Source organism: Streptomyces sp. NPDC088910 (assembly GCF_044749865.1).
GTDB lineage: Bacteria > Actinomycetota > Actinomycetes > Streptomycetales > Streptomycetaceae > Actinacidiphila.
The window spans coordinates 172,057-228,954 of the sequence record NZ_JBIVIV010000001.1; the positions used below are offsets into that span (position 1 = coordinate 172,057).

Here is a 56,898-nt window from a genome sequence, read left to right on the forward strand (position 1 = left end):
AGGTCGACATCCTGGCGGCGCTGCTGCTCAGGCATCAGCGCGCGGGCACCCAACTGACCTCCGAACAGCGCGACTTGGCCACCGACATGATCGAGCAGAGCGACAACGACGCGGCGCTCGCGCTGTGGGAGGCCATCGGCGGCGGCCCGGGGCTGGCGTCCGCCAACGCCTCGCTCGGCCTGAGCCACACCACCCCCGGCAGCGGCGAATTGTGGGGCCTGACCCAGACCACCGCCGCCGACCAGATCACCCTGCTGCGCGCGGTCTACGGCGACGGCGACGACTCCCCGCTCAGCGCCGCCTCGCGTGACTACATCTCGGACCTGATGCACGCGGTCACCGCCGACCAGCGGTGGGGCGTGTCGGCCGCCGACTCCGACGGCGGCGACTACGCGCTGAAGAACGGCTGGCTGCCGCGGAGCGCCACCGGCCTGTGGGACGTCAACAGCATCGGGAAGGTCGAGCACGACGGCCATACGCTGCTGGTCGCGGTGCTCTCCGGCGGCCATGTGTCGGAGCAGGACGGGATCGCGCTGGTGGAACGGGTCGCGGAGGCGGCGGCGAAGGCCGTGACGTAAGGAGAAGGCCCGTCCCGTAGGAAGCCAGGAAGCCGCCCAGGGGTGCCCGGGACTCCGGCGCTCAGCCCGCCGACCAGGCGATGACCGGCGGTACGACGCGGGCGCACAGCGGGTGCCCCTCGGGGCCGGTGAGGCCGAGGCGCCCGGTGAGCCGCCCGGACCGTACGGCGGCGGCGAGCACGTCCGGCTCGACGGCTTCGAGCAGCAGCTTGGCGCGGCGGAACACCGCGAAGGACCCGTCCGCGCCGACCCCGCCCCAGGACAGATAGACGAAGCGCCCGCCCGGCCCGCCCTGCACGTACGGGCCGGTCAGCTCGGCGCCGTCCGCGACCGTCCGCGCGACGCACTCCAGCGTCCATACGGCGCGGTCCGCGTCGCCGGGGGTCGGGTCGAGCAACTCCCCCGGTTTCGCGCGCCGTTGAACGGCGACGTGGATGTCCGTGTATCCGGGGAAGCCGGGGGCGGCGGCGCAGGCGCGACCGGGAAGGCCGGTGCCTTCGATGCGGAGCGTGACGGGCGTGGAGGTGCCGGGCGTCGCTGGGGCCATGCGGCCATTCTGGCATTCCGCACATCCGGCCGGACGGGTTTGTCAGTTTGGATTGACGCGACATCGCGCGTCAGCCTAGCCTGACACCCATGGATACCAACAGTGTCTCCGCGGCCGTGAACTCGGACGACCCCGCGGTCGGCCTGCGGGCCGTCGGCGCGCTGCACCGGCTCGCCGAACAGGTCGAGGCCGCGCATGTGGCGCTGGCCCGCCGGAAGGGCTGGTCGTGGGAGCAGATCGGCGACGCCCTCGGGGTGTCGCGTCAGTCGGTGCACGCGAAGTACGGAAAGTGAGGCCCCCGATGCCGGAGAACACCGCTCACGCCCGGTTCAAGCTCGTCATGGAACAGGCGGGCGAGGAGGCCGCCCGGCGCGGCGACCGCCGGATCGGCACCGATCACCTGCTGCTCGCGCTGCTCCGCGACGAGTCCGCCCAGCCCGCCCGCGCCCTCGGCGTCACCCTCGCCGAGGGGCACGCGGCCCTCGAAGCCCTCGACCGGGCCGCCCTCGGCTCGCTCGGCATCCACCTCGACATCCCCCTCGCCCCGCCGCCGGTCCGCGGCCGGCGGCGTATCACCCTCAATTCGGCCGCCCGCGCGACCGTCGTCGCCGCCAAGCGCGAGGCCGAGCGCGAGCGGCGCGGACGCCGTATCGAGCCCCGCCATCTGCTGCTCGCGCTCCTGCCCGCCCCGCACCCCGACCCCGCCGCGACGCTGCTCAGCGCGCTGGACCTCGACCCGGCCACCGTCCGCGAACGCCTGGCGGGCTGCTGAGCCCACCGCCCCCGGGCGGTCCTACGCCTCCGCCGGAGCCAGATCGTGCGGCTCGATGCCCAGGACCCGGTGGAGTTCGCGCTCGCCGAGCGCCGTGACCTTCACCGCGCGGCCGGTGCCGATACGGGTGGCCCAGGCGCGGGTGAGGACGAGGCGGCAGAGTTCCGCGCCCGCGGTGCCGCCCAGGTGGGGGCGCCGCTCGGTCCAGTCGAGGCAGGGACGGGCCAGCGGGCGGCGGGACGAGGGCGGCCCGGACAGATCCGCGCCGAGGCCGGTGAACCAGGCCACGCCGTCGTCGGTGAGGGCGAAGCCGGTGTCCTGCCGGAGCAGGCCGTTGCCGGTCAGCGCGTCGGTGAGGGCCACGCCCAGCCGGCCGGCGAGGTGGTCGTAGCACGTACGGCCGCGCGCCATCGCCCGGCCCGCGCTGTGCGCCCGCAGCCCGGCGCCCGTGGTCCGGGGTACGGCGACGGCCACCCGTTCCGCCATGTCCTCGACGAATCGAGCCGCTTCGGGGCCGGCCAGGCGTACGTAACGGTGCCGCCCCTGGTGTTCGCGGGCCAGCAGTCCGCCGTCGACCAGGCGGGTCAGGTGCTCGCTCATGGTGGACGGCGCGACCCCGCAGTGCCGGGCCAGCTCCCCGCCGGTCCAGGCCCGCTTGTCCAGCAGCGCCAGGCAGACCGCGGCCCTGGTCTCGTCGGCCAGGAGCGCGGCGAGGGCCGCGAGCCGGGGGACGGCGGGGTCGGCGAGCGCGGGCGTACGGGGGTCGCCGGTCCTCGGCGCCCCCGGGGTCCTGGTGCGGATGGCCATGTCCCCATCCTCACCCCGCGACGTTTCGGCGGCCACCGAAAGGCCGGGGGCGGGAGGGCGCGGGGTCCGAGGCGGTACGAGGACGGGCGTCGGTGCGGGGACGGGGGTGGATACGGGGTTGGGCGTCGGTGCGGGGTTGGGCGTCGCTACGGGAACGGGCGTCCGTGCGGGGACGGGCGTCGGTGCGGGTTCGACCGTCGGCGGGAACCGTCCTTCGGCCCCGAGCCCGGGCCCGCGCAACGGACGGCGGGCCCGGGCCGGTTGGACCGGCTGCTCGTGTGACGAGGCGTCAGCCGGTGGGCGCGGCCACGTCGATGAGCACCTTGCCGATGACGCTGTCCTCCACCGCCTGGTGGGCACGGGCGGTCTCGGCGAGCGGGAAGCGGTGGAAGGGCAGCCCGGCGTCGGGGCCCGCGTGGAGGGCGTCGTCGGCGACGGCGGCCGTGACCGCCGCGACGGCGTGGGCCTTGGCGGCGGGCGGGACCGTGTAGACCAGGACGCCCTGCCAGCGGAGGTTGAGCGCCATGGAGGGGCGGACCGGCACGGTGGCCGAGGCGTCGTCGTCGGCGTAGAAGGCGATGACGGCGTCGGGGGCGGCGACGGCCCGGTCGAGGGCGGCGTTGGCGGCCGGGGCGACCTCGACCACGATGTCGACGCCGTCCGGGGCGATCCGGCGGATCTCGGCGGCGGCGTCCTGGGCGCGGTAGTCCACGACGTGATGGGCTCCCGCGGCCCGCGCGAGGTCACCCTTGGCGGGTCCGCTGACCGTGCTGACGACGGTGGCCCCGGCCCAGCGGGCGAGCTGGATCGCGGCGTTGCCGACGGCGCCCGCGCCGCCCGCGACCAGGACCGTACATCCGTCGAGGGCGCCGGGGGCGAGCCGCTCGGGGCCGCCGTCCGCGACGGTGAGGGCGCGGTGCGCGGTGAGGGCGGGGATGCCGAGGCTCGCGCCGAGGTCGAAGGACGCGTGGTCGGGCAGGGCGACGGCCTGGCCCGCGGGCAGCGCCACGTACTCCTGCGCGGTGCCGTCCGCGCGGCCGTACGCGGCCTCCCAGATCCAGACGCGCTCGCCGATCCGCGTCTCGGGGACGCCGGAGCCGACCGCGTCGATGACGCCGGAGCCGTCCTGGTTCGGCACCTGCGCCGAGGCGGGGGCGGTGTTGCGCCGCGACTTCCAGTCCGTCGGGTTGACGCCGGAGACGTGGACGCGGACCCGTACCTCGCCGGGTCCCGGCTCCGGGACCGGGCGCTCGGTGAGCGTGAGGACGTCGGGGCCGCCGTTGCTGGTGTAAGTGATCGCCTTCATGCCGCGTACAAGTGACGTGCCCGCCCGTTTCTTCCCCGTGGCCGGAATCCACTGGTCCATTTGATCCGCCCGCCGCGTAAATCCCGGTGCCCGCCGGGCGGCCGGGTGATCCTTGGCCGCAAAGCACCGGCCAGGCCGACCCTGGCCGGGACCACCGGCCGGGCTGCCACCTGGCCGCGACTATGAGGCGGCCGGGACATCCCCGGCCGCGACCACCGGCACGACCTGGAGCGCCCATGACCACTCCGGATTCCCCCGTCGACCGCACCGGCACCTTCTACGAGGCGGTCGGCGGCAGTGACGCCCTGCGCCGCCTCATCGACAGCTTCTACGAGCAGGTCCTCGTCGATCCGCTCCTCGCCCCGGTCTTCGTGCACTTCACCCGGGCCCATGTCGACCATGTCGTCGTCTGGCTCACGGAGGTATTCGGCGGCCCCGCCGAGTACACCGCCCGCCTCGGCGGCCACCAGGCCCTGCTCTCCCAGCACCTGGACCTGCGGATCACCGAGGAACAGCGGGCGCGCTGGGTGGAGTTGATGCTCGCGACCGCCGTGAAGGAGCTGCCCGCCGACGCGTTGCTGCGGCAGCGCTTCGCCGAGTACATCGAGTGGGGCACGCGGATCGCCATGTCGGTCTCCCACCAGGAGAGTTCCGATCTCGGCGACCCCGGTCCCGTACCGCACTGGGGCTGGGACGGGCTGGCGCGGTAGTCCGGGTATTCCGTGAGTAAAAACTCGTCGCCGACGGCTCCGGCGGGCATATTCGGAATAGCACCGTCCGAAATTCTCCCCGGCGGGAATCGGCAGGTGGACGTTTGCGCATTCACCGCTCAACCCCTTTACGGGGCGGCCGAGTTCGGAGTCGTAGCCCTTTTGGGCAGCTGTTCGCCCGGCAAGTGCGCTTGTTATGGTGCCGGGCATGAAAACCTCCGAAACGCTGACACCGTTACTGCTCGATCATTTCGGCCAGAACCAGCACGAGGAGAACGTCAAGCTGCGCGCGCTCGGCCCGGTGGCGCTGGTGGAACTGCCCGGCGGGGTACCGGCCTGGGCCGTCACGCACCACGAGACGCTGCGGCAACTGCTGGTCGACCCGCGGGTGTCGAAGGACCCGCGGCAGTGGCCGCGCAACGCCGAGGGGCGGCTGCCCGAGGACTGGCCGCTGCTGAACTTCGTCAGCCTCCCCGGGATACTCACGCGGGACGGCGCCGAGCACCGGCGGCTGCGCGCGCTCGCGGGCCAGGCGATGACGCCCCGCCGAACCGCCGCGCTGCGCCCGCGGATCGAGGAGCTGGCGCACCGCCTGCTGGACGAAGCGGCCGCGCGCGGCGACGAGTTCGACCTGCGCGAGGATTACGCGCTCCCGCTGCCGGTCAAGGTGATCGCCGAACTGCTGGGCCTGCCGCCGATGGACGGCGAGCGGCTGCGTACGCTCTCCGACGCCGTGCTCAGCAGCCACCCCGCGGCCAAGGGCAACCAGACGCAGGAGGCCCAGGACCAGCTCCTGGTCCTGCTCGCCGAGGCGGCACAGGCCAAGCGCGAGAGCCCCGGCGACGACCTGACCAGCGCGCTGATCGCCGCCAGCGAGGAAGGCGACCGGCTGAGCGAGGACGAGGTCGTGGTCATCATGCTCACCGTGCTGGTCGGCGGCCACGAGACCACCGTCAACCTGATCACCAACGCGGTCAGGGCGCTGCTCGCCAACCCGGGACAACTGGCACGGGCCCGGTCCGGCGAGGTCTCCTGGGGCTCCGTCATCGAGGAAGTCGTGCGTTACGACTGCCCGGTCGGCCACTTCCCGCTGCGCTACGCCCTGGAGGACATCCCGGTCGGCGACGTGGTGATCCGGCGCGGCGAGGCCATGCTCGCCTCCTACGCCGCGGCGGGCCGTGACGACCAGCAGTTCCCCGACGCCGACAGCTTCGACGTCGCGCGCCCCAATTCCCGCCAGCTCTCCTTCGGCAACGGCCAGCACTTCTGCATTGGCGCCGGACTGGCGCGGCTGGAGGGCGAGATCGCGTTGAGCGTCCTGTTCGAGCACTTCCCGAAACTGCGGTTGTCACGGCCGTCGGGGTGCCCGGTGCGGTCGTTCATCATCAACAGCGCCAGCGAACTGTGGGTTTCCGGTTCGGGCTCGGGTTCTTGACTCCGGTTCCAGCTCGGGTTCTTAACTTGTCGTTTATCCGTTTGTAGCGGTTCATCGTGGCTTGGTGGCCTTCTTGTGATGGGCGGGCCGGGCGTACGCCTCGCCGGTGGCCAGGACTCTTCCCACCTCGTAGCGAGTGGCGGGCCGCTGATTCTTCGACCCGGGCGGCTGGCCCGGGCCGGGGCGGGTGGGTTTCGGTGCACGCGCTGGTGAGGGTGCCTTCGCGTGGAGGTTCCTGAACCCTCGGCGGACGCGGGCGGGGGTGAGTTTGTTCGGTTCCGCCGGCCGCTCCCAGGGCCGTCGAAGGTCGGCGACCAGCGGCCGGGCGAGGCGGAGCTGGGTGTGCACGGCGACGACGAGCCAGGTCCAACGATCAGCCGCCGTCGAGTCGCGGAGGCGGGGCCGGGTCCAGCCGAGAGTCTGCTTGAGCAGGCGGAACGTGTGCTCCAGGTCGAACCTGCGTAGGAACGACTGCCAGCAGCGGTCCACGTCGGCCGGGCTCGCACCGGTGCGCGACCACCACAGCCGGACTGGCCGGTTCACCCCACGGCTGGGCAGCTTCTCGACGGCCAGGCGGATCACCATGCCCTCGATGACTGGCAGCGGCCCGTCGTGCTCCAGCCAGGCCGCGCGGCGGGTCAGCCGGGGGTGGAGCCGGTCCCACGCCTGGGCGACGGCGGTGCCGTAGCGGCGGGTTTCGGTGGTGGTGACCGCCTGCTCGTCGCCCCAGGTGGCGGGGTCGCCGAATACGAACTCCCCGCCGTGCTTGGGCGGGCGGCCCCCGGCCAGATCGGCGCCGGGCTCCAGTCGCACCGCGTCCAGGACGGCCGTCCACGAGGTGCGGCCGGTCTCCAGCGCGACGACGAACGAGTAGGGCCAGCCGGGGATCATCTGGTGCTTGGCGTCGCCGCGGCCGTAGGTGTGGCAGAACGACCGGTCCGGGCAGGTGGCGGCGTCCGGCCGCAGCCACGGTGAGACGTCCACAGCGAGCACCAGGCGGCCGTCGGCGGCGGCGGCCGCGGCAGGCCGGCCAGCGCGGTCCGCAGCCGGCCGACGTCCAGGCAGCCCCGGTTCAGCGCGCCGTACAGGGCGCCGTGTCCGCGCCGGTGCTCGGGCGCGAGCGCCAGGTCCACCAGCGTCCTCACCGGCCCGCAGGTGCACAGCACCGCGTCGGCGAGCTCGAACAGCGCGTCGCGCCGCCCGGTCAGGCAGTCGTAGAAGCCCCCCCCGGAAGCGGGACAGCTCCGCGAACTGATCGCACCGCCCGCCCTCTTGCACCACACCCACCAGCACAGCCTTCGCGTCAAGTCCTGTTCCTCTTGGTCGAGTTCAGGATCACGTAGAGGCCGTATCGCCGTCCCCTGAGACACCCGGAGGAGTGATCATCTGGTCCGCCTGTCGAAGCCGAACGCAGGCGGGGGTCTGCTTCCGGCGTCAGGATTGCGGGGCCCATGGGTCGTCGTGCTCCAGCTGATCAGGGTGTTCGGGGTGAAGCATCTCTCGGACGCAGCGCCGCAGTCCCGTCTCGTTCGATCCGCTGGCGGCAGCCATCCAAGGCAGGTCGTCCATGGCGCGGGCGCGCTCATTGGTGGCGAGTTGGTCGACGGCTGAGCGCAGGTCGTCGGGGGCGGGTTCGTCGGTGAGGCAGAGCCAGCCGATCGCGGCGGCCAGCCGGGCCTCGGACGCTTGCGTTCGGTCCCCCCAGCGCTCGCGCATCCACACGGTGGTCGGCGGATGGGGTTGGGTGCGGGTGGCTTCGGCTGTGGCGAAGACCAGGGCGGCGTGGACGATCGGGTCCTGCTCGGCGTCGAGCCGGTCGCGGAAGGCTGCACGGACCGCGTGATCCAGGTCGGTGGCGGCGGCCAGTGCGTAGGCGGCGCGGATCCGGATCGCAGGGTCGGGGTCGTGCAGAAGAGGCTTCAGGAGGGTGGCGTCGGCGGTGATCGCGGCCCGAGCGGCGGCAACCGACCAGCCCGCCGGGTAGCCGGTCACCTCGACGCCGTAGTCGTCGTAGAGGCGGTCGTTCTGGGGATCGGCGCGGTGGAGCAGCAGTTCGCCGCGGGTGGCGACGCCGAAGTAGCGGGCGCGAGCTGGAGAGGAGACTTCGGCGAGCGTGTCGGCACGGCAAGGGTGGTGGGTATCGGCAGCGATCCGGATCAGGAACGGCACGGCAAGCACGGCGGCCGCCCGCATGTCGTTGGCGCACATCCCACTCACAACACCCGTTCCGGCGCGAACGGGCGAGCCGCCGGTGTGGAGCAGCTGAATGGCCTCCCTGACATGATCCCCCCGCGGAAAGTTCTCCCAGGGGACTTCGTCGAGCAAGAATCCGTCCTTGACCTCGGGCCGTACGGCGGCCACCACCGCGCGTACATCGAACGGCCCGCCCACGAACGAGGACAGGTCTGCCCCGCCCGTCAAAGCCCGGCACATCGCGAAGGTTGGATCGGTTCGCCACTCGCCCACGTCACATCACCCCACCGCTGAGTCCGATCGGAGTAGATCATGCCCGAGCGGACCGACATCGCTGTCGAGACACATCTCTCGCACGGCAGGGGTGAACGCGAGGCCGCGCGGACGCGTGATCGTCAGGCTCGTCTGTTCGAAGCTGGACGTTAAACGCCAAGCTTGACTCCGGTTCCAGCTCGGGTTCCAGCTCCGACTCCGACTCCGGCGAATGGGCCGTAATTTCCTGGGCTCCGCTGACGCCTTCGGTGGACACGAGGGTTCACCGCTGCTCGTAAACTGAAGGCGTGGCATTCATGAGCACCCCGCACCGCTGCTTCCCGTGACCGGGAGCCTTCGAGGGCGATGCCGGACGGCGTCGCCCTCCTCGGCGTGCCCATAACGCCGCCTTCTGGCTCGTTCCGCCCGCGGAGCGGGAATCCGGGCGCGCGCGGGCGCGGTCCCTTCCCTTCACCGTTGCCAGGAGTGCTCTCCATGCCCGTGCCGCTTCCGCCTGCCCTCGCACAGATCCTCGACGTCCTGCGCTGCCCGATCTGCCGCGGCCCCCTCCGGCCGGACCGGGGCGCGTTGCGCTGCCCCGCGGGCCACACCTTCGACCTCGCCCGCCACGGCTACGTCGGCCTGCTGACCGGCACCCGCGCCGTCAGCGCCGACGACGCCGCCATGGCACAGGCCCGCGCCCGCTTCCTGGCCACCGGCGCCTACCTCCCCATCCGGCACGCCGTGGCCCGGCTGGCCGCCGACGCCGGGCCGGGCACCGTCCTGGACGTCGGCTGCGGCACGGGCTACTACCTGGCCGGCGTGCTCGCCCGGCTCACCGACGCCCGCGGCCTGGGGCTCGACGCCTCGGTACGCGCCCTGCGCTCGGCCGCCCGCGCCCACGAACGAGCCGCCGCGGCGAGCTGGGACGTCTCCCGCCGCTTCCCGGTCGCCGACCGCGCGGCCGACCTCGTACTGAACGTCTTCGCGCCCCGCAACCCGGCCGAATTCCGCCGGGTCCTGCGCCCGACGGGCCGCCTGATCGTCGTCCGTCCGACCGACCGCCACCTGGCCGAACTGCGGCACCGCGTACGGGCCATGGTCACCGTCGACCCCGCCAAGGAACAACGCCTGCACCACGCCCTCGACCCCCACTTCATGGCCGCCAGGTCCGAGCGGGTCGACTACCTCGCCCCGCTCACCGGGTCCGACGCCCTGGACCTGGTGGGCATGTCACCGAGCGCCCGCCACGTGAGCCGCGCGGACGCCGGGAGCGGCCCGCTGCCGGGTCACGTGACCGTCTCCGTCCTGGCCACCGTCTACCGGCCGCGGTGACCGTCCGGCGGCGGAGTCGGCGCTGGCCTAGGACCTGTCCAGGGCCGACTCCGCCGCCGCCAGGATCTCGGTGACGCGCAGGCCGAAGCGGGCGTCGCAGGCGTGCGGAGTGCCGGAGGTGAGCGCGGTGATGGCGTGGGCCAGGGAAGCCGTCGCCTCACCCGCGACGCCGTCGGGGTAGGTCACGACGCCCTGGTCGCCGCGCAGTTCGATGACCACGCCCGCGGCGGCGGGCGGCGCGGTCAGCGTGAGGGTGGAGGTGCTGGAGGCACCGGATTCGTGACGGAGCGTCAAATGTACGGTGTCGCCGGGGCCGTTGGCCGCGGTGACGGCGGTGACGTCCCCGAGTACGGGCAGCAGGACGGACAGCGCGTGCGGGCCGACGTCCCACAGGCCGCCCTTCTCCCGCCGCCACGGCGAGTCCGCGAAGGGGTTCTCGTCTCCGGTGAAGACGGCGCTGTACCAGTCCGCGCGGCCGGTGTACCACTCGCCGCGCGCCGCCTGCTCCTCGATCCACCCGGCTGTCGCCGGGTCGAAGCGCAGGGTGAAGAAGACCACCGACCCGACTCCGGCCGCCGTGACGGCCTCGGCCACCGCCTTCGCGTCCTCCACGGTCGTCGCCACCGGCTTGTCCAGCAGCAGGTGACGGCCCGCGCGGGCCGCCGCCACCGCCAACGGCGCCTGCAAATGCGGCGGCAGCGCGACCGCCACCGCGTCCACATCCGCGATCAGCGCCTCCGCGTCCCCGTACGCCCGCGCACCGAACTGCGCCGCCACCTCAGCCGCCGCCTCCGGCCTCCGGCCCCAGACCCCGACGAATTCCACCTCCGGGTGGGCGGCGAGAGCGGGTCCATGGGCGAGCCGGGCCCAGGGGCCGGTGCCGAGAAGTCCGAAGCGCATGGTCATGACGCCGAGCCTACCGGCGTCCCGCCCGGTCACGGCTACCCGGCGGGGTCCGCCGCCGGGGTGCGCTCGCGCGAGGGGCCGGGCTCCTGGGGTGCGCTTGCGTGAGGTGGGTTCGCCCTTACGGCACCGCTGCGCGGTGGGGTTCGCCGCTGGGTGCGGCTGCGCAGTGGGGTTGGCCGCTGGGGTGTGTTTACGCAGGTGGGTTCGCCGGTAGCCAGCGAGCCGAAGGCGGCGCCGGTGTTGAAAGGGAGAACGCGCACAGTGACCGAGGAACGAGGGAGCGAGCACGATCGACTGTCGACACCGGATTTAAGCCGCCGGAGGCGAGAGGGCGGCAAAAAAAGGGGATCGCGGTGAGCTGACACAAGAGGGCTCCCACGCACGGTGAGCATGCGCGAGGCCGTTCCCCGCACGGTGGGCTCACGCAGGACGGCTCACACGCACGTGTTCGCCGTGGGTGGGTGCCGTCTCGCGTGAGGTCGCCGTGGGGTGCGTGCCCCCGGGGTCAGTTGACCGTGGTGGGTGCCGACTCGTACTAGTTCACCGTGCGTGGGTGCCCTCTCGGGCGCCTGAGCGTTGCGGGTGAACGTGGGTGGGTACCGTCCTGTGTGGGCTCACCGTGGTGCGAACCGCCTCGCGCATCCTCACCCTGCGCGGGTGCCGTCCTGCGCGAGGTCACCGTCGTGCGAACCGCCTCGCGCATCCTCACCCTGCGGGGGAGCCGTCCTTTCTATGCGCACCCCGATCCCCTTTTTTTGCCGCCCTTCCGCCTCCGGGCGCTTAGACCCGGTGTCGACGGTCGATCGTGCTCGTTCCCTCGTTCCTCGGTCACTGTGCGCGTTCTCCTTTTCAACACCGGCGCGCCCTTCGGCTCCATGGCTACCGGCGAACCCACCTGCGCAGCCGTACCGCAGGGGCGCAGCCTCCTGCGCAACCGGACCCCACCGGCGAACCCCTCTTGCGTAGCAGCGACCTTGGGGCGCAGCCCCACGCACAAACGCACCCCAGCGGCGAAGCCCACCGCGCAGCGGTGACAGGCGGGGCTCCTGGGGCGTTGCCGCTGGTCACGTAGGGGCGTTCACAGTGGGTTAACACGGGGGCAACAGTCGGGAAAAGGGATTTTGCGACGCTGCGGGTGGCTCGATCAGCGCAGCTCGGCCAGCACCCGCGAAGACTGTTCGTTAAGGATGGCGTCCCGTGACCTACAAGGCTGAGTACATCTGGATAGACGGCACCCTGCCGACCGCGAAGCTGCGTTCCAAGACGCGCATCCTGGCCGACGGCGCCGAGCTCCCGATCTGGGGCTTCGACGGTTCCAGCACCAACCAGGCGGAGGGCCACGCGTCCGACCGCGTACTCAAGCCGGTCTCCTCGTTCCCCGACCCGATCCGCGGCGGGGACGACGTCCTGGTGATGTGCGAGGTCTTCAACATCGACGGGACGCCGCACGAGTCCAACACGCGGGCCGCGCTGCGCGAGGTGGCGGAGAAGTTCGCGGCGCAGGAGTCGCTGTTCGGCATCGAGCAGGAGTACACGTTCTTCCAGGGCTCGCGTCCGCTCGGGTTCCCCGAGGGCGGGTACCCGGCGCCGCAGGGCGGTTACTACTGCGGGGTCGGCGCGGACGAGATCTTCGGCCGTCCGGTGGTCGAGAAGCACCTGGAGAACTGCCTGGCCGCGGGCCTGGGCATCTCGGGGATCAACGCCGAGGTCATGCCGGGGCAGTGGGAGTTCCAGGTCGGGCCGCTGAGCCCGCTGGAGGTCTCCGACCACCTGTGGGTGGCGCGCTGGCTGCTGTACCGCACGGCGGAGGACTTCGGCGTCTCGGCGACGCTGGACCCGAAGCCCGCCAAGGGCGACTGGAACGGCGCGGGCGCGCACACGAACTTCTCCACCAAGGCGATGCGCGAGGGCTACGAGGCGATCATCGAGGCCGCCGAGTCGCTGGGCCGCGACGACAAGCCGCTGGAGCACATCAAGAACTACGGCGTCGGCGTCGAGGCGCGGCTGACCGGCGCGCACGAGACCGCTCCGTGGAACGAGTACAGCTACGGCGTCTCCAACCGCGGCGCGTCGGTGCGTATCCCGTGGCAGGTCGAGGTGGACCAGAAGGGCTACATCGAGGACCGCCGCCCGAACGCGAACATGGACCCGTACGTGGTGACCCGGCTCATGGTGGACACGTGCGGTACGGCGCTGGAGAAGGCCGGACTGGTCTGACCTGCGTCAACTCCGTTGTACAGGGCGCCCGTCACGGTCAGGTGACGGGCGCCCCGGCGCGTCGGGACCGCCGCGCGCGAGCGGTATCTCGTGACCATCGGATGATCCACTCGTTTGACGGGGCGTGAACACGCGCTCAGCAGAAAGCGATTCCGCCGATGACGAGCCCGGCCCGGTCGCTGTGGAAGAGGCGGAGGCGGCGCTCGTCGAGCACTACCCGCGCCTGGTACGGCTGGCGTATCTGGCGCTGCCCACCGCGCTCGGCACGCATCGCAGAGTGCTGACCGCGCACCGCCTGGTGCAGCGGTCGCTGCCGCGCGACCGGCGGTATCCGCCGGGGACGGCGGGTGCGACGGACAGGCCGCGCGGTGAGGCGTACGCGCTGCTGCGGCACGAGGTGTTGCGCGAGGCGCTGGCCTACGGGCGGCACGGCGGCGGCCGTTGGGGCTGGCGGGAGCGTGTGCGTACGGCCGCCGCCGGTGGTACGGCGCTGCCGCAGGTCGTCGGCTTGCGGCTGCATCCGCGGGCGGGCGGCAGCGAGGAGTTGGCGCTGGACCGGGCGCTGGCGGAGTTGGCGCCCGAGGCGCGGGCGGCGTTCGCGCTGCGCGGGGTCGAGGAGTTGGCCGACGCCGAGGTGCTGGCCGTGCTGAGGTCCGCGGGCGCGGCCGATCCGCGCGGCGCGATGCGGGCGGCGGCGGCCGTCAAGGGCGGCCAACACCTGCTGACGGCCGGTGAGTTCGATCCCTGCACGCTCCAGGTGGGGCCGACCGACCTGCTGCGGCGCAGGCAGCGCAGACGCGCGGGGCTGGTGACCGGGGCGGCCGTCGCGGTGGCCGCCGTGCTGGTCTCCGGCTGGGCGGTGTGGGGCAGCGGCGGCGACGGCGGTACGGCGTCGTACGCGGCGCCGGGCTCTCCCGCGTCCGGTGCGGGGGACGCGGCCCGCGCGCTCGATCCGGCCGCTCTCGTACGGCCGGACGCGGCGCTGTGGGCGTCGACCGCGCGGATGGACTTCACGGCGTGGCCCGCGCGCGGCGGCCGGGCCGACGACAAGGCGCTGCTCGGCCGGGCGCTCGCGGTGTGGGCGCGCCCCGGCGCGGACGTGGACGTCTCCTCGACGCCCGGCACTCCGCGCAACGCCCCTGCCCAGCCGCCGCAGTTGCTCTTCGCGGGGAATGTCGACGCGGCGGCGGTGGTGATCTTCTACGACGGTCTGCGGATCGTCCGTTACGCGCAGCCGCGCAGCGGTTCGGGGCGCGCCGCGCTGGACTTCGCGCAGGTGCAGGACGCCGATGTGACGACGGCGGCGGCGGTCGTGGTCGACCGGGTGGACGGCAACACCCGTTTCCTGACCGCCCCGTGGATCGCGGACGCGCAGACCCGCGATCTGATGCGGCCCAACGTCCTCGGCGCGCCGCTGCACCGCGACGCGGACGGGGTGACCGATCCGGTACGGATGCCGGGCGCGGGGGCCGCCGCGGGTGCGTGCGGCAGTGCCTGGCCGGTGGTGCAGCTCAAGTCGTCCTCGAGGATCGTGGAGAGCCACACCTTCCTGCTGACCGACCTCGGCGACCTGTCGCCGGTCCACCTCACGTACACCCCGCCTCCGGGCGGCGGTGTCCCGGCGCGGCAGCCGCGTGAGGCCACCGGGGCTCAGGCGCTGGTCAGTTGGGCGCACAACGCCTGCTATCTGGGCGAGTTGCGCGGGCAGGGCGTGAAGGCCGTCAACAACTGGGAGTTCGCCCGTACCCCGCTGCCCGAGGGCGGCGGCGAGGCGTCCTGGACCTGCGCCCGCGCCGACACCTGGCGCGGGCCGGGGCAGGCCACCGTGACCTTCGTCCCGCCGTCCTCCCCCGCCGCCGCGCCCGGCACCGTCGCCGGCCGGCAGACCGACGGCAACGCGTGCAGCCGCTTCGGCCAGCACGTCATGGCGGGCGTCATGTGGCAGTCCTCCCGCTCCCACTGGTACCTCGTCGCCGCGGGCAGCCGCGACGTCACCCGGATCACCGCCACCGCGGGCGTCCACGCCTCCGCCGACGGCCCCTACCTCTCCACTCGCGCCCCCCGCGGCACTCGCGCCACCCTCACCGCCCACCTCACCACCGGCGCCACCCTGACCCCCCTCCCCGCCTCGTAACGCCCGGGGCCGCCGGAGCTATTCGTGGGCCGGTTGGGGGGTGGGGGCCGGGGTGGGGACGGTGAGGCGCATGCGGACGTGGTCGCCAGTGCGGCCGTCTTCCTGCCAGCCCTGGTGGGTGTAGAAGGCGCGGGCGCGGGCGTTGGGGGCGAAGACCTCCAGGCGGGCGGTGGTGAGGCCCGCGGCCTGCCAGACGGCGACGCAGGCGCGGTGCAGGGCGGTGCCGGTGCCGGTGCGCCAGACGGAGGGGTCGATGTGGAAGTGGAAGAGGGTGTCCTCGTCGTGCCGGGCGGCGAGCACGGCGAAGCCGACCACCCGGTCGTCCCTGACCGCGCACAGCACGGTCCGGTCGTCCGAGGAGATGGCCCTGGCCGTCCCCACGCGCTGTCGTTCCAGCTCCGCGGGGCCGCTGTACTCCTCGGCCGGGAGGTGGCCCGCGTAGTAGCTGGCGCGGGCGCGGGCGTGGATGTCCGATATCGCGCTCAGGTCTTCGGGCGTGGCAGGGCGGACCCTGATGTGCGGGGAGCTCATATGGGCGTGGACGCATCCAGGGCAACATTGGTTCCCTCCGGCGTACGACCCGGCCGTAAAACTTGACGCGCCAAGGGGAGCCCGCGGTTCCCGCCGTCCGCGATTCAGTGCGGAAACGGCCGGATCGCGGGCTCCCCTCACGGGCGCCCGACGGTCCTCAGCGACCGGTCCTGAACACCGCCACCGTCCGGCCCGGCACGGTGAAGGTCCCGGTCCCCGCCGCGTACGTCGAGGTCCTGACGACCGGGTCGGTCCCGGCCGCCTGCACCGGGTGCAGGGCGTACGAGGTTCCGCGCGCCGCCTCCACCCGCTGCTTCTGCGTCGTCGGCGTCGCGTTGAAGACGATCACCAGGTCGCCGGCCTTCATGGTGATGACGCCGGGCGTCTCGTCGGGGCCCGACAGCGGGAAGGAGACCTGCTGTTGGACCTGGGCCGCGGTGCCGAGCCGGAAGGCGGGCTCGGCGGTGCGGATCCGCAGCAGATCCTGGTACGCGGCGGAGGCCGCGGTGATCTGCGCGCAGCCAGGGCTGAGCTGGGGCTGCGTCAACAGCGGTTTGGCGTACGGCCACTTGGCCTGGTTGTCGGCCGCGGGGGGAAGTCCCCGGCCGAAGCCGGTGCCGTCGGCGCACTGCCAGTGGATCGCGTTGAACCAGTCCCCGGAGTCGAAGGAGTTGCGGTCGAGGGACTTGGAGCGCAGCAGGTCCGAGCCCGCCTGGTAGAGCGCGGGCCCCTGGGAGAGCGCGGCGGTCGCCTCGGCGACGACCTGCATACGGGCGCGGTCGGCGGCCGAGGTGCCGACGGGGAGCTTGAAGGCGAGGGCGTCGTAGAGGGATTCGTTGTCGTGGGCGTCGACATAGGCGAGGGCGTCGCCCGGCGCGTCGGCGTATCCGGCGGGTGCGCCGTTGTAGTCGATCTCGGCTCCGGTGACCCGCTTGCCCGCCGAATCGGTGAAGCCGAACTCCTTGAGGTTGCCGGTGAGTCCGACCTTGATGAGGTCCTGGTAGTGCAGCAGCCGGGCCTTCTGCTCGGCTGGCGTGCCGTTGTTCACCGAGGAGTTGGGGTCGGTATAGAGGCCGGAGGCGAAGCCCTGCACGCCGGGGTCCTCGTCGAACGGACTGCCGCCGCGTACGGCGTCGCGCGCCCGGTCGGAGAAGGTCGCGATGCCGGTGCCCGCCATGTTGGCCTGGGTGGCCTGGACGAAGCGGGCGTCGTCGGCGACCTCGCCGAAGTTCCAGCCCTCCCCGTAGAGGATGATCTTCTTCCCGTCCACGCCGTCGTGACCGGGCGTCAGCGCGTCCAGGGCCTTGCGGACGGCGAGGATGTTCGCCTTGGGGTGGTGGCCCATCAGGTCGAAGCGGAAGCCGTCGACCTTGTACTCCTTGGCCCACGTGACGATCGAGTCCACGACGAGCTTGCCCATCATGGTGTTCTCGGGCGCGGTGTTGGCGCAGCAGGTGGAGGTGGCGACCGAGCCGTCCGGCATCAGCCGCTGGTAGTAGCCGGGCACGATCTTGTCGAGGACGGAGGTGTCGGCCTGGCCCGCCGCCGAGGTGTGGTTGTAGACGACGTCCATGACCACGCGCAGGCCCGCGTTGTTGAGGCCCTGCACCATCTGCCGGAATTCCGTGGTGCGCTGCGGCCCGTCGGGGTTCTTGGCGTAGGAGCCCTCGGGCACGGTGAAGTGGTACGGGTCGTAACCCCAGTTGTAGGCGTCCTTCGCCGCCGCCGCGGTCACGCACGCCTGCTGCCGCTCGCTGTCGGGCGCGTACGAGGCCAGGTCGCAGGCGGGCTTCGCCTGGTCCCGCTCGCGTTCGGGCACCGTCGAGAAGTCGAAGGCGGGCAGCAGGTGGACGTAGTTGACGCCTGCCGCGGCGAGCGCCTTGAGGTGGGTCATGCCCGCGGACGAGGTGTCGGTGAAGGCGGCGTATTTCCCGCGGTCGGCGGCCGGGACGGTGCTGTCGGCCACCGAGAAGTCGCGGATGTGCAGCTCCTGGATCTGCGCCCGGCCGATCGGCGCCGCGGCCGGTTTGGCCTGCCGCTCCCAGCCCTTGGGGGCGAGCTTCGGGTCGTCCAGGTCGACCAGCAGGCTGCGCTCGGAGTCGGTGGTCAGCGCGACCGAGTAGGGGTCGGTGACCTTGTTGACCACGAGCTTTTGGACGCTGGGCGCCCAGACGGTGACGTCGTAGAGATACGTCTTCCCGGTCCACGACCGGCTGCCGGTCACCGACCAGACGCCGCTGGCCTTGTCCCGGCGCATCGGTACGGTCCTGCCGTCGATCTCCACGCTCACCCGGTGCGCGGTCGGCGCCCACAGCGACAGCCGCGGGGTGCCGTGCGTGAAGACCGGGCCGAGGGTGTCCTTCGCGGCGGCGGCGCCGTAGACCGCGTCGAGCACGCCCTGGGTCTGGACGCCCGTCGCGGCCAACAGGGCTCCGTTGGCGGCGCGTTGGGTGGCGATGATCTGGCCGCTGAGCGCGTCGGTGGCGCGGGCCCGGTCGCGCGGGTCGATCGTGAAGGCCGAATACCCCTTGAGCTGCGGGTACTTGGCGAGCTGGGCGGCGGTGAGACCGGTCGCGGTCTTCGTCAGCCGCAGCCACTTGCCCTCGCTCGACAGCGCGCCGTCCTTGACGGTGATGCCGCCGTCGGGCGCGTAGACGAGCTGCTGGGACGCCGCCGCGGCGGAGGTCTGCCAGGCGACGGTGTCACGGTCGATCCACTGGGCCTGCGACTTGGTGAGGTCCAAGTCAGCTCCTGATCCCTGGGGTTGCGGCAGGAGATACTTTTCCGTGCCGCCGAGCAGCCACACCTCGTGGCCGGTCCCGGTCAGGTCGAGCGACTGGTCGCTGGGCAGGTCCTTCGCGTCGCCGTTGTGCAGGATGTAGCTGAGCGAGGTGGCGCCCGCGGCGAGCGGGACCTCGTACACCGCGCCGTAGGAGTCGATCCGGGCCGGCCTGACGGGCGAGGACCAGTCGGTGGGGGTGGCCGCGCCGGTCCAGACGTGCAGGCCCCAGCCGGTGTAGTCGCCGTCCGCGCGGTGGTAGTGCAGGACGGCCTTGCCGGTGTCCTGCGGCGGGTAGGCGCCATCCGGCGCGGTCGTGGCCACGTCCGGGCTGCCCTGCTTGATCCACACCTCGCCGGTCGCGGTGAGGTCGATCGCGCGGTCGCCGTCGGTGTCCTTGACGCCGTCCTTGTTCACGACGATGAAGCCGACATCGGACGCGCCGGGCTTGAGCTTCACATAGGCGAAGGCGCCGTACGCGTCACGGCCGGTGAAGGCGTGGCCCGCCGGGTACGTGGTGGCCTCGCCGTCGGCGATGTCGCCCCAGGTGTACAGGCCCCAGTCCGCGTAGTCGCCGTCGGTCCGCTGGTAGTGGACCACCGCGTAGTCGTGGCTGATCGCGGTGGGCGGCGGGGTGACCGGGGTCGTACCGGTGCTGGTCGCGGCGGTGGCCGCGGCCGTACGTCCGGCGGCGTCCACCACAACGGCCTTGTAGCGTACGGGCGTTCCGGCCGCCGTCTTCGGGTCGATCGTCTGCGTCACCTTGTACGGGGCGTGGTCGGCCGAACCGAGCACCTGCCACGTGGCGTTGCCGGTCTGGGCGGCGAAGACGACCCGGTTGAGGCCGCCGCCGCTGACGTCGGCCGTCAGCTCGACGGTGCCGGTGGCGCCCGCCTCGGGTGCGGCCAGCGTGATCGTCGGCTTCGCGGTGGGCGCGGGCAGCGGCTTGGCGGCCTGGTAGACCACCGAACTCAGCGCGGGCACCGTCACCTTGAGCGAACCGTCCCCGCCCGTGGTGAGCGTCCCCGTCGTCCCGTACAGCGCCCGGTACGCGGCCTTCGCCGCGCCCGCAGCCGGGATCGTGACCGTCTTCGCGGCCGTCGCGTTGTTGACCGCCACCAGGTAGTCGTCACGCGTCTTCGCGTCCGTGCGGGAGTACGCGTAGACACCGGCCGCCGTGCCGGGCTCCGCGTACCGCTCGGTCTGGACCCCGTCGCGCAGCGCCGGGTGGTCCTTGGTGAGCTTCGACAGCGCGGCGATGGCGCGGTAGAGCGGGTGCGTCGGGTCGTACGCGTCGTCGGCGTGCGTGCGCGCCGTACCGATCTCGTCGTCGTCGAGGTAGTCGGCGACCTGGGAGGCGAACATCGTCTGCCGGGCGTCCTTGTCGCCGCCCGCGCCCGTGAAGCCCTGCTCGTCGCCGTAGTAGACGACGGGATTGCCGCGGCCGAGGAACATCACCTCATTGGCCAGCCGGTCCCGTCGCACCAGCTCGGCGTCGTCCGCCGCCGGGTTGTCCTGCTTCAGGAAGGAGCCGATCCGGCCCATGTCGTGGTTGCCGAGGAAGGTGACCTGCTCGTACGCGTTGGCCTTGTCCGTCGTGTAGCGGTAGTCCTGGCCGTAGACCCCGGCGAGCTTCGCGGGCGCCGCGCCCTGCGAGGCGTAGGCGCGGGCCGCGTCCTGGAAGGGGAAGTCGAGCGTCGCGTCGAGGCGGCCTTGCGTGACGTACGGCGAGGTGATCGCCGGGTCGGCGGAGTACGTCTCGCCGAACATGAAGAAGTTCGGCCGGCCGTGCCTGGCCGCGTAGTCGTCCAGCGCGGTCGCCCACTGCGTCCAGAACGGCAGGTCGACGTTCTTGACCGTGTCGATGCGGAAGCCGTCGATCGCGAAGTCCTTGACCCACTTCTCGTAGATCCGCTCCATGCCGCTGACGACCTCGGGCCGCTCGGTCCACAGGTCGTCCAGGCCGCTGAAGTCGCCCTGGTCGGCGCTCTCGCCCGCGAAGGTCGAGTCGCCGCGGTTGTGGTACATCGTCGGGTCGTTGAGCCAGGCCGGCACCTTCGCGTTCCTCTGGTCCGCGGGCACGATGGGCGTGCGCGGGAACGACGCGGTCGTGACCTTCGGGAACGTCGCCTTCCCGGCGCCGTTCCCGCCGTCGGCGTAGGTGCTGTCGTCGAAGGGGGTGCCGTCCGCGGCGAGGTACGGGAACGCGCCCTTGGACAGGTAGGTGTACGTGTTCTCCGCGTTGCCGATGACGTCGGCCGTGTGGTTGGTGATCACGTCGAAGAAGATCTTCATGCCCTTGGCGTGCGCCGCGGTGATCAGCCTGCGCAGGTCGTCGTTGGTCCCGAAGTGCGGGTCCACCTGGGTGAAGTCCGTGATCCAGTAGCCGTGGTACCCGGCGCTGGCGTCCGTGCCCGTGCCCTGCACCGGCCGGTTCTTGAAGATCGGGGCCATCCAGATCGCGGTGGTGCCCAGGCCCTTGATGTAATCCAGCTTCTGCGTCAGGCCCTTGAGGTCACCGCCCTGGTAGAACCCCTTGTCCGTGGGGTCGTACCCGGTGGTCAGCCTGCCGCCGGTCAGACCGCCCTTGTCGTTGGCCTTGTCCCCGTTGGCGAAGCGGTCCGGCATCACGAAGTAGAACTGCTCCCGCGTGGCGTCGTGCCGCGCGGCCTGCCCGGCGAGCGCCTTGTCCGACGGCGGTGGCGGCGGGGCGGGCACGCCGTGTGCGGACGCGGCCGGTACGACCAGCGCCACGAGCGCGGCGAGCGCCGTGGCGACGGCGGTGCTTCTGATACGTCTACCGGTCCGCGACCGGTACGCGGGCAGCCTGAACGGCAGGGCCACGGGCGGTTCTCCTTGCGACTACTCCGCCTGACGGCGGAAAGGGGACAGCCTCGCGCCGGGGCCCCACGCGCATGAAAACCCGGTGCAGCTCCGGCATCGGCGCCGGAACGAACTTGACCGGGACCGTATCCCCGCGGGGAGGCTTACAGCAAGACCTTGTAAGGGATTCCAGCATGCGATACGCCGGGTAACGCTCCTCAACTCCCCTTCCGTACAGGTCTTCCCGCCGTCCGGCACCCCCCGGCCGTCCGCGGTCCGCACCGCGTTCCGCCTCCCCGAGCGGGTGTCGCACGGTGGTAACGCGTTCGTCACATCGGAAGGGTTCTTGCAGAAAGTTGCTTGCAAGGACTTTCGCAAGGGATTGCATCGCTGTTACGTTCCTGCCCAGCCCGAGCAGTGGAGCCAGTCGGATCTGGGCGAACGGGCACTTCCCTCTTCAAGGAGTCAGGTATGCGACGCGGCATATCCGCCGTGGCGATGGCCGCGGCCATCGTTCTCGGGGTGACCGCCTGTGGCGGTAGCAGTGACAGCAAGGATGACAAGGCGTCGGCGGCGAAGGACCCGGCGGCGGTGACCGGGTCGATCACGTACTGGGACACCTCGGACGCGAAGAACGAGGCTCCGACGTACAAGGCGCTGATCGCGGACTTCGAGGCGAAGTACCCGAAGATCAAGGTGAACTACCAGAACGTGGACTTCACCACGGTGGAGCAGAAGTTCAAGGCGGCGGCGCAGAGCGGCAAGGGCGCGCCGGACGTGATCAGGGCGGACGTCGGCCTGATCCCGGAGTACGCGTCGCTGCACTACATCGCGCCGCTGGACGGCACGGCCGCGCTGACGGACGCCGACGACTTCCTGGCGGGGCCGCTGAACACGACGAAGTACGACGGGAAGACCTACGGGGTGCCGTCGGTGACGGACACGCTGGGGCTGCTCTACAACAAGGACATCTTCGCGAAGGCGGGGATCGCGGCGCCGCCGAAGACGTGGGACGAGCTGATCGCGGACTCCAAGACGATCAAGGAGAAGGTGCCGGGGGTCGCGGGCACGTACGTGAACCCGGACTCGTACTTCCTGTTCCCGCTGCTGTTCGGCGAGGGCGCCGACCTGGCGGACCCGGCGGGCAAGAAGATCACGATCAACTCGCCCGAGGCGGTCAAGGCGGTGACCAAGGCCAAGGAGGTCTACGACACCTCCTCGCTGAAGGTCGACTTCGCGAGCGCGTACGACAACATGCAGACGTCCTTCAAGACCGGCAAGGTCGCGATGCTGATCCAGGGCCCCTGGTCGGTCAGCGACGACCTGGCGGGCAGCGCCTTCCAGGGCAAGGAGAGCAACCTGGGGTACGCGCCGGTCCCGGCCGGTTCGACCGGCAAGGCGCTGGCGCCGACCGGCGGTCACGACCTGGCGGTCTACCAGGGCTCGAAGAACCTGGACGCGTCGTACCTGTTCACGCAGTTCATGACCTCCTCCAGCAGCCAGCAGCAGATCGCGCTGAAGAACGGCACGCTGCCGACGCGGACGTCCGCGTACACCGCCGAGGTCACCAAGAACCCGCAGATCGCCGGGTTCAAGCCGATCATGGACACCGCCCGGCCGCGGGTGGCGCTGCCCCAGGTCGGCAGCCTGTTCACGCCGCTCCAGCAGCAGTACATCAAGATCCTTCAGGGTGAGACCTCCGTGAAGGACGGGCTCGACACGGCGGCGAAGGAGTTCGGCAAGCTGCTGCCCGGATTCACCGTCCAGTAGCCCCCTTTTCTCCGGGCCGGCCGGCCGGGGCCCCGCCACCTGAACAGGCGGGGCCCACGCGCCCGGCCGGCCGGTCCGGTCCACTCCTGAACAGCCACAAGACCCGACAGAGCCGAGGAGCGATGACCACCGCCACCATGGACACCCCCGCCCGGGGCAAGGCCCCCCGGCCGGGCCTCAGGACGTCGCTGCGGCGGTCCTGGGACAAGTACTGGTACGCCTGGGTGATGGTCGCCCCGGTGCTCATCGTCATCGGCGTGCTCGTCCTCTACCCGCTGGTGTACGGCATCTACCTGTCGCTCACCAACGCGACCGAGATGAACGTCGCCAAGGACATCGGCCCGGTCCACATCGGCGCCACGTACGACTTCGTGGGCCTGCACAACTACTGGCAGATCATCTCCGGCAAGGACGGCGACTTCTACCCGCGGCTCCAGTGGACGGTCATCTGGACCGTGTCCTGCGTCGCGATCACGTACGCCATCGGCCTCGGCATGGCGATGCTGCTCAACCGCCCGGTGCGCTTCCGCCTCTTCTACCGGCTCGCGCTGATCCTGCCGTGGGCGGTCCCCGCCTTCATCGGCGTCTTCGCCTGGCGGCTGATGTTCAACTCGCAGTACGGCGTCTTCAACGACATCATCACGCACATGGGAATGCCCGCCCAGGACTGGCTGGGCACCCCCTTCGCGCAGAAGATCGCGGTCATCATCGTCAACGTCTGGTGCGGCGTGCCGTTCATGATGGTGGCGACCCTGGGCGGCCTCCAGTCCATACCCAGCGAGCTGTACGAGGCGGCCGAGATGGACGGCGCGACGCCGTTGCAGCGGTTCCTCAACGTGACGCTGCCGGGCCTGCGGCCGGTCACCAGCACGGTGATCCTGCTGAGCACCGTGTGGACGTTCAACATGTTCCCGATCATCTTCCTGCTGCTCGGCAACAACACCACAGGGGACACCGACATCCTGGTGACGTACGCCTACGAGAAGGCGTTCACCGGAGTGTCCGACTATTCGGGCGCCGCGGCCTACGGCATCGTCATCCTCCTCATCCTTGTGGCCTTCTCCACCTTCTACCGCCGCCAGTTGAAGTCCGAGCAGGCATAGGAGCCGGATCACCATGAGTGCCACCACCCACAGCGGCCCGGCCGCCACCGCCCCCGCCGCCCGTACCGGCGCGGCCCCCGGGTCCGCCGCGCGCCGCAAGTACCGCCCGCGCGGCACCCGCAGCCGCGGCGCCTCGCTCGCGCTGCACGCCACCTTGCTGCTGGCGAGCGCCGTCGCGGTCTTCCCCGTGCTGTGGATCGTCTTCATCTCGCTGGGCCCCAGCACCTCGTGGCAGCAGCCCGGCGAGGTCATGCGCCATCTGAGCCTGGGCAACTACCGGTTCGTGCTCTTCCACACCAACTTCCCCAAGTGGTTCCTCAACTCGGTGATCGTGGCCGCGGCCACCACGGTGCTCGGCGTGCTGATCGCCTCCAGCGCCGGATACGCGATCTCCCGGATGAAGTTCCCCGGGCACAAGTCGCTGATGTGGACCTTCCTGATCACGCAGATGTTCCCGGTGGCCGTGCTGATCGTGCCGCTGTACAACCTGATGGCGCAGCTCGACCTGATCGACACCTACCTCGGCCTGGTGCTGGTCTACTGCACGATCTCGGTGCCCTTCTGCGCCTGGATGCTCAAGGGGTACTTCGACACGATCCCGCGCGACATCGACGAGGCGGGCCGGGTGGACGGCCTGACCCCGTTCGGCACCTTCTGGCGGCTGATCGTGCCGCTGGCCCGGCCGGGCCTCGCGGTCACCGCCTTCTACAGCTTCCTCACCGCGTGGGGCGAAGTCGCCTACTCCAGCCAGTTCATGAGCAACAAGCACTCCACGCTGGCGGCGGGCATCCGCACCTTCGCCTCCGACCAGCGCGCCGACTGGGGCAGCATGACCGCCGCCTCGGTCGTAATCGCGATCCCCGCGGGCATCGTCTTCCTGCTCGTCCAGCGCCACCTGGTGGCCGGCCTCACCGCCGGAGGCACCAAGGGCTGAGGCCCGCGAGGGCCCCGCGAGGGCCCGACCGTCCGCACCGCACCACGTACGTAAGCCAGTTGTCGTTCCCCCGCCGCCGAAGGCCCGGAACAATGAAGGAAGCCATGAGCCAGCACCTCACCCACGCGCCCAGCTCCGCCACTGCCGACGCCGCTGGCGACGCCGGGGCGGAGCGCAGAGACTGGTGGCGCGACGCGGTCATCTACCAGGTCTATCCGCGCAGCTTCGCCGACGGCAACGGCGACGGCATGGGCGACCTGCCCGGGATCACCGCCCGGCTGCCGTACCTGCGCGAGCTGGGTGTGGACGCGGTGTGGCTGTCGCCGTTCTACGCCTCCCCGCAGGCCGACGCGGGGTACGACGTGGCCGACTACCGGGCCGTCGACCCGATGTTCGGCAGCCTCACCGACGCCGACGACCTGATCAGGGCCGCGCACGCGCTGGGCCTGAAGGTCATCGTGGACCTGGTGCCCAACCACTGCTCGGACCAGCACGAGTGGTTCAAGCGGGCGCTGCACGAGGGACCGGGCTCGCCGCTGCGGGACCGCTTCCACTTCCTGCCCGGCAAGGGCGCGGACGGCGAACTGCCGCCCAACGACTGGGAGTCCATCTTCGGCGGCCCGGCCTGGACCCGTACGCTCAACCCGGACGGCACGCCCGGCGAGTGGTACCTGCACCTGTTCGCGCCCGAGCAGCCCGACTTCAACTGGAACCACCCGGCGGTGCACGACGAGTTCCGCTCCGTGCTGCGCTTCTGGCTGGACCTGGGCACCGACGGCTTCCGGATCGACGTCGCGCACGGCCTGGTGAAGGCCGATGGCCTGCCGGACATCGGGCACGCGGAGCAGCTCACGCTGCTGGGCACGGCGGCGATGCCGTACTTCGACCAGGACGGTGTGCACGAGATCTACCGCGGCTGGCGCCGCATCCTGGACGAGTACGCGGGAGACCGGATCGCGGTCGCCGAGGCGTGGACGCCGACGATCGAGCGGGCCGCGCTCTACCTGCGCCCGGACGAGCTGCACCAGGCGTTCAACTTCGAGTATCTGAGCACCCCTTGGGACGCGCCGGAGCTGCGCAAGGTCATCGACAAGTCGCTGACCGCGATGAGCGCGGTGGGCGCGCCCGCCACGTGGGTGCTGTCCAACCACGACGTGACCCGGCACGCGACGCGCTTCGGCAACCCGCCTGAGCTGGGGACGCAGCAACGTGAGCCGGGTGACCGGGAGTTGGGGCTGCGCAGGGCGCGGGCGGCGGTCGTGCTGATGCTGGCGCTGCCGGGTTCTGCGTATCTCTACCAGGGCGAGGAGCTGGGCCTGCCGGACGTGACGGACCTGCCGGACGAGGTACGGCAGGACCCGTCGTTCTTCCGCGCGGCCGGGCAGGACGGCTTCCGCGACGGCTGCCGGGTGCCGATCCCGTGGTCGGGCGACGAGGCGCCGTACGGCTTCGGTCCGGCGGGCGGGCCGAGCTGGCTGCCGCAGCCGAAGAGCTGGGCGGGCCTGAGCGTCGAGGCGCAGACGGGCGACCCGGCGTCGACCCTCGAGCTGTACCGGGCGGCCCTGGCGGTGCGCCGGGAGCACCCGGCGCTGGGCGCGGGCGCCGCGGTGACGTGGCTGGACGCGCCCGAGGGCGTACTGGCCTTCCGCAGGGGCGGCGGGGACGAGCCCGGCGCCGGGAGCTTCGTCTGCGCCGTCAACCTGACCCGCGAGCCGGTGACGGTGACGCTTCCCGGCCCCGGGCGGATGCTGCTGTCCAGCGACAGCGGCCTGCACGCGGGCACTGGCACTGCCACTGGCTCCGGTTCCGGCAGCGGCTCCGGCTCCGGCTCCGGCGGCGGTAACGTCAGCGGTGACAGCGATGTCAGCGGCGGCTCGACGGCGGGCGTCCCGAACACGGAGAATGGCAGCATTGAGCTGACTATCTCCGCAGACACGGCAATTTGGTGGGCGATCTGACGTGGTGGCGTTCCGTCCCCTAGCATCCGGTGCTGTGACCGCGCGGCTCGCTGACATCGCAGCCCAGGCGGGGGTCAGTGAAGCGACGGTCAGCCGGGTACTCAACGGCAAACCCGGTGTCTCCACGACCACCCGTGAATCCGTACTGGCCGCGCTCGACCTCCTGGGGTACGAGCGGCCGGTCCGGCTGCGCCAGCGCAGCGCCGGACTGGTCGGGCTGATCACCCCCGAGCTGCTGAATCCGATCTTCCCCGCGTTCGCGCAGATCATCGGACAGGCGCTGACCCGCCAGGGGTACACCCCGGTGCTCGCCACCCAGACGCCCGGCGGGTCCACCGAGGACGAACTGGTGGAGATGCTGGTCGAGCGGGGGGTCGCCGGGATCATCTTCGTCTCCGGTCTGCACGCCGACTCGGCCGCCGACATGGAGCGCTACGCCAGGCTCCAGGGCCAGGGCGTGCCGTTCGTGCTGATCAACGGCTTCTCGGAGAAGGTCGACGCGCCGTTCGTGTCGCCGGACGACCGGGACGCGGTCCGGCTGGCCGTCACCCATCTCGCGGCGCTCGGCCACCGCAGGATCGGCCTGGCCGTCGGGCAGAAACGGTACGTCCCCGTACAGCGCAAGATCGAGGGCTTCACGGCGTCCATGGCGGACGTGCTGGGCATGGCGGAGGACGAGGCGCAGACACTGGTCCAGCACTCGCTGTACACGCTGGAGGGCGGTCAGGCGGCGGCCACGGCGCTGATCGCCTCGGGCTGCACCGCGATCGTCTGCGCGTCGGACATGATGGCGCTCGGCGCGATCCGGGCGGCCAGGCAGCAGGGCCTGTCGGTGCCGGAGGACGTCTCGGTGGTCGGTTACGACGACTCGCCGCTGATCGCCTTCACCGATCCGCCGCTGACCACCATCAGGCAGCCGGTCGCGGCGATGAGCCAGGCCGCGGTGAACGCGCTGCTGGAGGAGATCGGGGGCACGCCGGCGCCGCACAGCGAATTCGTCTTCCTGCCCGAGCTGGTCGTTCGAGGTTCAACAGCCGCCGCGCCGGCCGCGCGGAACACGCCCGTGCCCGCACAGAAACCCTCCTCAAGGGGGACGGGCGGCACGCAGGATTCGACCGAAGGCTGACCTGCGATACGGGGCGAATCTGGCAGACTGGTGTCCCATGGGGGAACCGACTGCGAAGACTATGGGCGGCCGTACGACCGCCTCGCCGCGCTCCACCGGTTCCACTCCCCCGGATGGAGCGACCGGCGTGGCCCGCACGGAGCCGCGCCACACCCTCATCAGGCGCATCCGCACACCCCGCAGACCCCGGCTCTGGTTCGAGATCCTGCTGATCGGCGTCAGTTACTGGGTGTACTCGCTGATCAGGAACGCGGTTCCGGAGCAGAAGGCCGTCGCCCTGCGACACGCCGCGTCGGTGTGGTCCTTCGAGAACCACCTCGGTCTGGCGATCGAACGGTCCGTCAACCACGCCGTGAATTCGGCGACCTGGCTGATCGTCATCATGAACTACTACTACGCCACGCTGCACTTCATCATCACCATCGGTGTGCTGGTGTGGCTCTACCGCCGCCATCCGGGGCGGTACGGCCCGGCCCGTCTGGTGCTCTTCGTGACCACCGCCATGGCCCTGGTCGGCTTCTACTTCTACCCGCTGGCGCCGCCCCGGCTGATGACGGGCGGCGGCTTCATCGACACCGTCGAGGTGCACCACACCTGGGGCTCGCTGTCCTCGGGCAATCTGGCGCATGTGTCGAACCAGTACGCGGCCATGCCGTCGATGCACATCGGCTGGTCCCTGTGGTGCGGGATCACCATCGCGATACTGGCCAAGCACACCTGGGCGAAGGCGCTGGGCGCGCTGTACCCGGTGTTCACCCTCACGGTCATCATCTCCACCGGCAACCACTTCTGGCTGGACGCGGTCGGCGGTGTGGTGTGCCTGGCGGTCGGTTACGGGATCTCGTACCTGGTCTACGGGCGCTGGCTGTACCGGATGCCGCGCCAGCCGGTGGACGCGGTGTCGGCCCGAGCGTCTGACCCTCAGACGGCGTGATGCGGCGCCACGTACAGCGTCTGGAGCGCGAAGCCGTGGTAACCGGCGGTGTCGGCGAGGCGGGTGCTGGTCGTACCCCCGCCCGCCCCGTCCAGGGCTGACACGGCGTCCAGTGCCACCCAGGGGCCGACCGGCGGACGCAGGAAGCTCAGCACGAGGTCGAGGTTGCTGAACAGGTGGGTGCGGAAGTCCAGCGCGGCGCTGAAGCCGCTGGCGCCGTCCGAGACGAGGACGGCCCGCTGGGTGCCGGAGGTCGTCTCGCCCGCGACGAGCGGGAACTTCGGGCGCACCCACACCGTGGCCGGTCCCGGCGTCGTGACGAATCCGGCGAGGTAGCGGTAGTCCATGGACGCGATCCAGCCATGGTCCAAGTGGCCGGGGAGCGGGTCGGCCGGGACGACGTCGTCGGGGTCCGGCAGCGGCGCGGCCTGGACGGGGACGTCCGGTACGAGGCCGGGTGAGCGGCGGCGCCACCAGGCGCGGGCCGACAGGACGACCCGGCCCTCGACGCTCAGCTCGCCCGCGAGGAGCTGGGCGCGCCTGCCGGGCTTGAGGACGGAGGCGCGGACGCGGACCGGGCCGACGGGGACGGGGCCGTGGAAGTCCATGGCGATTTTCGCGAGGTGGCCGTCGGGGTGGCCCTCGGAGTCGCTGTCGGAGTCGCCGTCCCGTGCCGTCGCCGCGATCAGGGCCTCGAACTCGCGGACCAGCAGCGCGCTGGGCGGGCCGCCGTGCTGGAGGTCGGGCGACCAGGGGCCCTGGGTGGCGTCCGTCGCCACGAAGGACCCGTCCGGGTCGGGCTCGTAGAAAGCGGTCGGCTCGCCCATCCCTGCTCCTCCGGCTCGTGTACGTTTCGCATTCCGTAACGCCTGGCACCACCGTATGATTTCGGAATCAGAAGCGTCAAGGAGGGTCGGATGGAGGGTGGCACCGGTGGCCCCCGGCCGGGCGGCGAGGTCCGTGGCTCGCGCACCGGGCGGCCCCTGATGGCCGCGCTCGATCTGCTGGGGCGGCGCTGGGCGCTGCGCATTCTCTGGGAGCTGCGGGACGGGCCGGTCGGCGCGCGTGACCTGCGTGAACGGTGCGACGCGATGTCGCCCAGCGTTCTTTATCAGCGGTTGCGGGAGTTGGCCGCGGCCGGGCTGCTCGCGCAGGGGGATCAGGGGCGTTACGGGCTTACGCCTCTCGGGGCGGGGCTGGCCGAGGCCATCGCGCCGTTGGATCACTGGTCTCGTACGTGGGCGGAGACGCTTTCCGACTAAGTGGGGTGTTCTTGCCCGCCCGCCCACCCGTGCGGGTGCTTTGTCGTCTGCGGGTGCCGCTTGTGCCTGGGTCGGTGCCGGTCCGGGGTACCTCCTCGAAATGCGGCTACCTGGTCGTGGGTATCCAGTGCCCTTCTTGTCACCGCATTTCTGCGGGGGCACCCCGGCCCGTCCCCTCCCGGTACGTCGGCGTCCGACGGTCCGGTGGGGGTGGCCGGGGTGGGTGGCAAGGACCGTGAGGGCGCCCCGAGCGTCCTCCGCCCGGGGGCTGGGCGGGTGGCACCCTCACACGGTCCGCGGGTGGACGGGTGTCCAAGACCGTGAGGGCGCCCCGCCGTTCCGCCCCCCTTCCCCACATCCGGGGGTGGAGGGGGTTGGGGGCGGAGGGGGAGGGGTGCGAAATGCTGCCGGATATTTGTGGCGCAGGAGAGGTCACCGGATAGGGAGTACCAGAAGCGCCGTAAATATACCGATTTCGAACCCCTCTCCCGCAGCCCCCGGCCCCCGACCCACGCACGACCCGAGCCCGCCCGACCCGAGCCGACCCGAGGCGGTCCGAGGCGGGCTACTCGTAGGCGTAGAAGAGGCGTTCGACGACGGCGCGGGCGCGGCGGGTGCGGCGGCGGTAGTCCTCCAGCATGTCGCCGACGTGGCCGGGCGGGTAGCCCAGGTAGCGGCCGACGGCGGCGAGTTCGCGGCCGTCGCTGGGGAAGGTGTCGCCGGGGCGGCCGCGGACGAGCATGACGGCGTTGCGGACGCGGGTGGCGAGAACCCAGGCGTCGTCGAGGACGGCGGCGTCCTCGGGGTCGATGAGCCCGGCCTCGCGGGCCGCGGCGAGGGCCGGGCGGGTGCCGGTGGTGCGCAGGGCGGGCAGCCGCCCCGCGTGCTGGAGCTGCACGAGCTGAATCGTCCACTCGACGTCGGACAGCCCGCCGCGCCCGAGCTTGGCGTGCGTCGTGGGGTCGGCGCCGCGCGGCAGCCGCTCGGTCTCCATCCGGGCCTTCAGGCGCCGTATCTCGCGGACCGCCTCTTCTTCGAGGCCGTTCTCCGGGTACCGCAGCGGGTCGACCAGGGCGGTGAACCGCGCCCCGAGATCCGCGTCGCCCGCGACCGGCAGGGCGCGCAGCAGCGCCTGGTTCTCCCAGATCAGCCCCCAGCGCCGGTAGTAGGCGGCGTACGACGCGAGGCTGCGGACCATGGGCCCGCTCTTGCCCTCGGGCCGCAGATCGGCGTCGACCAGCAGCGGCGGGTCCGCGGTGGGGATCTGGAGCAGGCGGCGCAGCTCGTCGGCGACGGCGAGCGCGGCGCGGGTGGCCTCGCCCTCGTCCGCGCCGTCGAGCGGTTCGTGGACGAAGAGCACGTCGGCGTCCGAGCCGTAGGCCAGCTCCCGGCCGCCGAAGCGGCCCATGCCGATGACGGCGAAACGGGTGGGCAGCGGGTGCGCGTCGTTGCCAGTGACGTGGTTGACGGCGGCGCGCAGCGCGCCCGCGAGCGTCGCGGCGGTGAGCCCGTAGATGGCGGTGCCGACGCGGTCGACCAGCGCGGCGGGGTCCGGCGGCTCGTCGGGCGTCTCCTCCTGGGCCTCCTCGTCGTCGCCGTAGGTGTCGATGAGGTCGGCGGCGGCGGTACGGAACAGCTCGCGGCGGCGTACTCCCCGTACCGAGGCGATGGCCTGCTCGGGGGTGTCGGCGCGGCCGACGGCGGCCAGCACCTCCTGCTCCAGGGCGGCGTGGTCGCGCGGCACGAGACCGTCGGCGGCGCCGAGCAGCGCGACCGCCTCGGGGGCGCGCATCAGCAGGTCGGGGGCGAGCCGCCCGGAGGAGAGCACGCGGGCCAGCCGCTGCGCCGCCGCGCCCTCGTCGCGCAGCAGCCGCAGGTACCAGGGGGTCTTGCCGAGCGCGTCGGAGACCTTGCGGAAGCCGAGCAGCCCGGCGTCGGGGTCGGCGGAGTCCGCGAACCAGCCGAGCAGCACCGGAAGCAGCGTGCGCTGGATGGCGGCCTTGCGGCTCACGCCGCTGGCCAGCGCCTCCAGGTGGCGGACGGCGGCGGCCGGGTCGGCGTATCCGAGCGCCTGGAGGCGCTGGCGGGCCGCGTCGGTGCTGAGCCGGGTCTCCTCGCCGCCGAGCTGGGCGACCGCGTCCAGCAGCGGCCGGTAGAACAGCTTCTCGTGCAGCCGCCGTACCTCCATGGCGTGCCGCTTCCACTCCCGGTTCAGCTCGGCGACCGGGTCGGCGCGGAAGCCCAGGCCGCGGCCGAGGCGGCGCAGTCCCGCCTGGTCGTCGGGGACGAGGTGGGTGCGGCGCATCTTCTGGAGCTGGATGCGGTGTTCCATCAGCCGCAGGAAGCGGTAGGCGTCGTCGAGCGCGGCGGCGTCGGTGCGGCCGACGTAGCCGCCCGCGGCGAGGTCGGCGAGCGCGGTCAGCGTGGTGCCGCTGCGCAGCGACGGATCGGTGCGGCCGTGCACGAGCTGGAGGAGCTGCACGGCGAATTCGACGTCGCGCAGGCCGCCGGGGCCGAGCTTCAGCTCGCGGTCGATCTGGGCGGCGGGGATGTTCTCCACGACGCGGCGGCGCATCTGCTGCACGTCGGTGACGAAGTTCTCGCGCTCGGCGGCCTGCCAGACCAGCGGGCGGATCGCGGCCAGGTACTCCTCGCCGAGCGCCTCGTCCCCGGCGACCGGCCTGGCCTTGAGCAGCGCCTGGAACTCCCAGGTCTTCGCCCACCGCCGGTAGTAGGCGAGGTGGCTGGAGAGCGTACGGACCAGCGGCCCGTTCTTGCCCTCGGGCCGCAGATTGGCGTCGACCGGCCAGATCGTGCCCTCGGCGGTGGTGTCGGAGCAGATCCGCATCATCCGGGCGGCCAGCCGGGTGGCGGCGCGTACGGCGGTGCCCTCCGCGTCCTCCTGGCCCGCCGTCTCCTCGGCCGGTTCCGCCACGTAGACGACGTCGACGTCGGAGACGTAGTTCAGCTCGTGGCCGCCGCACTTGCCCATGCCGATGACGGACAGCCGGCAGACGGCGGCGTCCTGCGGGCTCTCGGCTGCGGCTATCGCCAGCGCGGCGCGCAGGGTGGCGGTGGCGAGGTCGGCCAGTTCCGCGGCGGTACGCACCAGGTCGCTGGTGCCGCACACGTCGCGGGCGGCGATGCCGAGCAGGCAGCGGCGGTAGGCGACGCGCAGCGCGTCGGGGGTGTCGGCGCCCGAGAGGGCCCGGACGAAGTCGGCGACGCCCGGGTGCAGGTCGGCGGACTCGTACATCACCAGCGCGTGCCAGTGGGCGGGGTGCCGGGCGAGGTGGTCGCCGAGGGCCTCGGAGGCGCCGAGGATGCCCAGCAGGCGGTCGCGCAGCGGCTTCGCCGTCATGACGGTGTCCAGCAGCGTGCGCCGCTCCGCCGGGTCCAGCGCCTCCGTGAGGCGTACCAGGCTGATCAGCGCCTGGTCGGGGTCGGCCGTCGCGCCCAGCGCCTCCAGCAGCACCGGGTCCGTCCTGACCGTCGACAGCTCGGGCAGCTCCAGCAGCCGCTCGGCCGCCGCCGGGTCCGTGAAGCCGTGCCGCAGCAGCCGCGTGAACGTACTGCTCCGGCGTCCCTGCATCGGCCCTCCCGGCGGGTCATGTGGTGTGGCGGGGTGACGCTCGACTGGCTTGGTTTGGTTTGGCTTGGTTTGGCTTCGCGGTGGCGCGTGTCCCGTACCCCGGAACGGTCCCGCGCAAGCCCGGATCGATCAAGGCTTCGGTTTGAGCGTAACCCCCTGCGGGGGGCTCGGTAGCCGGAGTGCGGCCACCAGCCCACCCGACCCCGATCCCGCGCCCCGCACACGACCCCATCCACCGCCCCGCCCCAGCGCACAAGAGGCCCGCACGGGCGTGGACGCGACCAAGTCGTCCGAGCTGCCGCAAGCGGCCAAGGCAGGAGGCCCGCACGGCGCGGGCGCAACCGCACGACCCGCACGGTGAGGGCGCAACCGCATAGCTCGCACCGCGCTGCGCGCGCGCAGCACCGCCCCACCGACCGCGACACCCCGCCCGCACGGCCGGAGGCTCCCCGCGGCGCGGGCGGAACCGCACGGATCGCGTAGCGCCGCCCCAGCAACCGCACCACCCCGGCCTCCGACCCAAGGCCCCCGCCGTGCGGACGGAATCGCACGACCCGCACGCACGGCGCGCGCAGCGCCGCCCCGCCGACCGCGACACCCCACCTCCCGGCCGGAGGCCCCCGCGCCGCAGGCGCAACCGCACGACCCGCACCACGCGGCGCGCGCGCAGCGCCGACTCACCGACCACACCACCCCCCTCCCGGCCGGAGGCCCCGCACGGCGCGGGCGGAGATCACGGACTCGGCCGTGGGGCCCGGCACACGCGGGACGTGGCGCGTGGCGGCGGGGGTGCCCGGTGGGGGCTGGGGGCGCGGTGTCCCCGGCAGGAGAGTTGTGGGAGCCGGCGGCAGGCCGTACCTCGGTGTTCGCCTTCATTTCACCCGGCGCCCGCTCGCCCTGACGCGGCACGGCTCCTAAAATTTGTCATGTACAGCGGTTCCTCGTCCTTCCCCCCACTACCGGAGGTACGCCGTGCACGGCTGGACTCTGCCCCGCCGCAGCCGCACCGCTCTGTTGTCCGCAGTCGGCCTCGCCGCCGCGTCCGCCGGTCTGTGGACCGGTCTCGGCGGCTCGGCGCACGCGGCCGGTTCTGTGCCCACCCCCGACCACACCCTCGTGGTGGTCATGGAGAACCACGCGTACAGCCAGGTCATCGGCAGTTCGAGCGCGCCGTACATCAACTCGCTGGCCACCGGCGGCGCGAATCTCACGCAGAGCCACGCGATCACGCACCCGAGCCAGCCGAACTACTACGCGCTGTTCTCCGGGTCCACGCAGGGCGTGACGGACGACAGTTGCGTGAAGATCGGCTTCAGCTCGGCCGCGAATCTCGGCTCCGAGGTGATCGCCGCGGGCAAGACCTTCGGCAGTTACAACGAGACGCTGCCGAGCCAGGGTTCGACGACCTGCAAGAGCGGCAACTACGCGCAGAAGCACAACCCGTGGTTCGGCTTCGGCAATGTCCCGACGTCGACCGCGAAGACCTTCGCGCAGTTCCCGACGGACTACTCGACGCTGCCGCGGATGTCCTTCGTCGTACCGAATCTGTGCAGCGACATGCACGACTGCTCGGTGGCGACCGGCGACACCTGGATCAAGAACAACCTGGGCGCGTACGCAACGTGGGCGAAGACCCACAACAGCGTGCTGGTCGTGACCTTCGACGAGGACAACTCGCTGAGCGGCAACCGGATTCCGACCGTCTTCTACGGTCAGCCGGTCACCGCGGGCAGTTCGTCCGCGACCAACTACAACCACTACAACCTGCTGCGCACGCTGGAGGATCTGGCGGGTACCTCGGGGCACGCGGGCAACGCCGCGTCCGCCGCGGACATCACCGGCATCTGGACCAACTGACCGATGTACGTCAGCGAGAGCCGCGGCAGCACGCCCGCGACACCCGCACCGACGAGCGCGGCGGACAGCCCGACGACAGCGCCGACGACCGCCCGGGGCCCGCGTCCCGGGCGGTCGTCCGCGGTCACCTCGACGGTGCTCGCGCTCGGCGCGGTCAGCCTCATCACCGATGTGTCGTCGGAGATGGTCACCGCGGTGCTGCCGCTGTACCTGGTCACCGGGCTCGGGCTCTCCCCGCTCGGCTTCGGTCTGCTCGACGGCGTCTACAACGGATTCAGCGCGGTGGTACGGCTGGTCGGCGGTCATCTCGCCGACCGCGGCGGGCGGCACAAGGCGGTGGCCGCCTTCGGGTACGGGCTGTCCGCGCTGTGCAAGCCGCTGCTGCTGGCCGTGCACACGTTGCCGCTGATCGGCGCGGTGCTCGCCGTCGACCGCACCGGCAAGGGTCTGCGGACCGCGCCGCGCGACGCGCTCATCTCGCTGTCGGCGCCCCCGGAGTCGCGGGGCCGGGCGTTCGGTGTGCACCGCGCGATGGACACCACCGGGGCGCTTCTCGGGCCGCTGGCAGCCTTCCTGATCCTCCGTCAGGCGGCGGAAGGATACGACGCGGTCTTCACCGTCAGCTTCTGTGTGGCGGCGGTCGGCGTGGTCGTGCTGCTGCTGTTCGTGCCGTCGGGCGTACGGCGGTCAACTCCCGTGCCTGACAAGGACGTTGACCGGCCGTCCTTACGGGCCGCCGTGGGGCTGCTCGGGCGGCGGGAGCTGCGCGGGCTGGCGCTGTGCGCGGTGGCGCTCGGGCTCGCCACCGTCAGCGACTCCTTCGTCTATCTGCTGCTGCAACGCCGACTCGGCGTCCCCGACCGGTGGTTCGCGCTCCTCCCGCTGGGCACCGCCGCCGCCTTCCTGCTGCTCGCCGTGCCGCTGGGCCGCTGGGCGGACCGGGTCGGCCGCTGGCGGGTCTTCGTCGGCGGCCACTTCGCGCTGCTCCTGGCGTACGGGCTGCTCCTCGCCCACCTGCGGGCGGGCGTACTGCCGTACGCCGTAATGGCGTTGCACGGTGCCTTCTACGCCGCCACGGACGGCGTGCTGATGGCGGCCGCGGCCGGTTCCGTACCGGCGGCGCTGCGCTCCAGCGGGCTCGCGCTCGTACAGACCGGGCAGGCCGCCGCGCGCTTCTTCTGCTCCATAGCCTTCGGGGCGGCGTGGACCGCGTGGGGCGACCAATCCGCCCTGACGGGGGCCGCGTTGGCACTGACGGCGAGCGTCGCGCTGTCGGTCCGGCTGCGGCCGTCACGGACTCCCACGGCGCCGGAGGCGACGGCATGAGCGGGCGGGTCGAGGGCGGTATGAGCATGCGCAACCGGCTGCTGGTGCTGCTGGCCAGCATCACCGTGCTGGCGTGCGTGGCGGGGGTCGCGGTCTGGCGGGCCGCCGACCGGGCCGACCGGAAGAACCAGGTGCAGGCGGGCGGCCCCGCCGTCCGCGCCGGTACGGTCTCGCTGGCCGCCGGCGGCCCCCGTATCGTCTTCCGCTCCATGGCGTGGGGGCCGCACCGCGACGAGTTGGCCTCGGTGCCCGCCTCCGCGCCGACCGGGCCCCGCGTCGCGTCCGGCGTGAAGTGCCTGCGCTTCTACGCGGCGGGCGGCACCGGCATCTGCCTCCAGGCCAAGCGCGGCGCGGTCAACGACTCGTACGACGCAGTCGTCCTGGACTCGGCGCTGCGCGCCACCCGCCGTGTGCCGCTCGCGGGCATCCCGACCCGCGCCCGTGTCTCGCCCAGCGGGCGGATGGCCGCCTGGACCGTCTTCGTCGGCGGCGACTCGTACGCGGGCACCGACTTCTCCACCCGCACCTCGATCCTGGACACCCGCACCGGGACCCTCCAGTCGTCCCTCGAGGACTACGCCGTCACCCGCGACGGGCGCCGCGTGCGCGCCGCCGATATCAACTTCTGGGGCGTCACCTTCGCCGACGACCGGCACTTCTACGCCACGCTCGCCACCGGCGGCCACACCTACCTCGTGCGCGGCGACGTCGCCGCCCGTACCGTCACCACGCTGCGCACCAACGTCGAGTGCCCGTCGCTCTCCCCGGACGGCACCCGGATCGCCTTCAAGAAACGCGTGCCCGGCCTGCCCGCCGACGCCCCCTGGCGCCTCTACGTCCTCGACCTGGCCACCTCGCGCGAGTGGCCGCTGGCCGAGACCCGCAGCGTCGACGACCAGGCCGTGTGGTCCGACAACGCGACCGTCGTCTACTCCCTCCCCGGCGACTACGGCTCCGACCTGTACACCGCCCCCGCCGACGGCACCGGCGCCCCCCGCCTCCTCACCCCCTCGGCCCTGGCCCCCGCCTGGCTGCCCTGACCCCGGAGGTGACGTCCTCCGGGGCGGCCCCGCCTCGGGGGGCGTCAGCAGACGCGGACGGACTGTGCGGAGGAGAGGTCGCTGTCGGTGTAGCCGGGCGGGCGGCCCGAGTAGTCCTGGGCGACGCTGCCGATGGGGTTCTTGCCGTCGCGGCCGTAGTAGAAGGTGGTGCGCACCCCGCCGACCTGGTTGTTGTTGATCCAGGTGGCCTGCTCGTCGATGGCGATGTTGTGGACCGCGCAGGCGTTCCACGGGCCGAGCCAGTACCACGTATTGGTGTCCGTGTTGTGGATGTGCAGGCACATGTCGCCCACCGGGGGGAGGTTGCAGTCCACCGCCTGGGCGGGGGACGCGGCCACGAAGCCGACCGTGCCGGCGAGCAGCGCGCCGCTTACCGCGAGGGTGACCGTCCGCTTTCCGATACGCATACTCAAGGGCCTCCTTGTTCGCAGGAATTGACCGAATTCCGCACCCGGAGCCGTGCCGACGCATTGCCGTTCACGGTCGCGCGTAAACGCGCACCGATTCTCCGGGCAGCCCCAAGTAGACGCCGACGTTGGCCGGGATTGCCATTGATTGGATGAGGTTCCAATGTTTGGCTGGCGGTTCGGACGTCCGCCCGATCCGTCCGGGAAGGCATCATGCTGCGTCTGTCGCTGGGCCCGGCCGAGCTGGCCAGGACCCGGTTCGCCATCTCACCGATGGTCGAACTGTTCGGTGTCCTGTCCACCGCCATGAGGTCGTCCCGCCGCGGGGAACGGCTCGGCGCGCTGCCGCGGCTGCTGCACGACCGGCAGATGCCCCTGCTGGCGGGGTTCTTCCAGGGCGAGGTGTGGCTGCCGGATTTCATCAGCCCCGCGCCCGCGCGGTTCGCGCCCAGCCTGGATGACGAACTCCACCGGATAGCCACCCTCGCGCCGACCCGGCTGGTGCAGGAAATCACCGTGTTCACCACGGGCTTCGCCGGTCAGGGCTTTCCCGGAACCGAGCTGCCCGCGCCGGTCCTGAGCCAACTCGACCGGGGGGAAACCGCATTCGTCCAGAAAGCGGCTCAGGAACTTCACGCTTTGTGGAACCACACACTCGCAGCGCGCTGGCCGGTGATCCTCGGCCGCCTCGAAGCCGATATCAACGCCCGTTCCCAGCTCATGGCCCGGCAGGGAACCGGCGCGGTCCTGGATTCCCTGCATCCGGACACCGGTTGGCACGACGGCACACTGACCGTCCGCAGCCCGTTCCGCACCACGGTGCCGCACGCCCCGGCGGTCGTCATGATCCCCACCGTCACCGGGGACCTGACGCCGGGCCTCGACCCGATGTTCCAGCACGACACGATGCTCTGCTATCCGGTGCCCCGCGCTCCGTCAGGCCGCCGCGCCGCCCAGGGCGGCCACCCGGCGGCCGACGTCCTGGGGGCCACCCGGCACAGCCTGCTGCTGTCGCTGGGCCGCCCCCTCACCACCACGGAGCTGGCCGAGCTCCACCACCTGGACCCGTCGACCGTCTCCTACCACCTCACGCGCCTGCACCGGGCGGGTCTCCTCACCCGGACCCGCCACGGCCACCGCGTCTACTACCGCCGCACCCCGCAGGCCGAGCAGCTCCTCTCGGCTACAGGTTCGGGAGGTTCTTCCGCAGCTCGAAGGCGGTGACCTCGGAGCGGTACTCCTCCCACTCCTGCTTCTTGTTGCGCAGGAAGTTGTGCCTCATCTGCCTCACCTGCCTCTCTGTCGACCTCCCCCATTCTGACCTGCCCGGCCGTGGTCGCGCAGGGTCGTCGTTGGTTGATGCTGGCGGACGTCGCACGGCCCGCAGACGGCCCGACGAACAGACACTCGGTGCTGGGTGTGACCGCCGGTCCCGTGGGTGGATGCCCGGCGAGTCAACCGCGCCGAGATGCACCCCTTGGCTCGTTCTGTGCAGTTCTGCAAAAACACGCCCACGGCGCGCTTGGAGCGCTAGCCTTAATCGCCCACTCACTTCCAACACAAGCCCCCCAAGACCCGAACCTTCCAGGAGACAATATCATTGCGGCATTTGCAGCAGCCTGCGCCAGTCTAACCCTGGCAATATTAGCTTACGTTTTGAACATACGAAGCGAGGCATTGAAAGCAAAACACAGTGCCGAGTTAGAATGGACAACACTCCGGCTCCGCGAGTTGTACGGCCCGCTGTTTATTCTTTCAGAAGAGAATGAAAGGACTTGGGATAGATTCAAGAGCACACACCTTCCGGATAGCACATCAAGACTCCCTCTGGGTCAGCTCACGGAAATTGACAGCGAGCTTTGGAAAAGATGGGTGATCAATGTTTTTCTACCATCCGCCCAATTGATGCGGGACGCAATAATCAAGCACGGGGATCTCATTATTGAAGACACAGTCCCCGACGCCGTACTCAACTTTTGCTCGCACGTCGCCGCTTACGAGATGACGGTTGCAGAATGGGCTTCAGGTAACCTCGACAGCACCCCACTTGTGAAGCACCCAGGGGGCGATTTTGTGCATTACGTGAGGGACTCTTACAAGAATCTTAAACGAGCGCACGATGAGCTGCGGAGAACGTACTCTAACAGTCGACGAGGGTAAGAACAGATGAAAGTCTTTTTGAGCTGGTCGGGACAGCGATCTCAACAGGTGGCGGAAACGCTGAAATCCTGGCTCCCTGACGTCATTCAGGCAGTGGATCCATGGGTGTCCTCTCAAGACGTCTCCAAGGGAAGCAGGGCACTCTCGCACGTGGCCAGCAGCCTTGAGGGGGCGAACTTCGGCATCATATGCGTTACACCCGAGAATCAGGATTCCCAATGGTTGAACTTTGAAGCCGGGGCGCTTTCCAAACAGCTAGATAAGTCTTTTGTTTTTCCGTTTCTTGTCGACATAGGTGTGGCAGACTTGACGGGCCCACTATCTCAGTTTCAAGCGACAGACAGTACATCCCAGGAGGATGTACTGAAACTGTTGTCCGATATTAACACAGAGCTAGAATCGGGCCAGGTTTCCGAGGCTCGACTAAAAAGAGTATTTGAGAAAAGCTGGCAGGACCTGCATGGCGCGTTGCACGAAATCAGGAATTCAACCCCCGAAGGTAAGCCGCAACAGCGGTCTGCCCAAGACATGTTCAGCGAGCTAACAATTCTCATACGAAAGCAGGATCGCCGACTAAATGATCTCGCGGGATACATCCGTAGCGGCAATAGACCAGGTAGATGGCCCAGTGCTCCTGACTACCTGGCAGATCTGGCGGAGATTGAAAGCGATGAAATCAGTCGAATAATGCTCGACTACCACTTCACTCCGGACATGTACAGAGTAGCTAGGTCAATTGATGGCACGATCCATATCGTACTTTTAACACCAACTAACGATCACACTCTTAAGCAAATGCAACTACATTTAAAATCGCAAACAGGGAGGCGTTTCGATATCTCAATGCCGAGCAGCCCGAAGGAGTAGTCTAACTGCTGTAGCCCCAACAAAGTCATGAGGATGCCCGTCCGACCGCGAGTAGATGCGAGTTAGATGCATGCAGCTCAGGGTAGGACTCGGCCAGTCGTGCGGCTGCGAGGGCGGACGCAACCGAGTCTTCGCTCGGCATGGTGCCCAGCGCGTGCTGTTGCGCCTTGAGGAGCGACCACGCCGGGCCCTCAATGCCGAACACCTCGACACCTTTCAACCCTGCGTCCTTCAATTCCACTGCTAGTTCCTCGGCGCGGTGGAAGTAGGCGATGGTGAAGCCGCGCTTGCCATCGTAGGTGCCCGTTCTCAAGATTTCGGTGATGGACGCTTGCATCCGCTCAGTGTGCAAGTGGGCAAGGGCCGCGTGCTCGAAGAGCGACGCATAGCGGTTGATCGCGGCCGCGGCCACAAGACCTCCGGGGCGTACAACACGGCAGGCTTCCGCGAGCGCCGTATGCCGGTCGGCCGGGTCGGGCAGGTGGTACAGGGGGCCGAGCAACTGCACGACGTCATACGTTCCGTCGGCGGCCGGCAGGCTCCGCGCGTCGCCTTCCATGGCGGTGCAGACGGCGCTTGCCCGTTCAACGTGGCGGGGAACCGGGTCGATCAGGTCGACGTCGTAGCCGTCCTTCACCAGCCACCGGGCGTGAACCCCGGTACCGCCACCGACGTCGGTCGATCCGGCGGTGGTCTCGGTCGAGTCCGGCCTCGCGGACGTCGTCACGCTCCAGCGGCGGCGCCAGGCCCGAGTCTCGGCGCAGGACGAGGAGAGCCTTCCTCGACACTCTGTCCGAGTACCAATGGGCGCGCGACGCGGCCGGTCTGGCGCCGAAGACTCTGGACGGGCTCATCAAGCCGGTGGTCGAGGTCTGCGAGTACTACGGCACGGTGCCCTGGCATCTTTCGTCCCGCGAGATCGACCGGTACTTCGCCGGGGCGGGCAAGCGGGCGCCGTCGACCCTGCGTGCCAAGTTCGGCAAGATCGACGCCTACTTCGCGTTCCTCGAACAGCGCTACGCCGGTGAGATCATGCGGCGCTTCGGGCACGGCGTCGAGTCACCGATCGACTCATTCAACCGGCCCCAGCACCGCGGCGACTTCGGGTTGCGGATCCCGCCGTCGCAGACGGCGATGCGGGACTTCTTTGGCCGCTGGCGCGAGGATCTGCCGAATGCCCGTAAGTACCTGGTCGCCTGTCGCGACTACGTGATGACGAAGGTCGCTTACCTGTCCGGCGTCCGAGCCAACGAGTTGTGCGGGGTATCCATGGGGGACCTGCACTGGGAGTCGGGCCAGTGGGGCCGATTCGTCGTGCTGGGCAAGGGCGCGGGCGGGTCGGGGCCCCGGCCGCGCGAGGCATACCTGTTCCAGGAGGGCCGGGCTCTGCTGTGGTGGTACATCGAGGAGGTCCGCGCAGAGTTCGGCGACGACGTCGAGCACCCGAAGGCGCCGCTGTGGCCGTCGGAGCGCAGGCCCACCGCGGTGGCGGCGCTGAACCTGCCGATCGCGCCGGCGATTGGCCCCTCAGCATTCCGCAAGGTTCTGCACACCGCAGCCGATGCTTACCTGACCGGTCCGGTCACCGACCTGTTTCCGCACCTGCTGCGCCACGCCTGCGCGACCCACAACTACGAGCGTGGGATGACGTTGTGGGAGGTGCAGAAGGTCCTCGGGCACGCCTGGGCAACCACGACGTTGCGGTACATGTCGACCGCGCACGCCGACCCGGAGCACGCGAACCTGGCCGCCAGCGACCGGGCGGCCCAACGGGTGGTGATGGACAAGGGGAACCTGCGGTGAAGTGGAATCTGCGGATGGTCGCCGCCCAGCGCGACCTGTGGCGGACTAGTGAGGTGCTGGCGGCCTTCCAGCGGGTGGGGTTCAACCCCTCGCTGAGCAAGGTCGCTGCCTTGTGGGGCGGTCAGCCGGTCACGGTCCGCCTGGACGACCTGGACCTGATGTGCGCGGCGCTCGGCTGCACGGTCGGCGATCTTCTCCAGGCCGAACCGCTCGTCGCGACGCGGCCGGACGAAGACTCCGGCCAGGCCGTAGTCGGTACCGACCATGATCCGGTGGGGCCGGTGAGGCCGGTCCCCCGCTCGCGCCCGACACGCGGGCCGCGTTCGTTGCCTCCGAGCTGAGGAACGGTCATGACCAGGGGGAAAGGGATCGCACGCAGCTGCTCGTTGTGCCTGGGCTGGTCGGTTCTGACGGCACGCTCCTGCTCCGGCTGCGAGAAGTTCGCCCGAGCACATCCGGTACGCGGAACCTGCCCGCGGTGCCAGCATGATGCGCACCTGGGATCCGACGGCCTGTGCAAGCCCTGCCTGCAGGCCATCCGGGCCGAGGACGATGCGGAATGGGCACTGGGCATCCCGGGAGCTGGGCCGCGTGCCCTCCAGCTCACCGTTGGCACCCACCGCCACTACGCCAGCCAGGCCAGTCCAATCGTGCTCAGCCGGAGCGGCGGGCGCGGGGTGAGGGCCGGGTGGAAGCGCAGACTGAACAGGCAGCGTGCGATAGAGCGCAACCAGTCGGTCGTGCTGGAGCCGCAGGTGTGGGGCCAGTTACCCCTGTTCGCCCTGCCACGCACCTTGACCCGCGACACAGCCCGTGCCCTCGCCGGCCGGCGGTTGTCCGGCTGGGATAAGGCCGAGACTGTGCTGCTGACGCTGACTGCCGAACGTCGCATGAGCAAGGCCTGGCGCTGCTGGGTCGCTGAGATGGTCCAGCTCGCGCTGGCATTGCGCGAAGCGGATGGCGCCGAGCTGACGTGTGAACGGCTGCTGCGGGAGCTGCCGAAGTCCGGTGACGTGGTCTGCGTTGTTCTTCTGGGCGCGGGCCTACTGGTCAGCGAGTCAGTCTCTGACCTGCGGCTCGCATCGCGCTCCTGTGGCGACTGCCATGCCTGGATGGCCGAGAGTCCGCATGCGGGATTTCGCTGCGGGTCGTGCCGAGACTGGCGCATGAGCCGCCACCGGCAGCCAGGGCAATGCGCGCGTTGCGGCGGGGACGGGCTTGTGCTGAGCGCCGGCCACTGCCGTGCCTGCCACCCCTACCGTGACGGCGACCGGAGCAGGCATGCTGCCACGCAGCTGGTGATCGACCTGCCCGCCGTCCCAGGCGAACCCGGCCTGTCACCACAGGCCAGCGAGCCTTTGCCGGTGCCCGTGGGCGTGACGCCCGCGACGATGATTGGCCCGGGACAGGAGGCCCTGTTCACAATGCGCCGTGACTGGTCACCGGTGCTGGCGCGACTACGGGGTCGCCCCATTGCCGATCTGCCGCTGACCGAGGCAGCGACAGCGCTCGTGGACGACTTCGCCGAGCAACGCCGCGACCAGGAGGGGACAGGCTCCAACAAGAACATTCGCACCCTCACGATCCTGAGCTACTGGCTCGGAGTCGAGAACGCCTTCCACGAGCGTGACGTCCACGACCTGGCCCGCCTCGACACGCATCTCGCGGCCAAGCCCGTCTGCCAGTTCCTGCGAACTCGTGGCCTACTCGTCAACGATCCGAGACTGCACCAGGACCGCGATCTGGCCTGGATCGAGAGGGTGCTGGCCACGCTGCCGCAACCCATCGCCGAGGAGGTCGCCGCATGGGTGCAGGCGCTGCGCGGCCAAGGCCCCCGGGAGAACGAGCCACGCAGCTGGGAAGGCATTCGCCGCTACCTGAGCACTCTGCGGCCGGTCCTCACTGCGTGGACGACGACCGGCATGACAACGCTGCGGGAAGTCACCGCAGACCACATCCAGGACACGCTGGACGGCCTGGAGGGGACTGTCCGCCGCCAGCGGGCTACCGCTATGCGCAGCTTGTTCCGAGCGCTCAAACGCGAACGGCTGGTCTTCCGCGACCTTGTTCGCCACCTGCCCGTGGGCGACCTGACTGGCATCCCACGACCGGTCCCCTCCGACGTGCTGGCCGGCCTGCTCGACCAAGCCACCACCCCGTTCGCGCGGCTCTCCATCGCCCTGGCAGCCATCCACGCTGTCCCCTCCGCAGAGATCCGCACCGCGCTCACAGCCGACCTGAACCTTGCCTGCGGAACCCTCGAACTGCGCCGCGGCGTGCGTCGACACACCCTCTACCTGGAGGAACTCACCCACTCCCTGGCCGCCGACTGGCTCACCTACCGGCACCAACGCTGGCCCACCAGCGCCAACCCCCACCTGCTGGTCACCCAGAAGACCGCCCCCGACCCGACCTACCCGGCCGTACACCGGATCACCATGCAGAAGGTCTTGCCCAAGGGACAGACCCTCGACCGTCTGCGCCAAGACCGGATCCTCAACGAAGCGTTCACCACCGGCGACCCACTCAAGCTCATGCGGCTCTTCGGCATCACCGAACAGACCGCCATGCGCTACGTCGGCACCGCCTACCCGGAGCGAACCGCGAAACTGCCCAGGTAGCGGGTACCCGCCGAGCCCGATGCCGCAGCGAAAGCCCGTGGCGGTGTGGCATCGGGTCCGGCATCATCCCTGTGTGATTGTGATGCGACCCGTTCTGGAGATCTTCGCCGCAGACGACTTCGCGCTCTGGCCAGTTGGCGAGCACGGGTCGTACGGCTACCTCGTACTGAACGGGGAGCTGACTCCGGCGGAAGTCGGCACGGCGGTTATGCGGATCGCCGACTGCAACAACTTCGAACCGGAAGAGGAGCACGGGCCGTGCCCGACCGACCCGCTCGGCGCCTTCCTGCACGGGCTGCTCACCATGCCCGACCTGTTGGCCGCCGGCGGGTTCCGGGTGACCGACACAGTCACCAACACCGTCTTCGTCGAGCCGGGTTGCTGCAACGGCCTGGAGACCTGGCGGGACTGGCAGGAGGTGCTAGATGGCACCGGCTGCTCCTACTTCGGCCACGACCCGTCCTCAGCGGCCGAACGTGCCGGCGACAACGTCCGGCTGACTCTCGACGCCCAAGCGAAGGACGGAAGCCCGGTGATCGAACTGCCGGTGGATCAAGTGCGCGCGCTCATCACCGGTGCCGAGGCGGACTTGCGGGACTTCCACAGCCTCGCCGGGACCTGGACCGAACAACACCTGCCGACACGCGTCGCCGCCGTCACGGCCGCCTTGGCCCGGGCACTGGACCTAGAGCTCACAGAATGACCAGCTTCCTGACCCACCGGGCGCGCGTGCACGACGCCCAGCTCCCCCTCCACCGGCGGCACAGCGCGCTGCGCACATGCCTCACCGTTTTCGCTCCTTATGGCCTGCGGGCGACATACCACCACCTCACGCTCAGCGCCGCGATCCCCCGACGGCTGGAGGCGGACCCGGACGCGCTGGCGCGGGCGGTGGAGGAACTGCACGAGGCGCGGGTGCTGTGGCTCGTGCGGGCAGAGGAGTACGCCGTGCAGCGTCGGGCGGAGAAGCAGGCTGGGCGGCGGGCTGTACCGAACCCTCGGCCGTGGTGGCTGCGGAGATGGTGGGAGAGCCCGGAGCGTGCATGGTTCGAAGACCCGTTTCGCCACCCGTCGCTGCGACTGTCCGAGTACGTCCGGCGACAGAACGCGCTTCTGGACGGCGCCGATCTGCCCGGCTGCCCGGCTTGCGGGGACGAGGGACCGCGAGTGCTGAGCTCGACCGGGCATGGCTGGGTCGAGCTGTGCCATGGGTGCGCGTGGGTGCTGGTGCCATGTCCGTGCGGGCAGCGGCACCGGTTCGTACCGGAGACCCCATTCAACTGGAACGGGATCTGGCAGCGGGCGCACATGAGCGATGACGGTATGCCGAACCCGCACTGGCCTGTGGGCTAGCCACTCGGATGCGGCACGGCGAACGCTTGGGAAGCCAAAGCCCGTAAATCACGACGAACCCACGCGCAGGACCACCACAGCCATCAGCTGACATACAGGTTCCTGCCTCCCAACGCTCAGGATTCCGGGAACCCGCGCGCTTTCAGCCGCACGGACACGAAGGCGTCGCTATTACTGGCGTTCACCGGTGCCCTGCTGGCCGGGGTGTGGACCGTGGGGTCCGGCCGCCACCTTCCGCTGGTCGCCCGACTGGTCGGGGGTCTGGCGGTGCTGCTGCTGGCCGGAGTTGCCGGGGTGCTGCTGTGGGCGGTGCGCCCGAACCTGGGCGGGGCCCGGCCGGTCGGCTTCCCCCGCTGGGCCACCCTCACCCCCGAGCAGGTCACCGCCGATCTGACCGGCGATGACCGCGCCGAGCACATCGCCGCCCTGTCCCGCATCGCCGTCACCAAGTTCGTTCACCTGCGGCGTGCGGTGGATCTCACCTGCGTTGCGGGCGTGCTGCCGCTGGTTGCTGCTGCGGTCACGGTTGGGGGTGCGGCATGAAGACCTCCGCTCCCCGCGCCCTGACCATTGCTGCTGCTGCGGTGATCGTGGCGCTGACGATGGCGGCGTTCTGGCTGTCGTACGCGCACCTGCAATCGGTCGCCGCCACCTACGGACTCGCGCAGTCTCCGGCGCGTGCGTGGGCGTGGCCCGCCACGCTGGACTTGTTCATTGTGGCGGGGGAACTGCTGCTGCTGCGTGCGTCGCTGACCGCGCGCACGGACTGGTGGGCCATCGGCCTGACCGTGACCGGCAGCGCGGGCAGTATCGCGCTGAACATCTCCGGCGTGGGCACGGGTGCGCACACCCTGGATTACGTCGTTGCCGCGGTCCCGCCGACCGCTGCTTTGCTGGCGTTCGGTGCGCTCATGCGTCAGGTGTACGACGCCCTCGCCGTGCCCGCGGTCGGCAGCGACCCCGCACCGGTCGGCGTCCCGGATGCATCCGAGGCGGCCCCGTCCGCCCCGGATGTTGCGGCCGTTTCGGCTGGTCAGCCCGCGACCGCTCCCGCCACCGCCCCGCCCGCGTCACCGCGGAAGACGGCGTCCCGGCCGCGGTCGGGGCAGGCGCAGGGGGCCGGGCGGACGCAGCGCCCGGTACGCACCGATGACGAACTGCTGGCGCACCTGGCCGAGCTGCGCACGGGTGCGTCCGCACCGCTGTCGCAGCGCGCGGTACTCGCCGCGCTCGGGATCGGCGTACCGCGGTTGCGGGCGCTGCTGGACGCGCATCGTCTGACCCTCGATCCGATTCCCGCTCCCGCGCCGCTGCACCTGGTCGACACCGACCGGCAGCCGGACGCGGCGGCCCTCTGATCCGGAAGGCACCGTCATGACCGACATCAGCAAAGCCTCTGCCGACGCGGTCGAAGCCGCCCGGCAGGGCGAACAGTTCGCGCTCATCCTCGCCGCGGTTAAGGCCGCGCAGAGCGTCCAGGCGCAGCAGCCGGTCCCGCCCCCGCCGGTCGTGGTCCAGCAGTCCGGCACCGCGGGCAAGTGGCTCGCTGTCGCGGTCGGCGGCTCCATGCTCATGATCACCGTGGCGTTCGTCGCGGTCGCCCTCGCCATCGCCGCGGCGTCCCTCGCCCTGGTCGCCCTGGTCGTCTACGGCATCTACCGCGACATCCGGGGCGGTGGGCGCAAGTGGTCCACACCCACCCCAACGCCCCCCCGCTGACCGCGGGCGAAGCCGCCGACATCGCCCGTATCACCGCGGTGGCCTGCTTCCGCGGCGGCGTGCTGACGACACGTCAGAAGAACCGGATTGACCGCATCATCGACGGCGCCCGCGAGCGCGCCGACAAGGCCGCCAAGAAGTGATTTCGCCCCGGACCGGCCGCGCATCCGCCAAGACAACCGGCCGGTCCGGGCCCATCGCTCCCCTGAATCAGGAAGCAGGAGTCCCCAGCATGACCGAGATCATCGACATTCACACCCGGCGGCCCCGGCCTGCCCCGGACCTCACCAAGCACGACAACGAACCGGACACGCCCGGCGACATACCCGCCGACGCGCCGCGGGAGGTGCTTGAGGGCGTCGTGATCCCCTCCGGCATCCCCCGGGAGGGCAAGGAGGGCGCGGCCCGTGCCGGGGTGCGTCACCTCGAACGTGTGCGGTGTGCCGCGGGTGTGACGGCCCACGTCATCACCCACGACCGCACCAAGACCGGTGTCCGCCTCGCGGTCCGTCACACCGCCTACGTTGCCGGGGGTGCCCGAATCGTGGCCAAGCGCACGTGGGACGGGCGGACCGTTGCCCGGCACGAGCGCATGATGCGCTCGGCTGAGGCCGCGGGACAGCATGAGGTGGCGATGGAGTGGGAGCAGCGCGCGGCGTTGTTCCGGCAGCAGCGTCACCAGCGCCGTATGGACCTGCTCACCTCCGGGCCCCGGCTGGTGAAGTCCGCCGTATACGGCGCCGCCGGAGGTGCGGGCGGTCTGCTGGCGCTCGGCACCGTCCTGGCCCTCGCGGAGCATGACCCGGTGCTGGTCATCGGCCCAGTGATGTTCACCGTCCAGATGATCCGCTGGGCCGTGCTCATCGTGTCCGTGGTCTGGGGCCCGGCGCTGTTTCTGGCCCCGTGGTTGGCGTTCCTCGGGTTGTGGGAGACCGGCCGGCGTGGGCAGGCCGCACCGCAGTGGGCGCTTCCGGCATCGGAGCAGGAGCAGCGGGACGTGGTCCCGGACGAGGGCGCGATCCTGGACGCCCTGCGGCACCTGGGCATCGGCCCGATGAACCAGGCATTCAAGGCCGGTTGGCAACCCCGGTGGGTCTAGCCCACCACCCGCCTCGGCAAGGGCTGGCACTCCCAAGTGCAGCTCCCGATGGGCGTCACCGTCGAAATGATCAACAAACACAAGGACGTGCTCGCCCACAACCTGCTGCGCCTGCCCGTCGAAGTCTGGCCGACCGAACCGGCCACCGCCCCCGGCACCCTCGATCTGTGGGTGGCCGACCAAGGATCGCTGTCCGGGGCAGTCCCCCCGTGGCCCCTGCTCAGCGACGGCACCGCGGACTACTTCAAGGGCGTGCCGGTCGGCGTCTCCCAGCGCGGAGAACCGGTCATCGGCAAGCTCATGGCGTCGAACTACATGGTCGGCGGCATCATGGGTTCAGGTAAGTCGTCGCTGGTCGTGAGCCTGCTGCTCGGGGCGATGCTCGATCCGCTGGTCGAGATCGACGTTTACGTCATGGCCTACAACGTCGACTACGACCCGATGCGCGAACGGCTGCGCACCCTGGTCAAGGGCGACGATGACGAGCAGGTCAGGGACGCCCTCGAAGCCCTGCGGGACCTGCGCGACGAGGTCACCGAACGCGGCAAGCTGCTGGCCGAACTCGGCGGGGACAGCGTCAAGCTCACCCGTGACCTGGCCGAACGCGACCCCCGCATGCGCCCCCGCCTCGTGGTGTTCGATGAATGCCACGAGCTGTTCGAGCACAAAGAATACGGCCCGGAGGCGGCTGAGCTGGCCATCAAGGTACTGAAGAAGGCCCGGAAGGTCGGCATCACCCTGGTGTTCGTCACCGTCTCCCCGACCGCGTCCAGCATCCCCAAGGACGTGACCCGCAACACCAGTCACCGGGTGGCGTTCGCGGTCGGCGACCACGTCGCCAACGACGGGCTTTTGGGCACGGGCAAGCACCGGGCCGGGATCACCGCCACGACGCTGAACCCCGCGGAGAACATCGGCACCGCCCTGACCGTGGGGTTCACCAAGAACGCGTTCGAGCTGGTCCGCGCCTACTACGTCCGCAAAGACGCCAGCACCGACCATGTGTCGCCCGTGGTGGCGCGGGCGCTGGCGCTGCGCGAGGGCATCACCCCCGCCGCATCCACCGTCCTGCCGGCCGACGGGGAGAAGCCCGATCACCTCGCGGACGTGCTCACCGTCCTCGGCAATGAGGCGCGCGTGCGGACGCAGGAAGTCCTCCGGCTGCTCATCACCCACAACCCGCACGAGTACCGCGGCTGGACCTTCACCGACCTCAAGCGCGTCCTCGACCCGCACAGCGCGATCCGCAAGTCCCACGGACAGATGATCGTGGACCGCGACCGCGTCCGCGAAGCCCTCACCGACCGCACCGACGACGCCCACCCGGATGCCGCCGAGTTCGACGGAGAGTGATGGGGCGGTACCGGGGAGGCGGGGAGATCTCCCCAACCGCCTCCCCGGTACCGCCTCCCCCGCACTGAACTGCGCCAAAACCCCACGGGGGAGGCGGGGAAGCACACCCCGCAGACCTGCGGAAACCCCCAAAAACCAGGGTTGAGCAGCATCCCCCGCCTCCCTCCCCGACACCCACAGTCACCAAATTTGCGTCCGGATGGAGACGCTATGAGCCTGCCCGTCTATTGCTACCGCCTCGCCCCGCACGGCCTGATGACTCGCCGTCAGCTCAACGCGGCCGGTCTCAGCGCACACCGCGCCGACGCGGTCGGCGAGATCCGCTGGCGCCGCGGACGCCGCGTCGCCTACCTCTACGACCCCGCCACCGCCCGGCCCCTGCACCCGATGACGCCGGGCCGCTGGCGCTCTCACGCCGCGATGATGCGCGCCCGCCGCACCTGCCCCGCCTGCCGAACCGACGCCGGATACGTCATCCCCACCTCGCTCGGCACCTGCGTGCCGTGCGCCGCCTGAACACGCCCGCGGGCGGTGGCCTCCCGACCAAGGAAAACGCCACCGCCCGCGGTCCACATCCCCGAAGGGACTGACCACCAGCATGAACCGTCACACCCCCCTGCGGCGACGGCCGTTCCGGCCGCGTCTGCGGGACGCGTTCTGCTGCCAGGGCGGGGCCGCCCGTGGCTACGAACTGGCCGGCTTCGACGTAACCGGCATCGACATCAACCCCCTGCCGCGCTACCCCTACCAGTTCGTCCAGGGCGACGCGGTCGCGTTCATCCGCGAACACGGCGCGGAGTTCGACGCCATCCACGCCTCCCCGCCATGCCAGCACGACAGCGACTGCCAGCGCATCCAAGGCCGCGCCCACCCCGACCTCATCGCCCCCACCAGGGCCGCCCTCGAATCCACCGGGCGCCCGTGGGTGCTGGAGAACGTCAAAGGCGCGGTGCCCAAGCTGCGGGGCCCGGTGATGCTGTGCGGGGCCATGTTCGGCATCGCCACCTACCGGCACCGGTACTTCGAGACCGGCGGAGGCTTCACCCTCACCCCGGCGGACCACCCCGAACACCGTGCGCCGCAGGCGAAGATGGGCCGACCCGTCCCCGAAGGCTGGTACGGGCAGTACGTCGGGAACTTCTCCGGCGTCGGACAGGCCCGCCAGGTGCTCGGGGTGCCGTGGATGAACCGCGACGGCATCCGCGAATGCATCCCGCCCGCCTACACCGCCCACATCGGCCGCGCCTTCCTCGCGCACTTCACGGCGGAGGTAGCGGCATGACCGCTACCCGGACCGCTCTGCTGCACGCCGCCCTGGACGCCGCCGGACACGGCTGGCCCGTCATCCCCCTGCGCCCCGGAACCAAGATCCCCGCCCTGCACGGAGACCGGCGCTGCCCCCGTACCGGCGACTGCACCAACGGACACAAGACGTTCGAGCAGCGCGCCACCACCGACCCCGCCCGCATCGAACACTGCTGGTCCGCGGGCCCGTTCAACGTCGGCATCGCCACCGGACCCGCCGGCCTGCTGGTGGTCGACCTCGACACGGCCAAGCCGAAGGACAAGAAGGGCACGCCGCCCCGGCCACCCGCCGCATCCGGACCCCCAGCGGCGGACAACACCTGTACTTCCGCACACCCATTGGGGTCCAACCCTCTTGCAGCGCGGGCACGTTGGCCCCAAAGGTCGACACCCGTGCATGGGGCGGACAGGTCGTTGCCCCCGGGTCCGCGACCCCTGACGGCCCCTACGCGGTCATGGACGCCTCCCCGGTTGCAAAACCTACCCGAATGGCTCCAAACCGCCCTGACGCCCCCACAGCGGGCCGCCACGGGCCCGTTGCGGCCCATGGCGGCCCGTGACGCGCCCCGGCTCGCCGCCGTCGTCCTCGAACGCGAAGTTACCGCCGTCGCCACAACCGGCGAAGGCGGCCGGAATACCGAACTCCTGCGCGCCGTGCGGGCCGTGGGCCGATTCGTAGCATGGGGAGACCTCGACCGCACCGCCGTAGAAGCGGCTTTTCAGGCGGGGGGCGAGACGGCCGGGCTACCGGCTGCCGAGTGCCGGACCACGATCCGCAGCGCCCTCGACTACGCCGTCCGCACTGCCCGGCCCCGGCAGGCCGCCTCATGACGCCCGCCGCGGGACGACCCCCCGCTCTGAAAAGCCTCACCCGAACCCCTGACCAGCTCCGCCCCGCCCAATCGGCCGGCGGGCCCACGAGCCTTAGCGCGCCGAAGGTCGCCGCCGAAGGCGTCCTGTCTGCCCTTCGCCCTGGCCCGCACCCGGCAGACGGACGCCGCCCCATCGCATGGCTGCACATCATCGCCCCGTCCGCCTGGGAGATGCCGCCGCGGGCAGTGTCCCGCTGCGACTGCGGCCGGTACGTCACCGCCCGCGGCCGGGTCGATGTCCTCGCCCTGATTCAGGATCACGCCGACCACCGCACCGCATGCCCACTGCACACCACGAAGGAAAGGAGGCAGGCCGCATGACCGCCACCGGGCACGACGGCGCCGACCTGCTCAACGAGGTCGAAGCCTTCCACCGCCGGTTCAACGCCTTCCCCACCCAAGCCGCCTACGTCGCCGTCGTGCTGTGGGACGCCCACACCCACCTGCTGGACTGCTTCGACTCCACCCCCCGCATCGCGTTCCTCTCCCCCGAACGGGGATCGGGCAAGTCCCGTGCCCTGGAGATCGTGGAAACCCTGGTGCCCCGGCCGATGGTCGCCGTCAACGCCTCCGCGGCGGCGCTGTTCCGGGCGGTGTCCGGCCCGGACGGTCGGCCCACCATCCTCTTCGATGAGATCGACACGGTCTTCGGTCCCAAGGCCGGGGACAACGAGGAACTTCGCGGGTTCCTCAACGCCGGGCATCGCCGGACCGGCGTCACCTACCGGTGCGTCGGAGACAGCCAGACCGTCACCCCGTTCCCCTCCTACACCGCCGTCGCCGTCGCCGGACTCGGCTCCCTGCCCGACACGATCCTGACCCGATCCGTCATCATCCGCATGCGACGGCGGGCACGGAACGAGCGTGTCGAGCCGTTCCGGGCCCGCCTGCACGAGAAGGAGGGCCACGCCCTGCGTAACCGTCTCGCCGCGTGGGCAGAGCAGGCACGAGGCTTCGTGATGGGGGCATGGCCCGAGATGCCCGACGGCATCACCGACCGCCCCGCCGACGTCTGGGAACCCCTGCTCGCCGTCGCGGACGCCGCCGGCGGGGCATGGCCCGAGCGGGCCCGCGACGCGTGCGCCCAACTCGTCAAAGCCGCCCAAGTCGATGACAAAGGAAGCCTCGGAATCCGGCTGCTGACCGACCTGCGCGACCACGTCATGGTCGGTATCGACCGGCTGCCGACCATTGCCGTTGTCGACCGCCTCAACGCGTTGGACGACGCCCCGTGGGCCGATCTCCAGGGCAGGCCGCTGGACTCCCGGCGGCTCTCGCGGATGCTGCACGACTACGTCACCACCGACAACGAACCCATCACGTCGCGAAACATTCGCACCTCCGGCGGAGTCCTCAAGGGCTACTACAGCGCCGATCTGCACGACGCGTGGCAGCGATACTGCCCGCCCGCTCCGGAAACTCCGCTACAACCGCTTCTCCCGCTACTCCCCAGCTCACAGGCCCAATCCGCGTAGCGCAGACCCCGGATGTAGCGGCTACGGCCCCGCGCCCCGAAACGGCCGTAGCCGCTACACCGACACCCCCCGCTACACAAAACATGCCGCTGACCTGCGATGTAGCGGCATAGCGGATGTAGCGGACCTAGAAGAGCAGAGGCTCGGAGACCGGAGGACCCTCGCGTGTCCGCACTCCCCGATCACTACCTGACCCCGAAGAGCTTGCAGAGATCCTTCGCCTGCCGAGCGTCGAGACCGTCTACGCCTGGCGCAAGAAGCGCACCGGGCCGCCCGGATTCCGCGCCGGAAAGCACCTGCGCTACGACCCCGACGCGGTCCGCGCCTGGATCAACCAGCAGATGACGCAAGCAGCCTGACCTAACACCCCACACCGAATCACCGCGGCCGGTAGCGAGCACACACGCTCGCTACCGGCCGCCGCCACGCCTACAGGAGTCGCACACAATGGCAGGCCATATCCAAGACCGCTGGTACAAAACCGAACCCAACTCGGCAGGCAAGCTCGTACGCGTCAAGACGGACCGCTACGGCACGGGCATGCGATACCGCGCCCGGTACATCGGCCCGGACGGGACTGAGAAGAGCAAGAGCTTCCCCGACCGGCAAAAGCGTCTCGCCGAAAAGTGGCTGACAGAGATCGAGGCGGACATGTCCCGAGGTCAGTACATCGATCCTTCCGCTGGACGAATCACCTTTCAGCAATACGGAGAGAAGTGGTTGGCGAGTCAGACCACCGATGCCACGACCCGTACTTCAGTACGAACACAACTCCGGCTGCACGCCTTTCCGTACATTGGCACCCGCCCGCTCGGTTCTTTTCAGCCCTCGCACATCCGAGAGTGGGTGAGCGACCTGGAGAAGGTGCTCCCGGTTTCCTCGTACCGGCGCGTCATCTTCTCCAGCGTCTCCGCCGTGTTCAGCGCAGCGGTGGACGACAAGCACCTCAACACCAATCCGTGCCGTGCCCGCTCAGTGCGCGCGCCTAAGTCGATGCCGCCCCGTGTCCAGCCGTGGACGGCAAGCCGCGTCTTCACAGTGCGGGCCGCTCTGCCCGAGCAGTATCAGGCCATGGTCGATGTCGGCGGGGGATGCGGACTGCGACAGGGCGAGATCTTCGGCCTCGCCGACGACGCGCTCAACTACGAAACGGGATGGCTGCACGTCGGCTGTCAGGTGAAGGTGGCGAACGGACATCTCGTCTTCGGTCTGCCGAAACGAGGGAAAGAACGGGACGTGCCACTCCCCCGCCGCGTGGCCGGGGTACTTAAAGCCCACAGTGAGAAGTACGGGCCTGTAGAGGTCACTCTCCCCTGGCTCCTCCCGGACGGGCCGCAGGTGACAAAGCGTCTGCTCTTTACCCGGTTGGACGGAGACGGCGCCGTACGGCGGACCGACTTCAATACGCGCACCTGGAAACCGGCCCTCGCCGCCGCTGGCGTTATCAAGGATGCGGAGGAAGGCGAGCGGTACGCCGCCTCACGAGAGGACGGCATGCACGCGCTAAGGCACTTCTACGCTTCGGTCCTGCTGGCGGCCGGAGAGAACGTCAAGGCGTTGAGCCACTACCTCGGGCACGACGATCCCGGTTTCACGCTGCGCGTCTACACGCACCT

General features: G+C 70.7%; 48 protein-coding genes and 3 pseudogenes (2 of these 51 cut by a window edge). 38 read left to right on the top strand and 13 right to left on the bottom strand.

Translation table 11 applies throughout. The features are described from left to right. A protein-coding gene (locus ACIP4Z_RS00740; protein WP_401303912.1) for a serine hydrolase crosses the window boundary here: on the top strand, positions 1 to 578 show its 3' end. 595 nt of this gene lie to the left of the window's left edge; only the last 578 of its 1,173 coding nucleotides appear in the window; its start codon lies beyond the left edge, outside the window; the stop codon is at positions 576 to 578. Positions 579 to 639: 61 nt separating this feature from the next. Here ACIP4Z_RS00740 and ACIP4Z_RS00745 read toward each other — a convergent pair whose 3' ends face one another. Further along, a complete protein-coding gene (locus ACIP4Z_RS00745; RefSeq protein ID WP_401303915.1) occupies positions 640 to 1,125 on the bottom strand; it encodes a DUF5990 family protein in 486 nt (161 codons plus the stop codon). Positions 1,126 to 1,214: 89 nt separating this feature from the next. Between ACIP4Z_RS00745 and ACIP4Z_RS00750 the strand changes: the two genes are divergently transcribed. Next, positions 1,215 to 1,418: a helix-turn-helix domain-containing protein gene (locus ACIP4Z_RS00750; RefSeq protein WP_355334380.1), complete on the top strand. Its 204-nt coding sequence runs from the start codon at positions 1,215 to 1,217 to the stop codon at positions 1,416 to 1,418. Positions 1,419 to 1,426: 8 nt separating this feature from the next. Further along, the gene (locus ACIP4Z_RS00755) at positions 1,427 to 1,897 is read left to right on the top strand and encodes a Clp protease N-terminal domain-containing protein (RefSeq protein ID WP_355334382.1); all 471 of its coding nucleotides are present in this window, start codon (positions 1,427 to 1,429) and stop codon (positions 1,895 to 1,897) included. A 21-nt stretch (positions 1,898 to 1,918) separates the two neighbouring features. On the opposite strand, the gene ACIP4Z_RS00760 is transcribed toward ACIP4Z_RS00755, so the two are convergent. Beyond that, positions 1,919 to 2,704, bottom strand: coding sequence for an ArsR/SmtB family transcription factor (locus tag ACIP4Z_RS00760; protein WP_401303920.1), 786 nt, complete (start codon positions 2,702 to 2,704; stop codon positions 1,919 to 1,921). A 289-nt stretch (positions 2,705 to 2,993) separates the two neighbouring features. Beyond that, positions 2,994 to 4,010 carry a zinc-binding dehydrogenase gene (locus tag ACIP4Z_RS00765; RefSeq protein ID WP_391043803.1) on the bottom strand — a complete coding sequence of 339 codons (1,017 nt, stop codon included), beginning with the start codon at positions 4,008 to 4,010 and terminating at the stop codon, positions 2,994 to 2,996. 236 nt (positions 4,011 to 4,246) lie between these two features. On the opposite strand from ACIP4Z_RS00765, the gene ACIP4Z_RS00770 reads away from it, so the two are divergent. Both ACIP4Z_RS00770 and ACIP4Z_RS00775 read left to right on the top strand, forming a co-directional pair. Beyond that, complete coding sequence (locus ACIP4Z_RS00770) at positions 4,247 to 4,720, top strand: group II truncated hemoglobin (protein ID WP_355334388.1); 474 nt, start codon at positions 4,247 to 4,249, stop codon at positions 4,718 to 4,720. A gap of 208 nt (positions 4,721 to 4,928) precedes the next feature. Then, a complete protein-coding gene (locus ACIP4Z_RS00775) occupies positions 4,929 to 6,155 on the top strand; it encodes a cytochrome P450 (protein WP_401303923.1) in 1,227 nt (408 codons plus the stop codon). 51 nt (positions 6,156 to 6,206) lie between these two features. On the opposite strand, the pseudogene ACIP4Z_RS00780 reads toward ACIP4Z_RS00775, so the two are convergent. Together ACIP4Z_RS00780 and ACIP4Z_RS00785 are read right to left on the bottom strand one after the other, a co-directional pair. Further along, positions 6,207 to 7,433 (bottom strand): annotated as a pseudogene (locus ACIP4Z_RS00780) (transposase). Positions 7,434 to 7,589: 156 nt separating this feature from the next. After that, a complete protein-coding gene (locus tag ACIP4Z_RS00785) occupies positions 7,590 to 8,621 on the bottom strand; it encodes a hypothetical protein (RefSeq protein ID WP_391043797.1) in 1,032 nt (343 codons plus the stop codon). Between the two features lie 474 nt (positions 8,622 to 9,095). On the opposite strand from ACIP4Z_RS00785, the gene ACIP4Z_RS00790 reads away from it, so the two are divergent. Next, positions 9,096 to 9,935 (top strand): putative RNA methyltransferase, encoded by an 840-nt coding sequence (locus ACIP4Z_RS00790; RefSeq protein WP_401303926.1) that lies wholly within the window; start codon positions 9,096 to 9,098, stop codon positions 9,933 to 9,935. A 27-nt stretch (positions 9,936 to 9,962) separates the two neighbouring features. On the opposite strand, the gene ACIP4Z_RS00795 is transcribed toward ACIP4Z_RS00790, so the two are convergent. Further along, positions 9,963 to 10,835: a Gfo/Idh/MocA family protein gene (locus tag ACIP4Z_RS00795; RefSeq protein ID WP_401304999.1), complete on the bottom strand. Its 873-nt coding sequence runs from the start codon at positions 10,833 to 10,835 to the stop codon at positions 9,963 to 9,965. 1,203 nt (positions 10,836 to 12,038) lie between these two features. Here ACIP4Z_RS00795 and glnII point away from each other — a divergent pair. After that, a complete protein-coding gene (gene glnII / locus ACIP4Z_RS00800; RefSeq protein ID WP_355334395.1) occupies positions 12,039 to 13,058 on the top strand; it encodes a glutamine synthetase in 1,020 nt (339 codons plus the stop codon). A gap of 124 nt (positions 13,059 to 13,182) precedes the next feature. Beyond that, the gene (locus tag ACIP4Z_RS00805; RefSeq protein WP_401303929.1) at positions 13,183 to 15,192 is read left to right on the top strand and encodes a hypothetical protein; all 2,010 of its coding nucleotides are present in this window, start codon (positions 13,183 to 13,185) and stop codon (positions 15,190 to 15,192) included. 18 nt (positions 15,193 to 15,210) lie between these two features. Here the strand turns inward: ACIP4Z_RS00805 and ACIP4Z_RS00810 are convergent, their stop codons facing one another. Both ACIP4Z_RS00810 and pulA read right to left on the bottom strand, forming a co-directional pair. Continuing rightward, positions 15,211 to 15,723, bottom strand: coding sequence for a GNAT family N-acetyltransferase (locus tag ACIP4Z_RS00810; protein ID WP_391043789.1), 513 nt, complete (start codon positions 15,721 to 15,723; stop codon positions 15,211 to 15,213). A 157-nt stretch (positions 15,724 to 15,880) separates the two neighbouring features. Continuing rightward, the gene (gene pulA / locus ACIP4Z_RS00815; protein ID WP_401303933.1) at positions 15,881 to 21,346 is read right to left on the bottom strand and encodes a pullulanase-type alpha-1,6-glucosidase; all 5,466 of its coding nucleotides are present in this window, start codon (positions 21,344 to 21,346) and stop codon (positions 15,881 to 15,883) included. A gap of 450 nt (positions 21,347 to 21,796) precedes the next feature. On the opposite strand from pulA, the gene ACIP4Z_RS00820 reads away from it, so the two are divergent. From ACIP4Z_RS00820 to ACIP4Z_RS00845, 6 genes are all read left to right on the top strand, one after another. Next, positions 21,797 to 23,095, top strand: a complete 1,299-nt coding sequence (locus ACIP4Z_RS00820) for an extracellular solute-binding protein (RefSeq protein ID WP_355334402.1) — start codon at positions 21,797 to 21,799, stop codon at positions 23,093 to 23,095. Between the two features lie 122 nt (positions 23,096 to 23,217). Continuing rightward, on the top strand, positions 23,218 to 24,198 hold the full coding sequence (locus ACIP4Z_RS00825) for a carbohydrate ABC transporter permease (protein WP_188283291.1): 981 nt from the start codon (positions 23,218 to 23,220) through the stop codon (positions 24,196 to 24,198). A 13-nt stretch (positions 24,199 to 24,211) separates the two neighbouring features. Continuing rightward, positions 24,212 to 25,132 (top strand): sugar ABC transporter permease, encoded by a 921-nt coding sequence (locus tag ACIP4Z_RS00830; RefSeq protein WP_401303938.1) that lies wholly within the window; start codon positions 24,212 to 24,214, stop codon positions 25,130 to 25,132. 104 nt (positions 25,133 to 25,236) lie between these two features. Beyond that, on the top strand, positions 25,237 to 27,090 hold the full coding sequence (locus ACIP4Z_RS00835) for a glycoside hydrolase family 13 protein (protein ID WP_401303940.1): 1,854 nt from the start codon (positions 25,237 to 25,239) through the stop codon (positions 27,088 to 27,090). Between the two features lie 34 nt (positions 27,091 to 27,124). Further along, on the top strand, positions 27,125 to 28,216 hold the full coding sequence (locus ACIP4Z_RS00840) for a LacI family DNA-binding transcriptional regulator (protein ID WP_401303942.1): 1,092 nt from the start codon (positions 27,125 to 27,127) through the stop codon (positions 28,214 to 28,216). 37 nt (positions 28,217 to 28,253) lie between these two features. Further along, entirely contained in the window at positions 28,254 to 29,150 is an 897-nt protein-coding gene (locus ACIP4Z_RS00845; protein WP_401303945.1) for a phosphatase PAP2 family protein, read from the top strand. Here the strand turns inward: ACIP4Z_RS00845 and ACIP4Z_RS00850 are convergent. Beyond that, complete coding sequence (locus ACIP4Z_RS00850) at positions 29,138 to 29,977, bottom strand: thioesterase family protein (protein ID WP_401303948.1); 840 nt, start codon at positions 29,975 to 29,977, stop codon at positions 29,138 to 29,140. The two genes, ACIP4Z_RS00845 and ACIP4Z_RS00850, sit on opposite strands and share 13 nt — an antisense overlap. A 159-nt stretch (positions 29,978 to 30,136) precedes the next feature. Here ACIP4Z_RS00850 and ACIP4Z_RS00855 point away from each other — a divergent pair, with 159 nt between their 5' ends. Further along, complete coding sequence (locus tag ACIP4Z_RS00855; RefSeq protein WP_391044258.1) at positions 30,137 to 30,412, top strand: winged helix-turn-helix transcriptional regulator; 276 nt, start codon at positions 30,137 to 30,139, stop codon at positions 30,410 to 30,412. A gap of 565 nt (positions 30,413 to 30,977) precedes the next feature. On the opposite strand, the gene ACIP4Z_RS00860 is transcribed toward ACIP4Z_RS00855, so the two are convergent. Further along, positions 30,978 to 34,004, bottom strand: a complete 3,027-nt coding sequence (locus ACIP4Z_RS00860) for a bifunctional [glutamine synthetase] adenylyltransferase/[glutamine synthetase]-adenylyl-L-tyrosine phosphorylase (protein ID WP_391043770.1) — start codon at positions 34,002 to 34,004, stop codon at positions 30,978 to 30,980. Between the two features lie 972 nt (positions 34,005 to 34,976). Between ACIP4Z_RS00860 and ACIP4Z_RS00865 the strand changes: the two genes are divergently transcribed. Genes ACIP4Z_RS00865 through ACIP4Z_RS00875 form a run of 3 tightly spaced genes read left to right on the top strand, consistent with a single transcriptional unit; the run spans position 34,977 to position 38,227 of the window. Beyond that, positions 34,977 to 35,861, top strand: coding sequence for an alkaline phosphatase family protein (locus tag ACIP4Z_RS00865; protein WP_188279784.1), 885 nt, complete (start codon positions 34,977 to 34,979; stop codon positions 35,859 to 35,861). Between the two features lie 3 nt (positions 35,862 to 35,864). Next, a complete protein-coding gene (locus ACIP4Z_RS00870; RefSeq protein ID WP_401303953.1) occupies positions 35,865 to 37,187 on the top strand; it encodes an MFS transporter in 1,323 nt (440 codons plus the stop codon). Between the two features lie 20 nt (positions 37,188 to 37,207). Beyond that, positions 37,208 to 38,227 carry a TolB family protein gene (locus ACIP4Z_RS00875; protein ID WP_401305001.1) on the top strand — a complete coding sequence of 340 codons (1,020 nt, stop codon included), beginning with the start codon at positions 37,208 to 37,210 and terminating at the stop codon, positions 38,225 to 38,227. Positions 38,228 to 38,271: 44 nt separating this feature from the next. Here ACIP4Z_RS00875 and ACIP4Z_RS00880 read toward each other — a convergent pair whose 3' ends face one another. Continuing rightward, positions 38,272 to 38,655, bottom strand: coding sequence for a hypothetical protein (locus ACIP4Z_RS00880; RefSeq protein ID WP_355334424.1), 384 nt, complete (start codon positions 38,653 to 38,655; stop codon positions 38,272 to 38,274). A 213-nt stretch (positions 38,656 to 38,868) separates the two neighbouring features. On the opposite strand from ACIP4Z_RS00880, the gene ACIP4Z_RS00885 reads away from it, so the two are divergent. After that, on the top strand, positions 38,869 to 39,879 hold the full coding sequence (locus tag ACIP4Z_RS00885; RefSeq protein ID WP_401303956.1) for an ArsR/SmtB family transcription factor: 1,011 nt from the start codon (positions 38,869 to 38,871) through the stop codon (positions 39,877 to 39,879). Here the strand turns inward: ACIP4Z_RS00885 and ACIP4Z_RS00890 are convergent. Further along, positions 39,839 to 39,925 (bottom strand): annotated as a pseudogene (locus ACIP4Z_RS00890) (glutamine synthetase); the annotation flags it as partial. The gene ACIP4Z_RS00885 and the pseudogene ACIP4Z_RS00890 overlap by 41 nt on opposite strands. An 896-nt stretch (positions 39,926 to 40,821) precedes the next feature. Here ACIP4Z_RS00890 and ACIP4Z_RS00895 point away from each other — a divergent pair. After that, positions 40,822 to 41,682 (top strand): TIR domain-containing protein, encoded by an 861-nt coding sequence (locus ACIP4Z_RS00895; RefSeq protein ID WP_401303959.1) that lies wholly within the window; start codon positions 40,822 to 40,824, stop codon positions 41,680 to 41,682. A 25-nt stretch (positions 41,683 to 41,707) separates the two neighbouring features. Here ACIP4Z_RS00895 and ACIP4Z_RS00900 read toward each other — a convergent pair whose 3' ends face one another. Next, on the bottom strand, positions 41,708 to 42,409 hold the full coding sequence (locus tag ACIP4Z_RS00900; protein ID WP_401303962.1) for a class I SAM-dependent methyltransferase: 702 nt from the start codon (positions 42,407 to 42,409) through the stop codon (positions 41,708 to 41,710). A 134-nt stretch (positions 42,410 to 42,543) separates the two neighbouring features. On the opposite strand from ACIP4Z_RS00900, the gene ACIP4Z_RS00905 reads away from it, so the two are divergent. The 18 genes and pseudogenes from ACIP4Z_RS00905 to ACIP4Z_RS00990 form a co-directional block, all read left to right on the top strand. Further along, positions 42,544 to 43,485 (top strand): tyrosine-type recombinase/integrase, encoded by a 942-nt coding sequence (locus ACIP4Z_RS00905; protein WP_401303965.1) that lies wholly within the window; start codon positions 42,544 to 42,546, stop codon positions 43,483 to 43,485. Continuing rightward, positions 43,482 to 43,826 carry a helix-turn-helix domain-containing protein gene (locus ACIP4Z_RS00910; protein WP_401303968.1) on the top strand — a complete coding sequence of 115 codons (345 nt, stop codon included), beginning with the start codon at positions 43,482 to 43,484 and terminating at the stop codon, positions 43,824 to 43,826. Before ACIP4Z_RS00905 ends, ACIP4Z_RS00910 begins: the two co-directional genes overlap by 4 nt. A gap of 399 nt (positions 43,827 to 44,225) precedes the next feature. Then, positions 44,226 to 46,106 (top strand): hypothetical protein, encoded by a 1,881-nt coding sequence (locus tag ACIP4Z_RS00915; protein WP_401303971.1) that lies wholly within the window; start codon positions 44,226 to 44,228, stop codon positions 46,104 to 46,106. Positions 46,107 to 46,188: 82 nt separating this feature from the next. After that, entirely contained in the window at positions 46,189 to 46,809 is a 621-nt protein-coding gene (locus tag ACIP4Z_RS00920; protein ID WP_401305003.1) for a hypothetical protein, read from the top strand. After that, entirely contained in the window at positions 46,806 to 47,459 is a 654-nt protein-coding gene (locus ACIP4Z_RS00925; RefSeq protein WP_401303974.1) for a hypothetical protein, read from the top strand. The genes ACIP4Z_RS00920 and ACIP4Z_RS00925 overlap by 4 nt, the downstream gene beginning before the upstream one ends. Positions 47,460 to 47,672: 213 nt before the next feature. Continuing rightward, entirely contained in the window at positions 47,673 to 48,002 is a 330-nt protein-coding gene (locus tag ACIP4Z_RS00930) for a Pycsar system effector family protein (RefSeq protein WP_401303977.1), read from the top strand. Continuing rightward, on the top strand, positions 47,999 to 48,817 hold the full coding sequence (locus ACIP4Z_RS00935; RefSeq protein ID WP_401303980.1) for a DUF2637 domain-containing protein: 819 nt from the start codon (positions 47,999 to 48,001) through the stop codon (positions 48,815 to 48,817). Before ACIP4Z_RS00930 ends, ACIP4Z_RS00935 begins: the two co-directional genes overlap by 4 nt. A gap of 16 nt (positions 48,818 to 48,833) precedes the next feature. Beyond that, positions 48,834 to 49,178 (top strand): hypothetical protein, encoded by a 345-nt coding sequence (locus ACIP4Z_RS00940; RefSeq protein WP_401303983.1) that lies wholly within the window; start codon positions 48,834 to 48,836, stop codon positions 49,176 to 49,178. Further along, the gene (locus tag ACIP4Z_RS00945) at positions 49,145 to 49,321 is read left to right on the top strand and encodes a DUF6257 family protein (RefSeq protein ID WP_401303986.1); all 177 of its coding nucleotides are present in this window, start codon (positions 49,145 to 49,147) and stop codon (positions 49,319 to 49,321) included. The genes ACIP4Z_RS00940 and ACIP4Z_RS00945 overlap by 34 nt, the downstream gene beginning before the upstream one ends. Before the next feature lie 89 nt (positions 49,322 to 49,410). Then, on the top strand, positions 49,411 to 50,277 hold the full coding sequence (locus tag ACIP4Z_RS00950; protein WP_401303989.1) for a hypothetical protein: 867 nt from the start codon (positions 49,411 to 49,413) through the stop codon (positions 50,275 to 50,277). Positions 50,278 to 50,343: 66 nt separating this feature from the next. Beyond that, positions 50,344 to 51,630 (top strand): FtsK/SpoIIIE domain-containing protein, encoded by a 1,287-nt coding sequence (locus ACIP4Z_RS00955; RefSeq protein ID WP_401303991.1) that lies wholly within the window; start codon positions 50,344 to 50,346, stop codon positions 51,628 to 51,630. A gap of 210 nt (positions 51,631 to 51,840) precedes the next feature. Beyond that, positions 51,841 to 52,146, top strand: a complete 306-nt coding sequence (locus ACIP4Z_RS00960; protein WP_401303994.1) for an RRQRL motif-containing zinc-binding protein — start codon at positions 51,841 to 51,843, stop codon at positions 52,144 to 52,146. A gap of 82 nt (positions 52,147 to 52,228) precedes the next feature. Further along, on the top strand, positions 52,229 to 52,912 hold the full coding sequence (locus ACIP4Z_RS00965; protein ID WP_401303997.1) for an SAM-dependent methyltransferase: 684 nt from the start codon (positions 52,229 to 52,231) through the stop codon (positions 52,910 to 52,912). After that, positions 52,909 to 53,175: pseudogene (locus ACIP4Z_RS00970) on the top strand (bifunctional DNA primase/polymerase); the annotation flags it as partial. The gene ACIP4Z_RS00965 and the pseudogene ACIP4Z_RS00970, both read left to right, overlap by 4 nt. 53 nt (positions 53,176 to 53,228) lie before the next feature. Next, on the top strand, positions 53,229 to 53,495 hold the full coding sequence (locus ACIP4Z_RS00975; RefSeq protein ID WP_401305005.1) for a bifunctional DNA primase/polymerase: 267 nt from the start codon (positions 53,229 to 53,231) through the stop codon (positions 53,493 to 53,495). 629 nt (positions 53,496 to 54,124) lie between these two features. Next, on the top strand, positions 54,125 to 55,282 hold the full coding sequence (locus tag ACIP4Z_RS00980) for a DUF3631 domain-containing protein (protein ID WP_401303999.1): 1,158 nt from the start codon (positions 54,125 to 54,127) through the stop codon (positions 55,280 to 55,282). Between the two features lie 221 nt (positions 55,283 to 55,503). Next, on the top strand, positions 55,504 to 55,641 hold the full coding sequence (locus ACIP4Z_RS00985; protein WP_401305007.1) for a helix-turn-helix transcriptional regulator: 138 nt from the start codon (positions 55,504 to 55,506) through the stop codon (positions 55,639 to 55,641). 88 nt (positions 55,642 to 55,729) lie between these two features. Continuing rightward, a protein-coding gene (locus tag ACIP4Z_RS00990) for a tyrosine-type recombinase/integrase (protein ID WP_401304002.1) crosses the window boundary here: on the top strand, positions 55,730 to 56,898 show its 5' portion. 100 nt of this gene lie beyond the right edge of the window; the window shows 1,169 of its 1,269 coding nt (coding positions 1–1,169); its start codon is at positions 55,730 to 55,732; its stop codon lies off the right edge, out of view.

Coding starts and splice junctions, on each gene's coding strand:
- ACIP4Z_RS00830 (WP_401303938.1), top strand. CDS start 24,212: ATGAGTGCCACCACCCACAGCGGCCCGGCCGCCACCGCCCCCGCCGCC.
- ACIP4Z_RS00855 (WP_391044258.1), top strand. CDS start 30,137: ATGGCCGCGCTCGATCTGCTGGGGCGGCGCTGGGCGCTGCGCATTCTC.
- ACIP4Z_RS00960 (WP_401303994.1), top strand. CDS start 51,841: ATGAGCCTGCCCGTCTATTGCTACCGCCTCGCCCCGCACGGCCTGATG.
- ACIP4Z_RS00895 (WP_401303959.1), top strand. CDS start 40,822: ATGAAAGTCTTTTTGAGCTGGTCGGGACAGCGATCTCAACAGGTGGCG.
- ACIP4Z_RS00820 (WP_355334402.1), top strand. CDS start 21,797: ATGCGACGCGGCATATCCGCCGTGGCGATGGCCGCGGCCATCGTTCTC.
- ACIP4Z_RS00860 (WP_391043770.1), bottom strand. CDS start 34,004: ATGCAGGGACGCCGGAGCAGTACGTTCACGCGGCTGCTGCGGCACGGC.
- ACIP4Z_RS00850 (WP_401303948.1), bottom strand. CDS start 29,977: ATGGGCGAGCCGACCGCTTTCTACGAGCCCGACCCGGACGGGTCCTTC.
- ACIP4Z_RS00980 (WP_401303999.1), top strand. CDS start 54,125: ATGACCGCCACCGGGCACGACGGCGCCGACCTGCTCAACGAGGTCGAA.
- ACIP4Z_RS00935 (WP_401303980.1), top strand. CDS start 47,999: ATGAAGACCTCCGCTCCCCGCGCCCTGACCATTGCTGCTGCTGCGGTG.
- ACIP4Z_RS00775 (WP_401303923.1), top strand. CDS start 4,929: ATGAAAACCTCCGAAACGCTGACACCGTTACTGCTCGATCATTTCGGC.
- ACIP4Z_RS00940 (WP_401303983.1), top strand. CDS start 48,834: ATGACCGACATCAGCAAAGCCTCTGCCGACGCGGTCGAAGCCGCCCGG.
- ACIP4Z_RS00760 (WP_401303920.1), bottom strand. CDS start 2,704: ATGGCCATCCGCACCAGGACCCCGGGGGCGCCGAGGACCGGCGACCCC.
- ACIP4Z_RS00965 (WP_401303997.1), top strand. CDS start 52,229: ATGAACCGTCACACCCCCCTGCGGCGACGGCCGTTCCGGCCGCGTCTG.
- ACIP4Z_RS00885 (WP_401303956.1), top strand. CDS start 38,869: ATGCTGCGTCTGTCGCTGGGCCCGGCCGAGCTGGCCAGGACCCGGTTC.
- ACIP4Z_RS00825 (WP_188283291.1), top strand. CDS start 23,218: ATGACCACCGCCACCATGGACACCCCCGCCCGGGGCAAGGCCCCCCGG.
- ACIP4Z_RS00755 (WP_355334382.1), top strand. CDS start 1,427: ATGCCGGAGAACACCGCTCACGCCCGGTTCAAGCTCGTCATGGAACAG.
- ACIP4Z_RS00765 (WP_391043803.1), bottom strand. CDS start 4,010: ATGAAGGCGATCACTTACACCAGCAACGGCGGCCCCGACGTCCTCACG.
- ACIP4Z_RS00845 (WP_401303945.1), top strand. CDS start 28,254: ATGGGGGAACCGACTGCGAAGACTATGGGCGGCCGTACGACCGCCTCG.
- ACIP4Z_RS00790 (WP_401303926.1), top strand. CDS start 9,096: ATGCCCGTGCCGCTTCCGCCTGCCCTCGCACAGATCCTCGACGTCCTG.
- ACIP4Z_RS00810 (WP_391043789.1), bottom strand. CDS start 15,723: ATGAGCTCCCCGCACATCAGGGTCCGCCCTGCCACGCCCGAAGACCTG.
- ACIP4Z_RS00925 (WP_401303974.1), top strand. CDS start 46,806: ATGACCAGCTTCCTGACCCACCGGGCGCGCGTGCACGACGCCCAGCTC.
- ACIP4Z_RS00950 (WP_401303989.1), top strand. CDS start 49,411: ATGACCGAGATCATCGACATTCACACCCGGCGGCCCCGGCCTGCCCCG.
- ACIP4Z_RS00955 (WP_401303991.1), top strand. CDS start 50,344: ATGATCAACAAACACAAGGACGTGCTCGCCCACAACCTGCTGCGCCTG.
- ACIP4Z_RS00875 (WP_401305001.1), top strand. CDS start 37,208: ATGAGCATGCGCAACCGGCTGCTGGTGCTGCTGGCCAGCATCACCGTG.
- ACIP4Z_RS00750 (WP_355334380.1), top strand. CDS start 1,215: ATGGATACCAACAGTGTCTCCGCGGCCGTGAACTCGGACGACCCCGCG.
- ACIP4Z_RS00920 (WP_401305003.1), top strand. CDS start 46,189: ATGCGACCCGTTCTGGAGATCTTCGCCGCAGACGACTTCGCGCTCTGG.
- ACIP4Z_RS00770 (WP_355334388.1), top strand. CDS start 4,247: ATGACCACTCCGGATTCCCCCGTCGACCGCACCGGCACCTTCTACGAG.
- ACIP4Z_RS00880 (WP_355334424.1), bottom strand. CDS start 38,655: ATGCGTATCGGAAAGCGGACGGTCACCCTCGCGGTAAGCGGCGCGCTG.
- ACIP4Z_RS00795 (WP_401304999.1), bottom strand. CDS start 10,835: ATGCGCTTCGGACTTCTCGGCACCGGCCCCTGGGCCCGGCTCGCCCAT.
- ACIP4Z_RS00835 (WP_401303940.1), top strand. CDS start 25,237: ATGAGCCAGCACCTCACCCACGCGCCCAGCTCCGCCACTGCCGACGCC.
- ACIP4Z_RS00745 (WP_401303915.1), bottom strand. CDS start 1,125: ATGGCCCCAGCGACGCCCGGCACCTCCACGCCCGTCACGCTCCGCATC.
- ACIP4Z_RS00870 (WP_401303953.1), top strand. CDS start 35,865: ATGTACGTCAGCGAGAGCCGCGGCAGCACGCCCGCGACACCCGCACCG.